The sequence below is a fragment of the Curtobacterium sp. AB451 genome (genome assembly GCF_050585845.1).
Taxonomy (GTDB): domain Bacteria; phylum Actinomycetota; class Actinomycetes; order Actinomycetales; family Microbacteriaceae; genus Curtobacterium.
Map to the genome: position 1 here is coordinate 114466 of NZ_JBOBQG010000001.1, position 54946 is coordinate 169411.

The window sequence follows — 54946 nt, forward strand, 5'->3', positions numbered from 1 at the left end:
ACCGTGACGCGATCACGCTCGACAGCCGCCTGTACGCACGGGTCGCAGCGGTCCGTGCCTCGCTCGCCGACCGGTCGGACCTCACCGACGAGGACCGTCGACTGGTGGAGCGGACGTACACCGAGATGACCCTGGCCGGCGCCGGGCTGGACGACGCGGGCAAGGAACGCCTCACCGCGATCAACCAGGAGCTCTCGACGCTCACCACGACCTTCGAGCGGAACCTGCTCGAGGACACCAACGACCTCGCCGTGCACGTGTCCGACGAGGCGGAACTGTCCGGCCTCGACGACGGCGCGAAGTCCGCCGCCGCCGCAGCCGCAGCGGACCGGGGGCTCGACGGCTGGCTCATCACGCTGCCGCTCTACACGGGGCACCCGTGGCTGGCGTCCCTGACCGACCGCGGCCTGCGCGCGCGGATCATGGAGGCGTCGCTCGTTCGTGGCCGTCGAGGCAACGAGCACGACAACCGCGACGTCCTCCTGCGCATCGTCCGGCTCCGGGCCGAGCGGGCCGAGCTCCTCGGCTTCCCGAACCACGCCGCCATGGTCACCGCCGACGAGACCGCGGGCACGCCCGAGGCCGTCGACGGACTGCTGTCGTCCCTCGTCGGCGCGGCCGCGCGCAACGCGGACGACGAACGAGCGGTCCGCGCCCGGGTGCTCGGGCACGAGGTCGAGTCGTGGGACTGGGCGTACGCGACCGAGCTCCTGCGCGGCGAGCAGTTCGCGGCGGACAGCTCGGCGCTCCGCCCGTACTTCGAGGCCGACCGGGTCCTGCACGACGGCGTCTTCCACGCGGCCGGCGAGCTGTACGGCCTCACCTTCACCGAACGTCCCGACCTGCACGGGTACAACGACGAGGTCCGGGTGTTCGAGGTGCGCGGGTCCGACGGCGAGGAGGTCGGGCTCTACCTGCTCGACCTGTACACGCGGGACGGCAAGCGCGGCGGAGCGTGGATGAACCCCGTCGTCGAGCAGTCCGCGCTGCTCGGCACGCTGCCCGTCGTCGTGAACAACCTCAACGTCGCGAAGCCCGCGGCCGGGTCGCCGACACTCCTGATCCAGGACGAGGTCGAGACGCTCTTCCACGAGTTCGGGCACGCGCTGCACGGCCTCATCGCCCGCACGACCTACCCGCGCTTCTCCGGCACCAACGTCGAGCGGGACTTCGTCGAGTTCCCGTCGCAGGTGAACGAGATGTGGATGTCGTGGCCGTCCGTCCTGGCGAACTACGCCAAGCACCACGAGACCGGGGCACCCCTGCCGCCGGAGCTCGTCCTCGGGCTGAGCGACTCCGCCGGGTTCAACGAGGGCTTCGCGACGACCGAGTACCTCGCGGCGGCGCTGCTCGACCAGGCGTGGCACCGGCTCTCGGCAGCCTCAGCCGCTGCGGTGACCTCGGTCGAGGACTTCGAGCGCCAGGCCCTCTCCGACGCGGGCATCGCCGTCGAGGCCGTGCCGCCGCGGTACTCGTCGACGTACTTCGCGCACACGTTCGCGGGCGGGTACGACGCCGGGTACTACGGGTACATCTGGTCCGAGGTGCTCGATGCCGACACGGTCGAGTGGTTCCGCGAGAACGGTGGGCTGGACCGTGCAGCCGGTCGACGCTTCGCGGAACGGCTGCTCGGCGTCGGCGGGGCGAAGGACCCGCTGGAGGCGTACCGGGACTTCCGCGGGCGTGACGCCGAGGTCGGGCCGCTGCTGCGGCGCCGCGGGCTCGAGTAGGCGACCGGGCGGTTCCGGGCGTACCGCGTCGAATCGGGCGTACCCGGTCGGAAGTTCCGTCCAGGTACGCCCGATCTCACCTTCCATCGCAGCCGTCATGGGAAGAACCAGACCTCGATCCGCGGGCCGCGGCGACCGCCCGCCCGCCGCCCGCCCACGACGAAGCCCCGCACCGATCCGGTGCGGGGCTTCGGAGCGAGCTGCGGGCTACGCGGACTTCTCGACGCGCTTCGCCCGGGGCCGCGGCACGATCGTCGGCGCGGCGTTCTCGAGCACCGACTCGCGGGTGATCACGACCCGTGCGACGTCGTCGTCGGACGGCACGTCGAACATCACCGGGCCGAGCACCTCTTCGAGGATCGCCCGGAGCCCACGAGCACCCGTCTGCCGCAGTACCGCGAGGTCGGCGATCGCCTCGAGCGCACCACGGTCGAACTCGAGCTCGACGCCGTCGATCTGGAACATCCGCTGGTACTGCTTCACGAGCGCGTTCTTCGGCTCGGTGAGGATCTGCATGAGCGCCGACTGGTCGAGCTGCGACACCGTGGTCACGACGGGGAGACGCCCGATGAACTCCGGGATGAGCCCGAACTTGTGCAGGTCTTCCGGCAGGACGTCGGCGTAGAGGTCCTGCTGGTCGAGCGGGCTGTGCAGGGGCGCACCGAAGCCGATCCCCCGCTTGCCCACGCGCGACGACACGATGTCCTCGAGCCCGGCGAACGCCCCCGCCACGATGAACAGCACGTTCGTCGTGTCGATCTGGATGAACTCCTGGTGCGGGTGCTTCCGACCGCCCTGCGGCGGGACCGAGGCGACCGTGCCCTCGAGGATCTTGAGCAGCGCCTGCTGCACGCCTTCACCGGAGACGTCGCGCGTTATCGAGGGGTTCTCGGCCTTCCGCGCGATCTTGTCGACCTCGTCGATGTAGATGATGCCGGTCTCGGCACGCTTCACGTCGTAGTCGGCTGCCTGGATGAGCTTCAGCAGGATGTTCTCGACGTCCTCGCCGACGTACCCGGCCTCGGTCAGGGCGGTGGCGTCCGCGACCGCGAAGGGGACGTTGAGCCGCTTCGCCAGGGTCTGCGCGAGGTAGGTCTTGCCGCAGCCGGTCGGCCCGATCAGCAGGATGTTCGACTTCGCGATCTCGATGTCGTCGCGGTCTTCCGCTGCGGTGATCTGCCCCTGCGCGCGGATGCGCTTGTAGTGGTTGTAGACGGCCACGGCCAGGGAGCGCTTCGCCAGGTCCTGCCCGATGACGTACTCCTGCAGGAAGTCGAAGATCTCGCGCGGCTTGGGGAGCTCGAAGTCACCGCTGGCGGTGTCCTCGCCGGCCTCGGCCAGTCGCTCCTCGATGATCTCGTTGCACAGCTCGACGCACTCGTCGCAGATGTACACGCCGGGACCGGCGATCAGCTGCTGGACCTGCTTCTGGCTCTTGCCGCAGAAGGAGCACTTGAGCAGGTCAGCGCTCTCTCCGATGCGTGCCATGTCGGTGCCCTCCCTGGTTGACCGATGCAGGTCGACGACCTGCCCGACTCGTACCGAGCCTAATCGCAACCGGTGACACCGACGGCGACGCCAGGCCGGTTTCCTCCGGCGCGTTCGCCCAGGGCGTTCGATCCTGCTAGCGTGTCCACGACTTCTCTACAAGTTGTAGAACCCGCAGTCCCGGAAGGAACCCCATGTCCAAGCGCCTCGCCGTCGTCGGCACCGCGACCCTCGGCGTCACCGCTGCGATCGTCCTCGGCACCGCGGGTGTCGCCAGCGCCCACGTCTCGGCGACGGCCACCTCGACCGCGGCGAACTCGTACACGACGACCACCTTCTCGCTCCCGCACGGCTGTGACGGCTCCCCCACGACGAAGATCACGTTCGATGTGCCGAAGTCCATCATCGAGGTCACGCCCACCGTGAACCCGAACTGGACCATCACGAAGACGACGGCGCCGTACACGAGCGCGTCGGCCGCCGCGGACGACGAGTCCGCCGAGGACGCCGGCGAACGCGTCACGAGCGTCACCTACACCGCGAAGACCCCGCTCCCCGCCGACGAGCGCGACACGTTCTCGCTGTCCTTCTCGCTGCCGGACGGCAAGGCCGGCGACCTCGTCGAGTTCCCGGCGGTGCAGACCTGCGAGAAGGGCTCGGTGAACTGGGACCAGGAGCAGAAGGCCGGCCAGGCCGAGCCGGAGCACCCGGCGCCCTCGATCACCCTGACCGCGGCCACCGCCACGGACGACGACGGCGACCCCGTCGCGGCCACCCCGACGGCGGCGGCAGCGGCCTCGACCACCCCCGCCGACCCCGACCTCGTCGGTCGGTTCCTCGGCCTCGGCGGCCTCGTCCTCGGTGCGGTCGCCCTGGTCGTCGCCGTCGCGAACACCCGCCGCCGGAGCGCCTCCAAGTGACGGACGGCGACACGTCGACGAAGCGGGGCACCTCGACGGAGTGGGACGGGTCGACGGCGCGGGACACGTCGACGAGACGGTCGCCGCGCCTCCGGCGGGTCTGGAGGCGCGGTGCCGGCATCGCCGCCACCCTCGCCGTCGTGGGCGGTGCGGTCCTCGGCCTCGCCGCCCCCGCCAGCGCGCACAACTACATGATCGCCTCGACCCCGAAGGTCGACGGCACCCTCACGGCGCTGCCGAAGGCCTTCGAGATCACGACGAACGACAAGCTGCTCGACATCGACGACACGAACTCCGGCTTCGCCTACCGGATCGTCGGTCCCGACGGGAAGTACTACGAGGACGGCTGCCTCGCCGTCGACGGCCCGTCGATGACCACGACGGCCGCGCTCGGCGCCTCGGGCGAGTACACCGTCGAGTGGCAGATCGTCTCCGCCGACGGCCACACCGTCTCCGACGAGTACCGGTTCCGGTGGGACGCCCCCGCCGGGTTCGAACCCGCGACGGGATCCGCGAAGCCGCCCGTCTGCGCCACCGCCGGCAGCACGGCGAGCACCCCCGCCGACACCACGGGCACGGCCTCCGGCAGCACCGACTCCGCTGCGTCCGACGCGCTCTGGATCGGCGCCGGCGGCATCGTCCTCGTCGGCCTCGTCGTCGCGCTCCTGCTGCTCGTGCGTCGCCGACCCGCCCCCGCGGCCGACGACGACCGCGCCGAGGACTGACGCCGACCCACCGGACCCGCACCGCGCCTCCAGGACCCGCGACCCGGACCGGTCCCGGCGACGCACGAAGGCCCCGCACCGGACGGTGCGGGGCCTTCGTGGTGCGGTGCTACTTGACGAGCGCCGGCAGGTTCTTGCGGCTCGTGAGGACCTGGTCGATCAGGCCGTACTCGAGCGCCTCCTCGGCGGACATGATCTTGTCGCGCTCGATGTCGTTGTTGACCTGCGCCGGGGTGCGGTTCGAGTGCTTCGACAGGGTCTCCTCGAGCCAGGTGCGCATGCGGAGGATCTCCGCCGCCTGGATCTCGATGTCGGAGGCCTGGCCGCCGCCCTGCTGGACCGCCGGCTGGTGGATGAGCACGCGGGCGTTCGGGAGCGCCAGACGCTTGCCGGGGGTGCCGGCAGCGAGGAGCACGGACGCCGCCGATGCAGCCTGGCCGAGGCAGACCGTCTGGATCTGCGGACGGATGTACTGCATCGTGTCGTAGATCGCCGTCATCGCGGTGAACGAGCCACCGGGCGAGTTGATGTACATCACGATGTCGCGGTCCGGGTCCATCGACTCGAGCACGAGCAGCTGGGCCATGACGTCGTCGGCCGACGCGTCGTCGACCTGGACGCCGAGGAACACGATGCGGTCCTCGAACAGCTTCGCATACGGGTCCTGCCGCTTGTAGCCGTAGGCCGTGCGCTCTTCGAAGCTCGGCAGGATGTACCGATCAGTGGGGGCCGGGACGTTCTGCGCGCCACCGAGCATGGGGAGATGCATTCTCGTTTCCTTTTCTTCGGTGGGTGGGATCAGGACTGGGCGTCGGGCTCGGCCGCGTCGGTCGGGGTCTCGCCGTCGCCGACGGTGCCACCGCCGCCGATGACCTCGGTCGACGATGCACGGAGGTGGTCGACGAAGCCGTACTCGAGGGCTTCCTGCGCCGTGAACCAGTTGTCGCGGTCGTTGTCCTTGAGGATCTGCTCGATCGACTTGCCGGTCTGCTCCGCCGTGAGCTCGGCCATCCGCTGCTTCATGTCGAGGATGACCTTCGCCTGCGTCTGGATGTCGGCGGCGGTGCCACCGAACCCACCCGACGGCTGGTGCAGGAGTACGCGCGCGTTCGGGGTGATGTAGCGCTTGCCCGGGGTGCCCGACGAGAGCAGGAACTGCCCCATCGAGGCGGCCAGGCCGATGCCCACCGTGACGATGTCGTTCGGCACGAACTGCATCGTGTCGTAGATCGCCATGCCGGCGGTGATCGAACCACCGGGCGAGTTGATGTAGAGGTAGATGTCCTTCTCAGGGTCCTCGGCGGCGAGCATCAGCAGCTTGGCTGCGATCTCGTTCGAGTTGTCGTCGCGGACCTCGGAGCCGAGCCACACGATCCGGTCTCTCAGAAGGCGGTCAAAAACACTGGGGTTCAGTGTCGCTTCGGCCATGGAAAAGCTCCCGTTCAGTTGTCGCTTGTTGTCGAACTTATCGGGTGCAACGCACCACTTCTCGTCTGTTCGCTGTCGGCAATGCGGTGGTGCCGAAATACGGGACGGGAGGCGCGGTGCCAGCTGGCACCGCGCCTCCCGTCCGTCGTTCCGGTGGCGTCGAGATCGTTACTCGGCGTCCTCCGCAGGCGTCTGCGCGACCCCCGCCGTGAAGGCGGAGAGGTCGACGTCGTCACCGTTGGTGTCCTTGACGGTCACCTTCGAGAGCACGGTCGCGACGGCCTTCGAGCGGGCGACCTCGCCGACCATGCCCGGGATCTGCCCGTTCTGGTCGATGACCTTGATGAACTCGCCCGGCTCCATGCCGTACTGCGCGGCGGCCTGGATGAGGTACTGCGTGAGTTCCTCCTGGGAGACCTGGATCTCCTCCTTCTCGGCGATCGAGTCGAGGAGGATCTGCGAGCGGAAGGCCTTCTCGCTGGACTCGGAGACCTCCTTGCGGTGCTCGTCGTCCTCGAGGCGGTTCTCCTGCTCGAGGTGACGGTGCACCTCGTCCTCGATGAGCTGCTCCGAGATCGGGATGTTGACGTCCTCGATGAGCTTCTCGACGAGCTTGTCGCGAGCCGCGGCGCCCTGACCGAAGGTCTTGGACTTCGCGATCTGCTCCTTGAGGTCCGCCTTGAGCTCGTCGATCGTGTCGAACTGGCTGGCGATCTGGGCGAACTCGTCGTCGGCCTCGGGGAGCTCGCGCTCCTTGACGGCGGTGACGGTCACGGCGATCTGGGCGGTCTCGCCCTCGCGGTCGCCACCGACGAGCTTGGACTCGAAGGTGGTGGACTCGCCGGCGGTCAGGGACTCGAGCGCCTCGTCGATGCCCTCGAGCAGGTCGCCCGAGCCGATCTCGTAGGAGACGCCGGTGGCCGAGTCGACCTCGTCGTCACCGATCGTGGCGGTGAGGTCGATCTGGGCGAAGTCGCCGGTCGTGGCCGGACGGTCGACGGTCACGAGGGTGCCGAAGCGGGTGCGCAGGTTCTGCAGCTCCTCTTCGATCTCGTCGTCGGAGACCTCGACCGCGTCGACGGTCAGCTCGTACTTGTCGTACTCCGGCAGGTCGAACTCGGGACGCACGTCCACCTCGAAGGTGAGGACGAGGTCGCCCGTGAAGTCCTTCACGTTCGGGAGCTCGGCGACGTCGGCCTCGGCGCGACCGAGGATGCGCAGCTCCTGCTCCTCCACCGCCTGGCGGTAGAAGTTGTCGATGGCGTCACCGACGGCGTGGTTCAGGACCTCGCCGCGGCCGACACGCTGGTCGACGATCGCCGGCGGGACCTTGCCCTTGCGGAAGCCGGGGATGTTGATCTGCTCGGCGATGTGCTTGTACGCGTGGTCGATGCTCGGCTTGAGATCTTCCGGCGTCACGTTCACGGTGAGCTTGACGCGGGTGTCGCTCACCTTGTCGACGGTGCTGGTGGCCAAGGGGAGTACTCCTGTTGGTTGACGTTCGTGTGGTCGGTGTTCTGGTGGACCTGGTCGGGGCGACAGGATTTGAACCTGCGACCTCCCGCTCCCAAAGCGGGCGCTCTACCAAGCTGAGCTACGCCCCGTTCGACTGGGCCAGGGGTGTCCGCTCACGCCGGCAGGCGCATGCGACGCCGATGAGTCTAGCGGTCCCCGGGTGCGCGGTTCCCGGAAGGCTCGGAGTCGTCTCCGGAGTCGTCGTGCGCGCGTCGGCGCAGGCCGGCCCGCCACCGGACGCCGACCACGACCTGGACGCCGAGCGCGGCGACCGCGAGCACGATGCCGGCGACGATGCGCCAGCCGTGCAGGAGCGCGTGCGCGGGCTGGGTCTGCGGGTCCTCGAACAGCTCCGGGCGCAGCGAGAACGCCGTCGCCGCGAGGACGACCAGCACGTACGAGAGGACCCGTGACCGCTTGATCCGCCGGGCATCCCGATCGCTCGGCGGGAGCACGACCCGGGACGGCACGGTGCGTGGTGGCATGTCGGTGCTCGTTCGTCCGCTACGATGGTCGGGCTGCGCCTGGTGCGCGGGCGCGGGGATGTAGCTCAATGGTAGAGCCCCAGTCTTCCAAACTGGCCACGCGGGTTCGATTCCCGTCATCCCCTCCACTCCTCCGGTTCTGCGGCCCGGCCCGGCCGTGTGCGCACCGTGCCGTCTCACTCGCACGGTGCCGTCTCGCTCACGCGGTGCCGGTCTGCACGCTCGGTGCGAGCTTGTAGCGCCGCACCCAGCGACCAACCCCGCACCGACTGGACAAGTTCGCACCGTGCCGGGTTCCGCGCCGGGCGCGCGCACGGGGCTGTCTTGCGCGCCCGGTGCTGGCCTTCACGCTCGGTGCGAGCTTGTGGCGCGGCACCCAGCGACCAACCCCGCACCGGTCGGACAAGTTCGCACCGTGCGGGTTCCGCGCCGGGCGCGCGCACGGTGCCGGCTCGTGCAAGCGGTGCCGGGCTGCTCGCTCGGTGCGAGCTTGTGGCGCCGCACTCAGCGGCCAACCCCGCACCGACTGGCGGAGTCCGCACGGTGCCGGGTTCCGCGCCGGGCGCGCGCACGGTGCTGTCCTGCGCACCCGGTGGCGGTCTGCACGCTCGGTGCGAGCTTGTAGCGCCGCACCGAGCGACCAACCCCGCACCGACTGGAGGAGTCCGCACGATGCACAACGAGCACGGAGCACCGGTCGACCGTAGGGACCGCAAAAAACAGTTTGCGAAGAAGTGTTTGCAAACGGGTCTTTGCGGTATACGGTCGTGCCATGACCGACGAGACCCGCATCCTCGACGTCGCCGCACTCAAGGCGTTGGCGCACCCGCTCCGGGCGCGGCTGCTCGACCTGCTCTCCCAGCAGGGCCCGTCGACCGCGACCTCGCTCGGCGCGAAGTTGGGCGAGTCGAGTGGATCGACGAGCTACCACCTCCGGCAGCTCGAGCGGCACGGGTTCGTGCACGAGCTCCCCGACCGGGGCAACGCCCGCGAACGCTGGTGGGAGCGCACCGCCGGACGCATCAGCATCGGCGACCCCGACGAGGGTCCGGCGCCCTCCCCCGCACACCAGACCGCGACGCAGCTCGCGAGCCTGGCGGTCATGGAGGCCGAGAACGACCTGGTCCGTGACTGGACCACCCGCGATCCCGAGTCCGTCCCCGCCGACTGGCGCGGCGTCTCGGGGTCGTCGACCTACGTGGCGCTCACCGCCGACGAGTACAGCGCGATGTGGCGCGAGTTCGAGGGCGTCATCGAGCGGTACCGAGCCATCCGCGGGCAGGTCGCCGATCTCCCCGAGGGCGTCCGCCGCGTGTTCGCCCAGGTCCGCAGCGTCCCGATCATCGACGAGGAGCCGACACCGTGACCACCTACCAGCCCCGCACCCTTCCGGTCCCGCCGATCTCGCCGGTCGAGGTCCTGACGAACCGGCTCGGCCTGGCGCTCGTCCGCTGGAGCCTCCGGCACGCCGAGCGCCGCGCACTCCGAGCGGTAACCGCCCGCGAACGCGCCCACCGCCGCGCGGTCGGCGGACACGCTCCGGCGATCACGAGCACGACGACCGACCTCGTCGCGGCGGAACTCCGACGGCGCTGGTGACCGGAGTGCGCGCGATGTCCGCGCACACGACGTCCGTCCGCGGGGCTCAGGGGCCGCCGAGCTCGAGGGTGAGCACGGGTTCGTCGCCCAGCTCGACTCCCGCACGCTTCCGTTCCGCCGCGCGCAACGGCACGAGGTACCCGCTGTCCTTCGGGAACAGCGAGGTCGTCCAGGTCACCGACCCGATCGTCACGCGCGCCGGGATCACACCCCAGCCGTAGGTGAGCATCGGCGCGAGCTCGTGGATGACCTCGGCGGCGTCCGGAGGCACGACCGCGTAGAAGTAGGGCGCCGGGCCGCGCCACTCGATCACCTCGCCGCTGAACTCGAGTTCCACGTCGCGATCGTACGGCGCGCCGCACGCGGACGGGTGGGGTCGGCCGCGTTCGTGACCGTTCCGGTTCATGATCCCCGGGTTCCGCGAACCAGAACGGTCAGCGCGCACGCACGAAACCTGCTCCGGCCAGCGGGCGCGCGGAACCCGCTCCGTCAACGAGGCGCGCGACGGGACGGGCGCGCCCCGCGCCTCCTGGCCGGAGCCGAGGAGACGCGGGGCGCGAGTCGCCGCACCGGACGCGACGTCAGTGGTACGTGGCGGCCTGCCCGTAGAGCACCTGCGTCATCGACGACACGTACGGCGAGACGTCACCGTCCGGCAGGTTGTACGTCATGAAGACGCCGTACCCGTCGGCCTTGGTGCGCTGCGCGAGCGAGACGGCCGTGGACTGCGGAGTGTTCTGGACGTCGACCGCGGCAGCGGACAGACGCGACTTGTCGAGCCCCGGGATCGACGGCGCCGAGTAGGTGCCGTAGTACGGGTTCCAGGCGTAGTCGAGCTTCGAGCCGATGGTGCTGCTCGACGAGGACAGCGCCGAGGACGCCGGGCCGATGTCGTAGAACGAGATGAGCTTGCCCGGCATGTCGGCACGGAGCGCGCTGATGAGCCAGCCGATCGACTGCTGGTTCGGCTGCGGGGTGCCGTTCGTGCCGTAGTCGGAGTACTCGTCGTCGAGGTCGACGCCGTCGAGCCCGTACTTCGACACGGTGGCGGAGACCTGGGCGGCGAAGTCCTCGGCGGCTGCCTGGGTCGGGAAGTTGGCGATCCCGGCTCCCTGGTGGTTGCCGAGGATCGACAGCGAGACCTTGATGCCCTTCGCCTGCAGCGGCCTGATCTGCATGGCCGCGTCGTCGAGCGTCGCCTGCACGTTCTCGTTGTTGTACAGGACGGCCTTCGAGCCGTTCCAGTTGATGTTCGCCGCGAAGATGATCGCGACGTCGAACGCGTTCGCGCCGTTCGCCAACTGGTAGCGACCGACGTTGGCGAGCTGGTCGTTGTTGACCTCGACGTAGGCGATGCTCGTCGGCCCGGACTTCGTCGGGGTGGCGTGCGGCTGCGCGCCGTGGCCGACCCCGTGGTGGGCCCCGACGCCGTGTGCGAGGCCGGTGGGCGACGGTGCGGCGGACGCTGCCGCCGGCACGAGCGGTGCGACCACCATCGCGGCGATCGCCGCCACGATCCCGAACTGCATGGACTTCTTCATGGCACTCCTCTTCGAGTGACGAACCGGCCGGCGGTCGCCGACCGGGGCCGGCGCCGGGACACCCGAAGTCCCGGCGCCGGGGTCTCAGCCGCGCACGCGCGGGAACCGGAAGGTGCGCACCTCGTAGGCGTCGACGGCGAACGAGGACGCGTCGACGGTGTGCGAGGACGCGTCGTCGGGGTCCGAGGACGCGCCGACGGGGTCCGAGAACGCGGCGACGGGGTCCGAGGCCGCGTCGCCTGCCGCCGACAGCGGCTCCTCGAGCAGCGTGACCTCGGCGCCGGGCCCGAAGGCGTTGCCGTCGCCCTCGGCCACCGCGATGCCGCCGCTCCCCCGGCGCCCCGACGGCTCGTACACCCGCACGACCAGGTCGCCGGAGCGGTCGTCGGCGAGCTTCACGCTCGACAGCACGACGCCCCCGGACACCCGCACGAGCGGCGCGAAGCCGTGTGCGCCCGCGACCGTCCGCACGGGGGCGTTCATGACCACACCCGCCGAGGTCGCGCCGAGCTGGTCGGTCCCGACGACGATGCCGTACCGGTGGGTCTGCACGCCCTGGTCCGTCTCGGGGTCGGGGAACCGCGGTGCCCGCAGCAGCGAGAGCCGCACGGTGGTGGTGACGTGCCCGTCGACCGCGTCGCGGGTGGTGTCGAACCCGTGGATCGAGTCGTTCACGAGCGCGACGCCGAAGCCGGGCTCGGCGACCAGGACGTAGCGGTGCATCGAGGTCTCGAACTTCGCGGCCTCCCACGAGGTGTTCGTGTGCGTCACCCGCTTCTGCGCCCCGAACTGCGTCTCGGCGACGGTGTGCTCGGCACGGACGTCGAGCGGGAACGCCACCTTGAGGAACTTCTCGGTCTCGTGCCAGTCGGTCGTCTGGTCGAACTCGAGGGTGCGGGAGCCGGGCGCGAGCAGGATCTCCTGGCGCACGGTCGAGTCGCCGAAGGCCCGCTCGACGACGACACGGGCGACCCCGTCCGTCCCGACCGAGGCGTCGAGCGACGACACCGTGACGAGGTCCTCGACCCGGTTGCGGTAGTAGCGGTCGACGTCCCACGCGTCCCACATGTTCGGGAAGTCCTGGTGGAGCTGCAGCAGGTTCGCGGCCTGCCCAGGGGCGATCGCCTCGCGCCCGCTCGCCAGGTCGACCGCGCTCGTCACGAGTCCGCGCCGGTCGACGACGATCCGGACGAGGTCGTTGGCGAGCACGTACCCGCCGTCCTGCTCGGTGAGTGCCACCGCGGTCGGCTCCGCCAGGTCGGTCGCCACGACCGCGCCCTGCGCGGGTGCACCGGCCTGGAGGAACGGGGCCGGGTTCACGACGACGGCCGCCGCTCCGACACCGGCGAGCGCCGCGAGCGCCCGGTCGATGATCGCGGTCAGCGCACGGGCCGTCTCGGCGTACTTCGCGACCGCCTCACGGTGCACCCAGGCGATCGAGGTGCCCGGCAGGATGTCGTGGAACTGCTGCAGGAGGACCTGCTGCCAGAGGGCGTCGAGCTCGTCGTACGGGTACGCGAAGTCGGTGCGGGCGGCGGCGGTCGACGCCCAGAGCTCGGCCTCGAGGAGGAGCTGCTCCGACCGGCGGTTGCCCTGCTTGGTCTGGTGCTGGCTGGTGAGCGTGGCACGGTGCAGCTCGAGGTACAGCTCCCCCACCCACACGGGCGGGTCGGGCAGCTCGGCCTTCGCGCGGTCGAAGAACGTGTCCGGGTGCTCCCAGCGGACCTTGGCGCTGCCCTCGAGGTCCGCGAGGCGCTTCGCCGTGCCGGTCATCTCGCGGGTGGTGCCGCCGCCGCCGTCTCCCCAACCGACCGGCGCGATCGACCCGGTCGCCAGACGGTTCTCGCGGAACTGCCGGGAGGCCTTGGCGACCTCGCTGCCGGACAGACGCGAGTTGTAGGTGTCCATCGACGGGAAGTGCGAGAAGACCCGCGAGCCGTCGATGCCCTCCCAGAGGAACGTGTGGTGCGGGAACTTGTTGACCTGGTTCCACGAGATCTTCTGCGTGAAGAACCACTCGAAGCCCGCGCGGCGCATGAGCTGCGGCAGGGCGGGCGAGTACCCGAAGCTGTCGGGCAGCCAGACGCCCTTCGGACGGATGCCGAACTCGCGCTCGAAGAAGCGCTGCCCCTGCGAGAACTGGCGGACGATGCTCTCGCCGGTCGGCATCACGGTGTCGGACTCCACCCACATGCCGCCGATCGGCAGGAAGCGCCCCGCCTCGACGGCGGCCGTGACCCGGGCGTAGACCTCGGGCCGGTGCTCCTTGATCCACGCGTACTGCTGCGCGCTCGACATGCCGTACAGGAAGTCGTCGGTCTGGTCGATGAGCTCGGTCATCGTCGAGGTGGTGCGGGCGACCTTGCGGATCGTCTCGCGGACCGGCCAGAGCCAGGCGGAGTCGATGTGCGCGTGCCCGACGGCGGAGATCGTGTGCGCCGACGCCTCGGCCGGTGCGGCGAGGACCTCGGCGAGCGCCGCGCGCGCGTCACCGGCGGTGGCGGCGATGTGCTGCAGGTCGAGTCGGTCGAGCGCGTCGTCGAGCGCCTGCAGGATCCGCATGCGCCGCGGCCCCTCGGGCAGCTCGGCCTGCAGTTCGAGCAGGACGTCGATGTCGAGCGCGAGTTCGTGCACCTCGGACTCGAAGACGGCGAGGTCCATCCGGCGCGACGTGTAGAGGCGCGCCGACGACGAGGTCTGGACGTCGCCCTCCTGCGTCGGGAGGAAGGGGTGGTAGTCGAGCAGGACGGGGTTGGAGGCCGCTTCGACGAAGAGCTCGACGGTCTCGCCACCGACGGCCTCCTCTGCGATGAGCACCCACTGGTTCCGGGGGTTGATCGACTTCACCGGCGTGCCGTCCGCTCGGTAGACGAGGCCCTCGCACTGGAACCCCGGCATGTTCTTGTCGAAGCCGAGGTCGACGACTGCCTCCACGCGCTTCCCGGCCCACTCGTCCGGCACGGTCCCGGTCAGCCGGAACCAGGTCGTCCCCCACGCGGCGCCCCAGGTCGTGCCCACCTCGTACGGCGAGTACTCGAGCGCCAGGCCCGACGCCGGCGGGATCGGCTCGCCCGGCAGCTCGTGCCACGCGGTGTCGAGCGGCGTCGCGGTGGCGTGCACCGCCGGCAGGATGCGCTCGTCGAGGACGCGTCGCGCTCGGCCGGTGGTGAGGGGGATGTCGTCGTGCATGGGGGCCTTCCTGGTGGGAGGGCCGGCGTCGGTGCCGGCGGGTCGGACGGTGGTGCGGGTCGTGCGAGGTCGTGCGGGTCGTGCGGGTCGTGCGGGGTGGTGGTCGGCTCAGGCCATCGTCGCGGGGTGGGCGACCGACAGGAGCGCGGTGGTGGCGCCCTCGGGCACGTCGACGCACCGGGTGATGCCCCGCGCGGCGAGCAGCGCGTCGTCGTGGAGTCGCGAGCGCAGGACCACCTGGGGCCCGCGTCCGTCGGCGGCGGCCGAGGCGAGGTCGAGCCAGGCCGCGGCGAACCGGCCGCCCGGCGCGCAGTCGGCCCGGAGCCCGCCGCGTACGGTGCCGTCGGCCAGCACGTCGTCGAGCACGAGCGCGGTGGCCGGCGGTGGTGCGGACACGGCACCGGTCGTGTCGGCCCGGCCGCGGGTGCCGTGCTCCTGGGCGAGGGCGGCGAACGCCTCGCCGGCGGGCTTCAGCCGACCGTCGTTCGTGAACAGGCCGAGGTCGTACTCGAGCTCCGGGAAGTCCGCGAGGGACCGGGAGACGTCGTGCGAACACCACCAGGTGACGCCGAGGACGTCCTGCGCGTCGAGCACGTGCCGGATCGTCTGCTCGGTGAACGACGCGGCGTCGGCGGGGTCGACGACGTTCGTCGGGGCGCCCACCTCCTGCAGCCAGTTCGGCCGCCCGGCGTCGTGGTTCCAGGCCGCGGCGAGCTGCAGCAGGTACTCCCCGTGCCGGACCGATCCGGCACCGAGCGCCCCGTGCAGCGCCGCCGAGCCGTTGAACACCCACGAGTGCGTGACGGTCGCGTCGCCGTGGTCGGCCGCGTGTTCGGGGCCGAACGGCTGGGCGTCGTCGTACCAGGCCGCGTCGTACTGCGCGACGGTGACCAGCGGCCGTGGACGCGACCCCGTGCCGGGGTGTGCCGACGGCGCCGAGCCGAGCCGCGCCTCCAGGTCGATGCCGGACGCCAGCCCGGCCCGCGCCGCCGCGACCATCGTCGCCGCCCAGGCGTGCCCCTGCTCCGCGGTGATGTCGTGCGGCGTCGGGTGCGGCGCGTGTGCGAACTGGTTCACCTCGTTGCCGATGGTGATGCCGAGCAGGTTCGGCTTGTCGGCGACGGCCGCGGCGAGCGCCTCGACGTAGGTGGCCGTCGACGTGACGACCGCGGGGTCGGTGAACATGTTGCGGCGGTGCCAGCTCTCGAGCCACGCGGGCACGAAGTCGAAGCTCGACAGGTGCCCCTGCAGCGCGTCGACGTTGACGTCGAGGCCGAACGACCCCGCGATGTCGACCACGGTCGCGACGTCCGCGAGTGCCTGGCGCCGGATGAGCGTCCGGTTCGGCTGGACGACGGGCCAGAGCGGGAAGATCCGCACGTGGTCCGCGCCGAGCGACGCGATCTGCTCCATGTCCCTGGCCGTGTCCGACGGCGAGAAGTCGAGCCACGAGTGGAACCAGCCGACCGAGGGGGTGTGGTTGACGCCGAAGCGCATCAGCCCTTCACCCCGCCCTCTTCGACGCCCTTGAAGAAGAAGCGCTGCAGGATCGAGAAGATCACCGCGATCGGGATGAACGCGATCATCGTGCCGGCGGCGATCATGCGCTGGTCGGTCGCGAAGGTGCCCTGCAGGTACTGCAGGCCGACTGTCAGGGTCAGCTTGTCCGGCGACTGCAGCACGATGAGCGGCCAGAGGAAGTCGTCCCACGCGCCGATGAACGAGAAGATCGCGATGACGGCGATGGTCCCCTGCACGGCGGGCAGCGAGATGTACCGGAGCCGCTGCAGGGCGTTCGCGCCGTCCATCACGGCGGCCTGGTCGATCTCCTCGGGGATCTGCCGGAACGCGTTGAACATGAGCAGGACGTTGAGCGCGGCGATCATGCCCGGGAGCGCGACGCCGACGAGGGAGTCGGCGAGCCCGAGGTCCTTCACGGTGACGAACTGGGAGATGATCGTCGCCTCGCCCGGCAGCACGAGGGTCGCGAGGAAGAGCCCGAGCACGGCCTTGCGGAAACGCCACTGCAGGCGCGCGAGCGCGAACCCCGCGAGGGTGGCGAACACGATGTTGCCGAGCACGTCGATCGCGGCGACGACGAGCGAGTTGCCGATGTACCCGAAGACCGGGATCGCCTCGCCCACCCGCAGGTAGTTGCCGAAGGTCGGCTGCGTGGGGATGAACGACGGGTTCGCCGTGTAGATGTCCTCCCCCGTGCCCTTGAGCGAGGTCGACAGCTGCCAGAGGAACGGCCCGATCGTGATGAAGAGCACCACGACGAGCAGGACGTAGCGGAGGACCTTCTCGCGGGTGGACATGACGCCCCACGCGGCGCGGCGCCGCTTGCGTCCGGTGCGTCCGTCGCGTTCGTTGCGTCCGTTCGGCCGGGAGGCGCGACTCCGGCCGGTCGCGCCGGTCACGTCCGGCGCGGGTGCGGCCGCGCCGGCGGCGCCCCCGAGGACGGGTTCGGTGGTCGAGGTCGTGTTGGTCACTTCTCCGCCTTGCTGTTCATCCGGGCGAGGGCGAGCATCGGGATGAGCGTCACGACGAAGAGCAGGAGGCTCAGGGCGGACGCGTAGCCGAGGTTGCCGGTGAAGCCGCGGGCGTACTGCTGGATGAGCATGACGAGCGAGTTGTCCTGCCCGCCGGGACCACCCGTGCCGTTGGTGAGGATGTAGAGCTCGCTGAACACCCGGAGCGCGCTCACGCACACGAGGATGCCGACGAGGGTCATGGTCCCCCGGACACCCGGCATGGTCACCGACCAGAACCGCCGGACGGACCCGGCGCCGTCGAGCGCGGCCGCTTCGTGCAGGTCCTTCCCGACGTTCCCGAGGGCCGCGAGGAAGATGATCATGTAGTAGCCGAGGCCCTTCCAGACCGTCAGGCTGATCGCGCTGAAGACGAGCAGCCACCGGTCGGTCAGGAACGGGATCGACTGCTGCACGATCCCGAGGTGCTGCGCCATCTCGTTGATGACCCCGCGGTCGTCGAGGATCCAGTTCCAGATGAGCCCGACGACGACCGCGCTGGCGATCACCGGCGTGTAGTACGCGGTCCGGAAGAACGCGATGCCGGGGAGCTTCCGTTCGACGAGCACCGCCATGAGGAGCGGCAGGACCGTCAGGAGCGGCAGGCACACCGCCATGTAGATGACGCTGTTGAGGAGCGCCTCCCAGACCTGCGGGTCGGCGAGGAGCGTCTCGAAGTTCTTGAGGCCCACCCACTGGCTCACGCCCCCGAGCGGGCTGGCGTTCGTGAACGACAGCCGGACGGTGTTGATCGACGGCCAGAGACTGAACGCGAGCAACCAGACGAGCGCCGGCAGGACGAGCAGCCAGGGCGTGAACCAGCGGTTGGCGCGCATCAGCTGTTCGCCAGCAGGCTGTTCATCTTGGTCTGCGCGGTCTGCAGCGCCTGCTCGGGCGTCGTGCCGCCCTTCATCGCCAGCGCGATCTGCTGGTCGAGGAAGTCGGTCATCGCGGAGTTCGCCTCGACCGGGTTGAGGTTCTTCGCCGTCTTCAGGGCGTCGTTGGCGAGCACACGGGCCTTGGCCTCGACGGTGCCGTCGTCCTTCGAGAAGTACGGGTCGGACTGCGACGAGGTCGTCGACGGGAAGATGTTCACCAGGTGGGCGAAGGCCTCCTGGTTCTTCGCGTTCGTCATGAACGCGGCGAGCGCCTCGGCCGTGGCGACGTGCTTGCTCTTGGCGCTGACGCTGAGGCCCTGCACGTACAGCGGCGGGTTGTCGAGGGCCGGGGAGACCACGATGTTGCCCTTGAGCGACGGGTTGTTCTTCTCGAAGTCGCTGATCGCCGTGGCGCCACCGGTGGTCCAGGCGACCTTGCCCTGCGTGAACAGCGTGGAGTTGCCGAGGTAGTCGGTGTTGAGCACCGACGAGGGCATGAGGCCCTCCTTGTAGGCCTTGGCGTACTTCGCGATGAGGTCGGCCGCCTTCGACGAGTTCGCGAAGGTGAACTTCGTGCCCTGGTCGTTGATGATCTTGACGCCGGCGAGGGAGAAGTCGGACAGGCCGGGCTTGCGGCTCATCAGGTAGTCGTCCGGGCACTTCTGGTGCATGGTCTCGGCCTGCGCGAACAGCTCGTCGGTCGTCTTCGGCGGGTTCGCCGGGTCGAGGCCGCACTGCTCGAACATCGACTTGTTCCAGTAGTCGACGTCCGTGTTGAGGTACCAGGGGTAGCCGAAGGTGCCGTCGACGCCCTTGTAGTTGTACGCCGCGAGCGCGCCCTTCACGTAGGTGCTCGAGAGCTTCGAGTCGTCCTTCGCCACGTCCTGCAGGAACCCGCGCTTGGCGAGGGGCAGGGCGATGTCCGGCGGCAGGTTGATGACGTCCGGCAGGGAGTTCGACGAGGCCTGGCTGAGGACCTTGTCGGCGTAGCCGTCGCCGGGCTGGTCGACGAGCTTGACCTTGGCGTCCGGGTACTGCTTCTCGAAGTCCTTGATCACGCCGTTGAGGTAGTCGGTGTACGTCGGCGTCAGCGCCCAGGTCTGCAGGGTGATCGACCCGTCGATCTTCCCGCTGCCGCTGCCGCTGTCGGCGCCGCTGCCACTCGAGCAGGCGGTCAGCGCGAGCGCCGTGACGGCCGCTCCGGCGAGCAGCGCCACGGCGCGTCCCGTGGTCCTGCGTGTGGTCTTCTTCATCGCTCGTGACTCCTTCGTCGTGCTGCGGATGCTGCTGAACCGGTTCAGTTGGGTGTGGCGAACCGTTCGGTGGCAGTGATGTTTGCGAACTAAAGCGTTATAGTCAAGCCCGTGGCCACGAACCGTCGCACGACGATCGCCGACATCGCCGCCCGGGCCGGCGTGTCCATCAGCGCGGTCTCGTTCGCGCTCAACGACCGACCCGGGGTGTCCGACGAGACCCGCAGACGGGTGCGTGCCGTCGCGCGCGAACTCGACTGGCAGCCGCACACCGCGGCGCGGGCACTCGGCGGGGCGAAGGCCGGCTCGATCGGCTTCGTGCTGAACCGGCCGGCCCGCACGCTCGGCACCGAGTCGTTCTTCGGCGACCTCATCTCCGGGATCCAGCTCGGGCTCGCCGGCAGCCACGTCGGGATGAACCTGCTCGTCGCCCGGGACGCGGCCGAGGAGCTGCAGACCTACCGCGACTGGTGGCGCGGGCACCGGGTCGACGGCGTCATCGTGATCGACCCGCGGCGGGACGACGACCGGCTCTCGCTGCTCGCCGAGCTCGGGATGCCCACCGTGGTCGTCGGGTCGCACCCCTCGTCGGAGCCCGCGGCGCCGACCGTCTGGATCGACGACTCGGACGCGACCGACACCGTGCTGCGGTACCTGCACGCGCTCGGGCACCGGCGGATCGCGCACGTCGCCGGGCGACCCGAGTTCGAGCACACGGCGATGCGGATCGACCGCGTCCGGGCGTTCACCGCGGCCGAGGGGCTGGACGGCGCCGAGTCGATCCCCACCGACTACTCCGCCGACGCGGGAGCGCGCGCGACCCGGACCCTGCTCTCGCGGACCGTCCGACCCACCGCGATCGTGTACGACAACGACGTGCTCGCGGTCGCCGGACTGGGCGTGGCGAGCGAGATGGGCGTCCGCGTGCCGGCCGACGTGTCGATCGTGTCGTTCGACGACTCGGCGATGGTGCGGCTCGTGCGGCCGTCGATCACCTCGCTCACGCGCGACACGGTCGAGCTCGGGCAGCGGGCGGCGACGCTCCTCCGCGAGCAGATCGACGCGGGGACCCCGCTGCCGTCGCGACCGGGGCCCTCCCTGACGCTCAGCGTGCGCGAGTCCACCGGTCGCGCGCACGCCTGACACGTGCCGCGGGTCCGTCGACACGCCGATCCCGGGTCGTCGGCGCGCACGGAGCACGCGGTCGACTTGACGTCCGTTCGAACACACGTTCGAATACTGTCGTGGGACGGCGTCGCGAGAACCGGTGGCAGCCCCCGGAACACCCGGAGGTCGAGCGTCCGCGCGCCTACTCCCTGTCCGACGACGCCCGCGGCCCGGACGTCTGCCACGCCGTCACCCCGGTGCCGGTGTGGGCGTGGATCCAGTTCCCGACGTTCCACGTCCGGGTGAAGGCCTTCGCGAAGAGCTGGACCCGTGACGCCGTGCTCGTCGAGTGGGCGCAGTTCGGGCAGCAGGCGGAAGCGTGGGTGTGGCGGTCCGCCGTGAAGCACCGCACCCTGCGGGCGGACACGCGCCGCAGCAGTCCGGAGAACACACCGCATTGACTTCCCCCGACATGGCGAGGATCGTTTACGCAGTACCGGTTCAGCAAGTAACTCACTGATCGAGACATTCGATCCGAGTGCTGCATCTGGGAGGAGGCACCATGAAGAAGAGCGAGGTGCCGTCCTGGGTCGCCCACGTGCTCACCCCGCCCGAGGTCATCGCGGCCTACGTCGAACGGCGGGTCAACGACCCGTCGCTCCTGACGGGTGAGCACACGGAACCCACGTACGCGGACTTCCTCCGCGACGAGTAGGCGGGTCTTCCAGGAGGCGCGGATCGCGTTCCGTGGTCACGGAACGTGCGCCGCGCCTCCAGTCCGCCCACCGGGCCCGCCTCCGCGCGCGCGTCGCGCGGTCAGCGTGACCCCCACGCTCGCCGCGGTGACGCAGGCGAGGGCGACGACCTCGAGCGCCGCGAGCGCCTCGTGCAGGATCAGCAGGCCCGCGAGGGCCGCGATCGCCGGACCGAGGCTCTGCAGCACGCCGAAGACGCGCGTCGGCATCCGCCGGAGCGCCAGCATCTCGAGCGCGTACGGCAGCACGCTCGAGAGCACGGCGACACCGCCGAAGACGACGAGGAGCGCCGGCTCGCGGACGACCCCGTCGACGGCCGACCGCAGACCGAACGGCAGCGACACGAGCATCGCGACGACCATCGAGACCGCGAGGCCGTCCACGCCGGGGATCGCGGCGCCGACGTGCCGGTTCATGACGATGTAGCCCGCCCAGCACGCCGCGGCGAGGACGGCGAACACGACGCCGCCGACCGCGGTCACGGCCGCCGGACCGACCCCGAGCAGCACGACGCCGACGAGTGCCAGCACCGCCCAGAGGACGTCCCGCCACCGCCTGGTGTGGGCGAGCGAGAGCGCCAGCGGGCCGAGGAACTCGATCGTCACCGCGACGCCGATCGGGATGCTCGCGAACGCGACGTAGATGAAGACGTTCATGCCGCCGAGCGCCAGCCCGAGGCCGAGGGCGCCGAGCCACTGCTGCCGGGTCCAGTGCCGGACGCGCGGGCGCACCACGAGGGCGAGCACGACGGCGCCGATCACGAGCCGCAGCGTCGCCGCACCGACCGAGCCGACCTCGTCGAAGCGGGTCTTCGCGATCGCGGCGCCGAGCTGCACCGACACCATGGCGGCGAGGGCCAGGAGCGGCGCGGGCACCGTCCGGCGCGCGGGCCCGATGCGGCGCGCTGGCTCGGTGCGGCGCGCTGGCTCGGTGCGGCGCGCTGGCTCGGTGCGGCGCGCTGGCTCGGTGCCGCCTGCGGGCTCGGTCACCCGAGGTACGCCAGCACGGCGAGGACCCGGCGGTGGTCCTCGCCCGTGTCCTCGAGCGCGAGCTTGCCGAAGATGCTCGAGACGTGCTTCTCGACCGCGCCGGTGCCGATCACGAGCGCGCGGGCGATCGCGGCGTTCGTGCGACCCTCGGCCATCAGCCCGAGGACCTCACGCTCGCGCGGGGTCAGCGCGGCGAGCGGGTCGCGGCGACGGCTCATGAGCTGTGTGACGACCTCGGGGTCGAGCACGGTGCCGCCGGCGGCGATGCGGCGGACGGCGTCGTCGATCTCCTCGAGCCGGGTGACCCGGTCCTTGAGCAGGTAGCCGATGCCGGTCGCGCCCGCGGCGAGGACGTCCTCGGCGTAGGTGGCCTCGACGTACTGGGACAGCAGGAGCACACCCGTGCGCGGTGCCCGGCGTCGGGTCTCGACGGCCGCGCGGACCCCCTCGTCCGTGAACGTCGGCGGCATCCGCACGTCCATCACGACGACGTCGGGGGCGTCGTCGGTGAGCGTCGCGAGGAACGAGTCGGCGTCGGCGTACTGGCCGACGACGTCGATGCCGGCCTCCTCGAGCACACGGGCGAGCCCCTCGCGCAGGAGGACGGCGTCGTCGACGACGACGGCCCGGATGCGTGCTGCATCCGGGCCGTCGCTCATGCCGACCAGCCTACCGGGAGCGCGGACGCTCCCCGTGGTGTCAGGCGCGCGCCGTCGGCACGCCGTTCAACGATCCGAGCGGGATCCGTGCCGTCGCCTCGGTCGGGCCGCCCTCGGGGCTCGACACCGTCAGTTCGCCGTCGAGCGCACGCATCCGGCCCATCAGCCCCTCGATGCCGTGCCCCTCCTGCGGGCGGGCGCCACCGCGGCCGTCGTCGGTGACGCTGACCGTGAGGTACCAGAGGCCGGAGGCGTCGACCACGAGTCCGAGGTACACGCCCGCGGCGGCGGCCCCGGCGTGCTTGGTGGTGTTCGTCAGCAGCTCGCTCACCGTGAAGTAGACGTTGCGCTGGATCTCGGTCGCGAGTTCGAGCCCGTCGGGCAGGCGGACGTCGAGTCCGACCGGGATCGGGGTGCGGGCGACGAGGGCCTCGAGCGCGGCGACGAGGCCGCGGTCGAGCAGGATGGGCGGCGCGAACCCACGCGACAGGGCGCGGAGTTCGTCGAGGGCGTCCTGGGCGTGCTCCGACGCCTCCCCGATGAGCTGCTTCGCCTTCACCGGGTCCTTGTCGAAGGCGCGCTCGGCGGCGGACAGGTCCATGCGCAGCCGGACGAGGCGCTGCTGCGGGCCGTCGTGCAGGTCGCGCTCGATCTGCCGGAGCGCCTGGCCCTCGGCCGTGACGGCGCCGGCACGCGACGCCTGGAGCCCGGCCACGCGACGCTCCAGCTGCTCGGCACGGAACCCGCCGAGCAGCCCGAAGTCGATCCAGAAGTGGGCGATGACCGAACCGCGGGCCCACAGCGGGAACAGCACGACCGAGGCGGCCATCGACAGGAGCCCGAGGAACCCGAAGCCGACGACGGAGGCCGTTTCCCACCCGAAGTACTGCGCGCTCACGCCGTTCACGAACGCGAATCCGGCGAGGCCGATCGGCCACACGAAGCCGGCGAGCAGCAGCGCCCCCGCGCCCACGGTGCAGAGCGCCGCGATCGGGTACACGACCGCCGCGTGCAGCAGGTACAGCCAGTAGTGCGGGTTGGCGACGGCCGAACCGGTGCGGGTCCACCAGTTCTGCTGCCACCTCGGCGTCCAGTCGACCGGCCGGATCGGACGGCTGTCGGCCCATCCGATGCGGAGCTTCTCGAACTGGCCGAGCCACCGCGCCACGAACAGCGCGATGAAGAACATCAGCAGGACGAACGGGTTGAAGAGGTCGCGGAAGCCCCCGCCGAAGATCGCCGCCGGGAACGCGGCGTAGAGCGTGCAGAGCAGCACCGCCGTGAGCGCCATGTACCCGAAGTCCCGCGGCAGCCGTTTCCACGCCTCGCGGTAGAACGCGCCGGCCGTCATGCCCGTGCCCGATCCCGATCCGCCGGACGTCGTCACGGGCGGCGGCGGGACCGCGGCGCCCTGCCCGCTCGGCGGCGGCGTCGACGACCAGCTCGGCGGCGTGGGGTTCGGCTGGGCGGGCATCGGTTCGGTGGCTCCCGGCGGGACGGAGTCGTGCAGTGGGACGGTCTCGGCCTGGTCGAGGCGGGCGGTGTCGGTCATGACACCCAGCCTCGCGATCACCGGGCCGATCCCCCATCCTGCCCCCTCCCGGACCCGGGGTGGGGTTATCCCCCGCCCGGGAGTACCGTGACGGCCATGGGGAACGACAACGGGGTACGGATCGTCTCGGCGACCGCGGTGGTCGGGGCACTCGTGTACGGGGTGATCGGGCTCGGTGACACGGCGGTGCTGCAGGTGCCGTGGTGGCCGGTGGTGCGGCTCGGCGCGTCGGTGGTCGCCGGCGTGTGCGGGGTCGTCGTGCTCGTGGCCGCGCTCCGCGCACGGGACCGGCGAGCCGGGGCCTTCGGCGTCGCCGTGCTCGCGTTCGCCCTGGCCTGGTTCCTCCCCGGCGCGCTGGCCACCGCCCTGTACTGGGTCCCGCCAGCGGCGCTCGTCGCGTTCGGCGTGCTGACCGTCCGCGGCCTGCGCGGGCCGCAGCGCACGGTCGGCTGGATCGTGACGATCGCGGCGGCGCTGTGGTTCGTCGCGTCCCTCCTGACGCAGACGGTGCCACCGCCGTCGACCGCGCAGGAGGTGCTCGTCGTGGTGTACGCGATCCCGGGCCTGCTGCAGGCGGTCGCGTTCCTCGCCGCGGCCGTCCTCGTCGCGGTGCCCCTCCTCCGCGTCGTCGGGCGAGGTGCCGGTGCGCTCTGGTCCTCCGCCGAGGTCCGCTGACCCGCACGCTCCACAGATCCTCCGCGGGCCCGGTGCCGCCTGGGCGCCCCGTGGCACGGTCGCTGCGTGACCGATGCACTCCGAGCACTCGTCGACGCCGTCGGCCTCGACGTCCGGTACGGCGACGAGGTCCTCGCCGACGACGACCGGTGGACGCTGGACCTGGGGGCGACCGACAGCCACGTCTGGGTCGCCTCGTCCGCCCGCACCGAGGTGTGGATCCGCCGTGACGACGACGTCGCCGTGGTGGCTCCGGGGACCGCGGCGCTCGTCGCACCCGGGGCGACGGTGACGATCGGCGCCGGTCCCGACCGCTCCGCACCGCCCTCGGCCTGCGACGACTGGCCCGCTCCGACCGGTGTGCACTGGGGCACCGCGACGTTCGGTCCGTTCGTGGACGAGGCGCTCGGGCTGGCGCCGTCCCTCCGCACCGAGCCGCTCGATGCTCCGTGCACGGACGTCGTCCTCGCACTGGCGCACCTCCGGTCGCTGGTGGCCGGCAGGTGGCACGCGGCGCACCGTGATGCGCTCGCCCGGGTCGTCGTGCTGAGCGTGGTCGAGGACAACCCGCCCGCGTTCCTCCGCGACGCCAGCCTCACCCGCTGCATCGACCGACTCCTCGACAGCGCCGGCCCCGTGCCGATCGACGACCTGCGACGCGGCGCCGGTCTGTCCGCGAGCACCGTGCGGCGCCGGTTCCGCGCGACCACCGGCTGCTCGCCCGACGAGCTGTGGCGGTGGTTCCGGTCGCTGCCGGTCCGCGCGGCACTCGCCGCCGCCGACGCGGACCCGGCCGTCGTCGCGGCGGACGCCGGGTTCAGCACCACGAGTTCGATACGGCGCCCGCTCCGGCGCGTCCGGGCGCCCGACTTCCGTGTTCCGCCCGCGCTGTGACCGTCCTGGTTCGCGATCCCCGAGATCCACGAACCGGAACGGTCACGCGCCGGACAGGAAACCTCGTCGCCCCCGCTCAGCCTCGGAGCGACGCCGCACGCCGGGTTCAGCCCCACGGGCTCGATGCGGCGCTCGCTCCGGCGCGTCCGGGCGCCCGACGTCCGTGTTCCGCCCGCGCTGTGACCGTCCTGGTTCGCGATCCCCGCGATCCGCGAACCGGAACGGTCACCCGCCGGACAGGAAACCTCGTCGCGCCCGCTCAGGCCCGGAGGGACCCCGCACGCTCGGAGCGACGCGCAGCCTGCTCGACCGGATCGGGCACCGGCGCCGCCTGGATGAGCCGCCGCGTGTACGGGTCCTCCGGAGCGCGGAGGATCGCGTCGCGGCTCCCCTGTTCGGCGACCCGTCCGCCGTGGAGCACCACGACCCGGTCGCAGAGCGTGTCCACCACCGCGAGGTCGTGCGTCACGAACAGACACGCGAAGCCGAGGCGTTCCTGGAGCTCGCGGAAGACGTCGAGCACCCTCGCCTGCACGGAGACGTCGAGCGCGCTGGTCGGTTCGTCGGCGATGAGCAGGGCGGGGTCGAGTGCGACCGCGCGGGCGATCGCCACGCGTTGCCGTTGGCCCCCGGACAGCTCGTGCGGGAAGCGCTCGCGGAAACCGCCGTCGAGACCGACATCGGCGAGCAGGCCCTCCACCCGCTGCTCGACCTCGGCCGCGGACAGACGCAGGATCTGCCGGAGCGGCTCGGCAACGGTCTGGCCGACCGTGTACCGCGGGTTGAGGGATCGCAGTGGGTTCTGGAAGACCACGCCGACACGACGACGCATCGCACGCCGGGAGGCGCGGCGTGCGCCCGCCACGTCCGTCCCCTCGACGAGGACGGCACCTCCCGTGATCGGCGCGAGGCCGATCGCGGCGCGTCCGATCGTGGTCTTGCCGCTGCCGGACTCGCCGACCAGCCCGACGATCTCCCCGCGCCCGACCGCGAACGACACGTCGTCGACCGCGCGGAACCGACCGCGGAGCGCACCGCCGTACTCGACCACGAGGTGCCGGACGTCGAGGACCGGTGCGGCGACGTCCGGGGCGGGGTCGACCCGCGCCTCCTGGACCGCGCCGGTGCCCATGCGCGGGACGGCCGCGAGGAGTTCGCGCGTGTAGTCGGCGACCGGTGCGCCGAAGACGGCGCTCGCCGGACCGGTCTCGACGACGCTCCCGCGGCGCATCACGACGACGCGGTCGGCGATGTCCGCGACCACGCCCATGTCGTGCGTGATGAGCAGGATCGCGGTGCCGGTGCGCTCGCGCAGGCGGCGGAGGACGTCGAGGACCTCGGCCTGGACGGTCACGTCCAGCGCGGTCGTCGGCTCGTCGGCGATGAGGAGGTCGGGGTCCGCGGCGAGGGCCATCGCGATCATGACGCGCTGGCACTGGCCGCCGGAGAGCTCGTGCGGGTACTGGCCGAGTCGCAGCTCGGGGTCCGGGACCTCGACGGCGCGCAGCAGGTCGATCGAGCGCGCACGGACGTCGGCGCGGTCGAGGCCGTGCTCGGCACGACGGACCGCCTCGGCGAGCTGGAACCCGACGGTGAAGACGGGGTTCAGGGCCGCGGACGGGTCCTGGAAGATCATCGAGACGCGGCGGCCACGGACCTCGCGGAGCGTGCGTTCGTCGGCGTCGAGCACCTCGAGGTCCCCGAGCCGGATGCTGCCTGCGGCACGGGCACCGTCCGGGGCGATGCCCATCGCGGTCATCGCGGTCATGCTCTTGCCGGAGCCCGACTCGCCGACGACGGCGACGACCTCGCCCCGGCCGACCGTGAACGAGGCGTCGTCGACCGCTCGGACGACGACGCCGTCGACGTCGAAGGTCACGCTGAGGTGGTCGACGGTGAGGACGTCGTTCACGGGGTCTCCGATCGGTCCGGGTGGTCGCGGGCGGCCTTGAACGCCTCCCACTCCTCGAGCATCTTGCGGTGGTACCCCTGCAGCCACTGCATGTAGTCGCGCCCGTTCAGCAGGCGCTCGCGGACCTCGGCGTCGACGTCGCCGGGGCCCGTCCGGCCGGCCGCCTCGACGACGGCGAGTCCGCGCCCGATGACGTCGCGCTCGCGGTCGAGGTACTTGCGCTCACTCGCGAGCCACGAGCCCCACACGTCGGCCTCGGCACGGAAGTAGTGGCTGCGTTCGCCGGGCACCGTGTGCCGCTTGACGAACCCGGAGTCGACCAGCCGCCGGGTGGCCATCGAGACGGAACCCGAGCTGGCGCCGAGCGCAGCCTGCAGGTCGGCGGACGACGAGTGCGGCGCGCGCGTCACCATGAGGTAGCCGAGGACCCGCGCATCGGTCAGGGGCATGCCCGCGGCGTCGTTGAGCATGAGGGCGAACTCCTCGACGAAGGCCTGGCGCTCGGGTTCGAGCACGACGTCGTCGACGGTGTCGGACGGGGCTCCTGCGCCGGAGCCGCCCCGGGCCTCGTCGCTCACGGCGCCAGTCCCGCCGCGACCTCGGGCCGTTCGGACGGGATCGCCCACGGCTCCTGGCTCATGCCGCCGCCCCCACGGATCGAGCGCACGGTGCCGTCGGCGTCGCGCTCGAAGGTGATGTCCTCGTCGATCGACCCGAAGCGGTTGCCATGGGTCATCCGGAGCGTGTCCGCGTCGACGACCTCGAGGCGCGTCGGCGTGTCGAGGGGTTCGGGGCTCGAGGGGTCGACCTCGACGAGCCGGTCGCCGATCCGCGCGACGTCCGTGACACCCCACGGGTTCGCGAAGCGTCCGGTGTACGCGGTCGTGTCGACGTCGTCCGGCACCGGCGTGCCGGGGGCGTCGGCGTCGGCTGCCGCGTCGAGCATCGCGATGATCGCCGTGGCGATGAGGGTCGCGGGACCGGCGGCGGCGCTCGTCAGCACCGAGACGACGAGACCCGACGCGGGGTCGAACATCGACTGCGTGATCTGCCCGGGGAAGCCACCCGAGTGGCCGCGGATCTCGCGTCCGCCGATCCGGTCGACGATGAACCCGGCGCCGTAGCCGCGCGCGGCGGGGTCGTCGGTCGCGCTCCAGGCCTTCCGCTGCGCGAGGCGCTTCGAGTGGTCGTCGAGCAGCGTGCCCTGGCCGATGACGTGCTGCGAGAAGTACCGCACGAGGTCGGAGGCGGTGCCGTGGAAGCCGGTCGCCGCGGCCATCGCGCGCGTGTCGACGTGGTCGATCCGACGCCGCTGGCGGGCGACGTGGAAGCCGGTGTAGCCGACCACGAAGTCGTCGGCGCGCGTCGGGTCCCAGTCGGGTCCGGTGTTCCGCAGGCCGAGGGGTTCGGTGATCGACTCGCGGACGAAGTCGTTGTACGGCCGTCCGGACACCCGGGCGATGACGAGGCCGAGCAGCGAGTAGCCGAGGTTCGAGTAGTTGAACGACGACCCGGTCGGGACCTTCTGCCCGCGGTCGAGGACGAGGTCGAGGAGTTCCTGCTCGTCGGGGAACGGACGCGCGAGCGACCAGTAGTCGCCGTCGTGCCCGTCGCGGATGACGCCGGCGCCCATCTCCATGAGTTCCCGGATCGTGGCGTCGGCGAGGGGCGACCCGCCCGCGACGAGCGCCGGGACGTGGGTCCCGACGGTGTCGTCGAGCCGGAGTGCGCCGCGCTCGGCGAGCTGCAGGAGCGCGGTCGCGGTGAAGGTCTTCGAGTGCGACGCGATGCGGAAGAGGTCGGTGGTGGTGAGCCGGCGGCCGGCCTCGACGTCCGCGTAGCCCCAGGCCTCGTCGAACAGGACCTCCCCGGCGTACCCGATCGCGACCTGCACCCCGGGGACCCGGAGCTGCCACACCTTGTACGACACCCACTCGTGGATGTACGGCAGCGTCTTCCGGTAGGCGGCGAGGGTGTCGGTCACGGTGGTCCTTTCGAGAACGGGTGTGGGTCGAGTCTGACGGATCAGCGCCGTCGTGGGTCGAGTGCGGCGCGCAGCGTGTCCCCGAGCGCGATGACGGAGAGCACCGTCACGGCGAGGAACACGGCGGGCGCGATGAGCATGTGCGGTGCCCGGAGGAACTGGCTCGTCGCGGCGGACAGCTGCAGGCCCCAGGAGATCGCCGGGCTCTCCAACCCGATGCCGAGGTAGGTCAGCGACGACTCCGACACGATCACCCCGCCCACCGTGATGGTCGCGAGCACGAGCAGCGGGGAGATCGACGACGGCAGGACGTACCGGGTCGTGATCCGCCACGTCGAGAGCCCCATCGTGCGGGCGGCGAGGACGAACTCGGCGTTCCGGACGCTCCGGACGCTCGACCGCACGAGCCGTGCCATGGTCGGCCAGCCGAACAGGGCCAGGACGAGCGACACCGTGAGCACCGACCGCTCCCCCACGCTGTTCAGGACCACGACGGCTCCGAGCAGGAACGGGAAGCCGAGGAACACGTCGGTGAGCCGCGCCAGCACGGCGTCCACCCAGCCGCCGACCATGCCCGCGACGGTCCCGACGACCACCGCGACGACGCCGGCGAGCACCGTCGTGAGGACGGCCACCGCGATCGAGGACCGCGTGCCGTAGACGACGTTGGCGTAGACGTCGCACCCTTGCAGGTCGAACCCGAACGGGTGGCCGCCGGTCGGCGACGCGCCGCTGCGACCGAGGTCGCACGCGCGCGGGTCGCCGTGGCCGAAGAGGCCGGCGAAGGCCCCGGGGAAGACGGCGACGAGCACGACGACGGCGAGCACCCCGGCGGGGAGCCAGAACCCGGGACGGCGGACCGCGGCGCGCAGCGGTCGACGCTTGGTGACGACGGACGGCGGGACGGTGGCGCCGATGGCGGAGGTGGTCATGCGGAGGCTCCTGCCCGGACGCGCGGATCGAGTGCGGCGTGCAGGAGGTCGACGAGCACGCTGGTGACGAGGAACACGAGGATGAGGGCCGTGGAGATGCCGACGACGACCGCTCCCTCGTGCGACCGGATCCCCTGGAACAGCAGGTTGCCGACGCCCGGCAGGTTGAAGATGCCCTCGACGATGACCGTCCCGCCCATCAGGTAGCCGAGGTCGGTGGCGAGGTACGTGGCCGTCGGGATGAGCGAGTTGCGCATGACGTGCACGCCGACGATCCGCCCCGGGGTGAGCCCCTTGGCGCGGGCGGTCCGCACGAAGTCGGCGTCCAGCGTCTCGATCATCGACGTCCGGGTCAGGCGGGACACCGCGGCGAGCCCGAACAGCGCGATCACGAACGCCGGCAGGACGTAGGCGGTCGGCCAGCCGGCCGTCGCGCCGGCCACCGGGAACCAGTGCAACCGCACCGAGAACACCAGCTGCAGGGCGACGCCGAGCACGAAGACCGGGACGGCGCCGACGACGATCGTGCCGACCAGGACGGTCTTGTCGAGCACGGTGCCGCGGCGGAGGGCCGAGACGACCCCGAGCCCGATGCCGAGGACGATCTCGATCGCCCACGCGGTGAGGGCGAGCGTGATCGTGACCGGCCAGCGCGAGGCCATCTGCGCGCCGACCGACTGGCCGCTGAAGTCCGTGCCGAAGTCGCCGCGGAAGAGGCCGGCGAGGTACTGCAGGTACTGCAGCCAGAGCGGCTGGTCGAGGTGGTACTCCGCGCGGAGCGCCCGCACCACGGCGTCGCTGAGCGGCCGGTCGCCGCCGAGCGCCTTGATCGGGTCGCCGGGCAGCGCGAAGGTCATCGCGTAGATGAGGAACGTCACTCCGAGGAACACGACGACCAGGCCGCCGAGTCGGCGACCGACGGTGATCGCCGGGCGCATCACGCGCCTCCCGTCGTGGTGGTGGCGAGGGACGGACGGGAGGCGCGGGTCGGGTCCGCCACGTGGCTCGCGCAGGCGAGGATCGCCCCGAACTGCACGCCCACCAGCCTGCTGATCGCGATCGGTTCCGAGCCGGTCGCCTCGTCGGCCTGCCAGCTCGCGTAGCGCTCGGCGAGGCGGTCGCGGAGCCGCCGCACCGCCGCGGGTGCGGTCCCGGCGGTCGTCTCGGACTCGAGCGCGCGGAGCAGCATCCCGCCGTAGCGCAGCCGGAAGCAGCGGACGAGGTCCTCGCAGCCGAACCGTTCGGCGACGGTGGCGATGCGGGCGGCGGGCTCGCGGTCGGCCCGGGCACGGTCGGTGTCGACCATCCCGGCGATCATCGGGACGAAAGCGCGGGACCCCTCGAGGAAGGGCGTCTCGATGGTGAGCATCGGCGACGCCGCGTCGAGGATCTCCTGGAGCTCCCGCCCCGACGCGCCGAGCTCGTCCGCACAGCGACGGAGGAGCTCGGCGTACGGCTCCGTCGTCGGCGTCTGGTCGTCGGCGTCCGGATGGCTCCAGTAGGGCAGTTCGGCGACGACGCAGAGCGCGCCGTGCCGCATCGCCCACGCGGCGCTCGACGCACCGTGGATGTGCTCGCCCGGGTCGACGCCGAGGCCCTCGAGGTAGTCGTACGCGGCCTCGACGCCGTCCATCGCGAACACCGCCGGCGCGAGTTCGCGGAGGTACGGCGACTCCGGTTCGCCGGTGTCGAGTGGGAGTCCGAGTGCCCGGGGCACGGCGTGCAGGGTGTCGATCACGTCCGGGAGGTCCTCGGACAGGTAGTAGTAGACCCCGCCCATCTCGCCGTTGTGCAGGGAGACGAGGAGCTCCGGCCGGACGTCGTCGATGAGTCGCATGAACGCGAGCGTCTCCGGCAGCACCTGGTCGAAGTACACCGACCCGTGGCTGTTCGGGAACGTCCACTCCACCTGGCTGTCCGGCGCGGGGCGGTAGAAGTGCCGTGCGTACCGGACCCGGTCGAACGGGTCGTCGAACCACGCCTCGTTCAGCCGCATGCCGTCCGGGTCGATCGTCGGCACGATGTGCCAGGTCGTGTCCAGCGCCTCGGCCGTCACCTGGTCGGTGACCATCGTCTCGGCGAGGTGCAGCGCCGTCCACGACCCGATCGGTTCGTTCGGGTGCACGCCGCCGACGACGACGGCGGCGTGCGACCCGGATCCGATGCGGTAGCTGTGGAGCGGCTCACCGAGCCGACTCGTCCCGATCCGGGTGACCGTGACCTGGTCCGGGTGCGCCGCGGCGAGCGCGTCGAACCGGGCGTGCAGGTCGTCGACGAGCGGGAAGCCGTCGTGGTCGGGGACCGAGGTGGCGAGGCGGAGGATGGTGCGCTGGTCCATGCGGTGGTGCCGGTCCCTACTTGACGGTGATCGCGGGGACGACCGGGCTGCCGTCGACGGCGGGCAACGAGGCGATCTTGTCGCTCACGACGTACGAGTACTTGTCGAAGAAGGTGGGGACGACCGGGAAGTCCTCCAGCACCGCCTTCTGCGTCTGGGCGTAGTACTCGTTCGCCTCGGCCTGCGATCCGGCGGAGTCCGCCTTCGCGAGGAGCTGGTCGACCTCGTCCGACTGGTAGTACCCGGTGCACGGGGCGCAGCCGCCGGCCTTCGTGAAGAGGGCGCGGAGCGTGTTCTGCTGGCTGGCGTAGAGCGCGCCCCAGTGCCCGAAGTGCGGTCCCGCGACCTTCTTGTCGGTCAGCTCCGAGTAGTACGACGCCCAGTCGGTGGTGGCCTTCGCGACGGTGTCGACGCCGAGGTTCTGCCGGATCTGGTTCGCGTACGCCTGGTAGAGGGAGTCGAGGCCGTTGCCGCCCGGGTAGACGAGCGTGATGGTGCCGTCGAACCCGCCGGCCTTCGCCAGGAGCGCCTTGGCCTTCGAGGGGGAGAACTCGCACGCTTCGCCGCAGATGCCCTCCTGCGTGCCGGACATGTTCGGCGGGGTGAGCGCGGTGGCCGGTTCGTACAGGCCGCCGTAGATCGCCTTGTTGACCTGCTCGCGGTTGATCGACATCGAGATCGCACGGCGGACGTCCGGGTCCGAGTACCGCTCGTCCCAGAGCGGGAAGCCGAGGTAGTCGATGCCCGGTGCGTCGAAGGAGTGCAGCCGGTCGCCGAAGTCCGCGCCGGCGCTCGTCATCTTGTCGGCGGGCAGGAACAGCACGTCGGCGTTCCCGGCGAGCACGTCGGTGTACGCGGTGTTCATGTCCGAGTAGCTCTTGAAGGTGACGTCCTTCGTCTTCGCCGTCGTGCCCTCGAAGCCCTTCCACGCGGTGACGGTGAACGGCTGGTTCGCCTTCCACGCCTCGGTCATCTCGTACGGGCCGTTGCCGATCGGCTTCGCGTCGTAGGCCTTGAGGTCCTCGTAGGCGGCCTCGGGCATCGGGTAGAAGGCGGTCTGCGCCTGGCTGAGCTGGAGCGGGAACTGGCTGTCCGCGTGGTCGAGCGTGACGGTGAAGGTGTCCTTCCCGGTCACCTTGAGTCCCGACATCTCCTTCGTCTTCGGGGTGCCGGACGCCGGGTTCAGGTCGTCGTACCCGACGATCGCGGCGAGCTCGCCGCTGTTCTCCCACGCGTTCGGGCCGTACGCGGTGTGGTTCCACGCCTTGACGTAGCTCTCGGGCGTGACCTCCTCGCCGTTCTGGAACGTCCAGCCGTCGCGGAGCGTGATCGTCCACGTGGTGTTGTCGCTCGAGGTGACGCTCTTCGCGGCCACGTCGTGCAGCTTCCCCTTCGAGTCGGTCTCGGTGAGCGGGGCGAACAGGCTGAGCACCTGCGTGAACGCCACCGTCTGGCGACCGGGGGTGAGGTGGTCGGGCTCGCCGGTGGCGTAGACGAGGCTGCCCCCGGCTCCGGCCTGGTCGTCGGCGTTCCCGGTGGCCGAACAGCCCGTGGCCACCAGCGCCACCGTGGCCGCGGCGGCCAGCGCGGCGATCGTCCTGCGTCGCATGTCTGCTCCTCGAGTCCCAGCGCTCCCGGGTCCGGCCCGGTCGTCGTTGACCGAGAAGCTAGGCCCGGCAGAAACCCGAACACAAGACTTCTTTCAGTGATCTCTGAAAGCTTTACCGTTCTGAAACACACCGGAAACGGCGGCGCTCGCGTCGCCCCCGTCCGGTGTGGAACGCTGGCGTGCATGCGACACACCCCGCACTTCCTGATGACCGACGTCGACGAGGTGCGGCGCCTCATCGGGGAGCACCCGTGGGCGACGATCGTCTCCCACACCGACGCCGGTCTGGTCGCGTCGCACTACCCGTTCCTCCTCGAGACGCCGGCACCGGGCAACGACCCCGACGGCCTCGTGCTCGTGTCGCACGTCGGACGCCCGGACGAGGTCGCCCACGAACTCGGACGACACGAGGTGCTCGTGGTGTTCCAGGGCCCGCACGGCTACGTCTCCCCCGCCTGGTACCCGCCGGAGCAGTTCGTGCCGACCTGGAACCACGTCACCGCGCACTGCTGGGGCACGCCGGAGATCCTGTCCGACGACGAGAACTTCCGCGTCCTCGGCGAGCTCGTCGACCACTTCGAGCGGGTGATGCCGGAGCCCGTGTCGCTCGAGGTCGACGAGGAGACGGCACGGCGGATGGCGAAGGGCACCGTCGGGATCCGCATCCGGGTCACCCGGTTCGACGCCCGCGCGAAGCTGTCGCAGAACAAGGCGCCCGAGGTCGTGGACCGGATCGTCGAGGGCCTCCGCTCGGACGGTCCCTACGCCTCGGCGGCGCTCGCCGACGAGATGGCCCGGGCACACGCGGCACGCGCGGCGACCCAGGAGGCGCGGTGAGCGAGGTCCTGCTCCGCACCGTCCGACGGGTGGGCACGTCCGGCGCCCCGTCCGACGTCCGCGTCGTCGACGGTCGGGTCACCGCCGTCGCACCGGCCGGCACGCTCGAGGCCACCGACGCCGACACCGACGTCGTCGAGGCCGCCGGCGCGTGGCTCGGCCCTGGGCTCGTCGACCACCACGTGCACTTCGACCAGTGGGCCCTCGTCCGCCGCCGCGTCGACGTGTCCACCGCGGACTCCGCCGAGGCGACGGCGGACCTCCTCCACGCGGTGGCCCGCACCGGTGTGGCGGACCGTGTCCTGATCGGCCACGGCTACCGCGACGGGATGTGGCCCCGTCCCGCGCGACGCGAGCTGCTCGACCGGGTCGACCCGCGCCTCCCGGTCGTCGTCATCAGCGGCGACCTGCACGCGGTCTGGTGCAACGCCGCGGCGCTGGAGCACTTCTCCGGCGTCCTCGGACGCCCGCTCTCCACCGGCGACGACGGGGTGCTGCGCGAGCAGGACGCGTTCGACGTGACCGGCGCGCTCTCGCGGGTGCCGGACGAGGTGCTCGACGGCTTCGTCGTCGATGCCGTCGACGCGGCCGCCGCCCGCGGGGTGACGCGGGTGCGGGACCTCGAGATGGTCTTCGGACTGGACCGCTGGACCCGGCGCGTGCAGGCCGGCACCGACGGCCTCCGCGTCGACTCGGGGGTCTACCCGAACGACCTCGACGCCGCCGTCGCGCGCGGACTCCGGACCGGTGACGTCGTACCGGGGACCCGAGGACTGGTGCGGATGGGGCCGTTCAAGGTCATCACCGACGGGTCGCTCGGCACGCGGACCGCGGCGATGACGTCGGGCGGAGGCGTGCTGGCGTACGCGTTCGAGGACCTCGTCGAGATGGTCCGCCGGGCCGTCGACGCCGGACTCGTGCCCGCCGTCCACGCGATCGGCGACCGGGCGAACACGCTGGCCCTCGACGTCTTCGAGACCGTCGGCGCCCGCGGCACCATCGAGCACGCCCAGCTGCTCGCCGACACCGACGTCGAACGGTTCGCCCGACTCGGGGTGGCCGCGTCCGTGCAGCCGGAGCATGCGATGGACGACCGCGACCTCGCCGACCGGTACTGGGCCGGGATGACCGACCGGGCGTTCCCGTTCGCCTCCCTCGACCGTGCCGGAGCGACGCTGTTGCTCGGGTCCGATGCGCCGGTGGCGCCGCTCGACCCGTGGGTGTCGATGGCGGCGGCCGTCGGACGCGACCGGGACGGCCGCGAACCGTGGCACGCGGCTGAGCGGCTCACCCTGCTGACCGCCTGGCGCGGGTCGACCGAGGGCGGTCGGGTCGGCGTGGCCGTCGGCGACGTCGCGGACCTCGTCCTGCTCGAGGCGGACCCGCTCGATGCGACCGGGTCGGGACCGCTCCGACGGGCGCGGGTCCTCGGGACCGCGATCGCCGGGCGGTTCACCCACCGGGACGTGTGACCGGCGCTACTTCTGGTCCTTCGGGCACCAGTAGAGCTTCCGGCCGGCCATGTCGGCCATCCGGATCTCGGTGCCGCAGACCCGGCACGGCTGCCCCTCGCGGTGGTAGACCCAGTGCCGGTCCTTCCGCGATCGGACGGCCTTCGCGTGGTCGCTCTTCGACAGGCGGTCCATCGTGAGCATGAGGCCGTCGCGGACGCCGTCGTGCAGGAGCTTCGACCAGTCGTGCCAGAGCGCCTTGGCCTGTTTCACCGTGATCTTCTTGCCGGGCTTGTACGGGTCGATGCGCTGCCGGAACAGCAGCTCGGCGCGGTAGATGTTGCCGATGCCGCTCACGACGGCCTGGTCCATGAGCAGCTGCCCGATCGCGACGTTCCGCTTCCGGACGTTCTCGACGAAGGTCTTCTCGGCCTCGGGCCCGTCGTCGTTGATCGGGTCGGGACCGAGCTTGTCGAGGGCCTTCTGCACGCCGGCGGGGTCCTCGACGACACACGCCGTCGGGCCGCGCAGGTCGGCGACGGTGTCCTCGGTGAGGATCCGGACGCGCACCTGTCCGACCGGGTGCGGCGGGAAGGCCTCGATCGGGTCCTCCGCCTTCTCCTGCTCGGCCATCCGGTAGCGGGCGAGCCGGGGCGCGCCGATCGAGGACAACGACTCCTCGCCGTCGCCGTCCTCGGACAGCGCCTCGGCCGACGAGATCACGCCCGCGAAGTCCCACGCGCCGTAGAGGCCGAGGTGCACGCGCAGGAACCGGTCGCCCTCGAACTCGAGGAACATCTGCTTGCCGACCGCCCGGGCGGCGACCATGCGCGTGCCGTCGAGCTTGGCGGCGCCGGCGGCGAACCGACCCTGCGGGCTGGACACCTCGCAGCGTTTGCCGACGAAGTGCCGGGAGAACTGGTTGGCGATGCGGTGGACGGAGTGACCCTCGGGCATGGGACCTGTCTACTCGGCCGAGCCGTCGATCTGCTTGCCGGCGATGTGCCCCGTCGTCTCGTACTCCGCGAGCTGCGCGATGCGACGGGCGTGGCGCTCCTCGCCGGAGAACGGCTCGGCGATGAACAGGTCGACGAAGCGGATCGCCTCGTCCTCGGTGTGCTGGCGAGCGCCGATCGAGATGACGTTCGCGTCGTTGTGCTGGCGCGCGAGGAGGGCGGTCGACTCGTTCCACACGAGCGCGGCACGGACGCCCTCGACCTTGTTCGCGGCGATCTGCTCGCCGTTGCCGGAGCCGCCGAACACCACGCCGAGCGCCTGGACGCCGGCGCGCTGGTCCTCGACCACGGCGTGCGCGGCGTTGATGCAGAACGAGGGGTAGTCGTCGAGCGCGTCGTACTCGGTCGGACCGTGGTCCACCACGTCGTGCCCGGCCTCGGTCAGGTGGGTGGCGAGGGTCTTGTTGAACTCGAGGCCGGCGTGGTCCGTTCCGAGGTGGATGCGCATGGCATCGATCCTATTCCTGCGCCTACTGCCCCCGGACCACGACGACGACGTACCGGGTGGGCTCCTCGCTCGGGTTCCGGTACACGACGTCGGCGGGCTCGCCGAGCTCGATGCGGTCCCCCGCCGCGAGCCGCGTCGGCTCACCGCCGACGACGAGTTCCAGCACGCCGTCGACCACCCAGATGCAGTGGCGCAGGAACGCGTAGGCGGACGCCGGGTAGGCCACTTCGCGGCCGGCCGGGAGGCGCACCTCGGTCACGTCCGCGGGGAAGGCCGCACTCGAGACGGGACGACGCCGGTACCCGGTGTCGGGATCGGTCCAGGACTCGGCGGTCGCGCCGCGTTGGATGCCGCGTGCGTCGTCGGGGTCCGTCGCCCTGGGCACCTCGTGCTCGAGGGACTCGTCGAGGAGCTGCGAGACCGTGAGGCCGAACGCCCCGGAGAGCCGGCCGAGGATCGTCGCGGTGGGGCTGGACACCCCGCGCTCGACGCGGTTGATCATCGCGCGGGAGACACCGGACTCCTCGGCGAGCTCGGTGAGGCTCCACTTCCGTTCGGTGCGGAGCCGCTGCAGGCGCTCGCCGAGGGCACGCTGTTCGTCTGCGCCCGCGTCGTCGGCGGCGGTTGCGTCATCGACGATCGGTTCGTCTACGATGTGAGACATGACGACAGCATATGCGACGAACGGGGTCGTGGTCCGCGACTGTACCCCGGCCGACCTCGACGTCGTGCACGCCCTGCACGTCGACGCCGTGCTGCACTCCACCGCCATCTGGCAGGAGGAACCGCACCCGCGCGCGTACTTCGACGCATGGCTGACCGAGCGGCAGGGCGACGGGTACCCCGTGCTCGTCGCCGAGGTCGACGGCACCGTGGCCGGGTACGCCACGTACTCGCAATGGCGGCCGCACCACGGGTACCGCCTGACCGTCGAGCACAGCGTCTACGTGGTCGAGTCGTTCCGCGGCCGGGGCATCGCCTCGACCCTGATGCGGTCCCTCGTCGAGCGGGCGACCGCCGAGGGCCGGCACGTCATGATGGCGGGGATCTGCAGCACGAACACCGGGTCGATCGCCCTGCACAACAAGCTCGGGTTCAGCACGGTTGCGGTCGTGCCCGAGGTCGGACGCAAGTTCGACCGCTGGCTGGACCTGACGCTCATGCGCCTGCCCCTCGCCTGACGCGACGGACGAGACGGTGGGGAGCCGCGCCTCCCGTCAGTCGGTGGTGTCGAAGATCGGGCCGACCGTGCGCGAGCGCTTGAGCTCGAAGAAGCCGGGGTACTTCGCCACGGCGACGACGCCGTCCCACAGGTCGAGCGCCTCCTGGCCCGTGGGTGCCGGGGAGATGACCGGTCCGAAGAACGCGGTGCCGGCGACCGCGATGACGGGCGTGCCGACGTCCTGTCCGACCCGGTCGATGCCGTCCTGGTGGCTGGCCCGCACGGCGGCGTCGACCTCGTCGGTCCACGCGTACTCGAGCAGGTCGGCGTCGAGACCGAGCTCGGCGAGCACGGCGGGGACGACCTGCTCCGGGTCGGACTCCTGCCGGTGGTGGATGTGCTCGCCGAGGGCGTCGTAGAGCGGCTTGACGATGTCCTGGCCGAGCCGGAGCTTCGCCGCCGTGACGATGCGCGGGTACACCTGGCCCGCGTGCAGGCGCTCCTTGTAGCTCTCCGGCACGTCCTGGTCCTCGTTGAGGACGAACAGGCTCATCACCTTCCACGTCACGTCGAGGTCGCGGTGCCGGGCGACCTCGCCGACCCAGCGGCTCGTCATCCAGGCCCAGGGGCAGTTCGGGTCGAACCAGAACTCCACGGTGGTTCGTTCGGCGGTCGTCTTGTCCACAGTCGTGTCGGTCACGGATGCGAGCGTACGCGCGCTCGCTAGGCTGGAGGCGACCGTCCCGCCGGTGCACGACGCCGTGCCGGGACTCCCCTCCACACGGACAAGGACCGTCCGTGTGCAACCGCGAAGATGGAGCGTCCGTGCCCGGAGAGAACCTCACCCGAATCGAAGCCCAGGAACGTGCCGCGATCGTCGACGTGCAGACGTACGACGTCGAGCTCGACCTGACCCGCGGCGCCGAGACCTTCGGCAGCACCACCCGCGTCCGCTTCACCGCGACCGCCGGTGCGTCCACGTTCATCGACGCGATCACGAAGACCGTGCACTCCGTCACCCTGAACGGCACCGCGCTCGACGTCGCCGCGGTGAACGACGGCGTCCGCATCCAGCTCGACGACCTGCAGGAGCAGAACGAGCTCGTGGTCGTCAGCGACGCGCTGTACACGAACACGGGCGAGGGCCTGCACCGCTTCGTCGACCCCGTCGACGACGAGGTCTACCTGTACTCCCAGTTCGAGGTGCCGGACTCGCGGCGCATGTTCGCCGTGTTCGAGCAGCCCGACCTCAAGGCCGAGTTCACCTTCACCGTGACGGCGCCGTCCCGGTGGCAGGTCGTGTCGAACTCCCCCACGCCCGAGCCGCACGTCGACGGTGACATCGCCACGTGGGCCTTCCCGCCCACCGCGACCATCTCGAGCTACATCACGGCGCTCATCGCCGGCCCGTACGAGGTCGTCCGCGACGAGCTGACGAGCAGCGACGGCCGCACCATCCCGCTCGGCGTCTTCGCGCGGAAGTCGCTCGCCGAGTACCTCGACCCCGAGTACGTCTTCGAGACCACGAAGAAGGGCTTCGCCTACTACGAGGAGAAGTTCGACGTCCCGTACCCGTTCGAGAAGTACGACCAGCTGTTCGTCCCGGAGTTCAACGCCGGCGCGATGGAGAACGCGGGCGCGGTCACGTTCACCGAGACCTACGTCTTCCGCTCGAAGGTGACCGACGCCATCAAGGAGCGCCGGGTCGTCACGATCCTGCACGAGCTCGCGCACATGTGGTTCGGCGACCTGGTCACCATGAAGTGGTGGAACGACCTCTGGCTGAACGAGTCGTTCGCCGAGTGGGCCTCCACGATCGCCACGGCCGAGGCCACCGAGTGGACCGAGGCGTGGACGACGTTCCAGGCGATGGAGAAGTCCTGGGCCTACCGCCAGGACCAGCTCCCCTCGACGCACCCGATCGTCGCGACGATCAACGACCTCGAGGACGTCCAGGTCAACTTCGACGGCATCACGTACGCCAAGGGCGGCTCCGTCCTGAAGCAGCTCGTGGCGTGGGTCGGCATCGACGCGTTCTTCGCGGGCGTCTCGGCGTACTTCAAGAAGCACCACCACGGCAACACCGAGCTGCGCGACCTGCTCGTCGAGCTCGAGGCCACCAGCGGCCGCGAGCTGTCCGAGTGGTCGAAGCTGTGGCTCGAGACCGCCGGCGTGAACACGCTCCGCCCCGAGATCGAGGTCGACGAGTCCGGCGCGATCACGTCGTTCGCCGTCCTGCAGGAAGCGCCGGCCGACCACCCGACGCTCCGCCCGCACCGCCTCGCCATCGGCGTGTACGCCTTCACCGAGCACACCGACGCCCCGTTCGGCGCCGACACGGCGTCCTCCGGCGGCAAGCTCGAGCGCACGCACCGCGTCGAGATCGACGTCGACGGCGCCCGCACCGAGGTGCCCGAGCTCGTCGGCGTGCAGCGCGGCGACCTCGTCCTGCTCAACGACGACGACCTCGCCTACGCGAAGATCCGCCTCGACGAGCACTCGCGCCGGACCGCCATCGAGCACCTCGCCTCGATCGCGAACCCGCTCGCCCGCTCCATCGTCTGGGGTGCGATGTGGGACGCCACGCGCGACGCCGAGTCCCCCGCGAGCGACTACGTCCGCCTGGTCCTCGGCAACATCGCCACCGAGACCGAGTCGACGACCATCCGCACGACGCTGTCGCAGCTCCTCCTGACGACGCGCAACTACGTCGCGCCGGCGAAGGTGGACGCCACGGTCCGCACCGTGGGCGACACGCTCTGGAACCTCGCGTCGAGCGCCGAGGCCGGTTCGGACGCGCAGTTCCAGTTCGTGAAGTTCTTCGCGCAGATCGCGTCGACGCCCGAGCACGTGGCGACGCTCGCCGGGCTGCGCGACGGCTCGGTCACGCTGAGCGGTCTCGAGATCGACACCGACCTGCGCTGGGAGCTGCTCGAGGGTCTCGTGCTCGCCGGTGCCGCCTCCGGTGCCGAGATCGACGCCGAGCTCGCGGCCGACAAGACCGCGTCGGGCGAACAGGCCGCCGCGCGTGCCCGTGCGACCATCCCGACGGCCGAGGGCAAGCTCGCGGCGTTCTCGTCGCTCGTGGACTCGGCCGAGCTGCCGAACGCGATCGTGCGCCAGACCACGGTCGGGTTCCAGCACGTGAACAGCCCGGTCGTGCTCGAGGGGCTCGTCCCGAAGTACTTCGACGTGCTCACGCGCATCTGGGCCGAGCGCAGCTACCACATGGCCGACACCATCGTCTCGGGGCTCTACCCGGCGCCGCTCGCGTCGGCCGAGCTCCGGGACGCGGCGGTCGCGTGGCTCGAGGCCCACCCCGAGACGCCGGCGCTCCGTCGCATCGTGTCCGAGAGCGTCGCCGGGACCGAGCGCGCTCTGCGGGTCCAGGCAGCGGACGCCTGAGCAGCGGATGAGGATCGGCGGGGTCCTGGCGTTCCCCAGGGGATGCCAGGGCCCCGCCCTCTAGCATCGACCGGATCATGACCTTGGTTGCAGTTCCCTCCCCGACCCCGTCCGGCGCGGCAGAGGCCGTCTCGCAGTCGTTCGGCGAGTTCGTCGACACGTGGCACATCCCGATCACGATCGTCATCACGATCCTCGCCGCTCTCGTCCTGCGGCTGATCCTCCGGCACTCCATCAAGGGGATCGTCGACCGTGTCGTGACCGGTGTGAAGAAGCGCCAGGGCGCGACGGACACCCAGGCACTCATCGCCTCACCGATCCAGACCGCCCGGGTCGTCCAGCGCACGCGCACGCTCGGCAGCGTGCTCGAGAACCTCGCGACGGTGATCGTCGTCGTGCTCGCGCTCGTGGTGATCATCCCGCTGGTCATCCCGAACGCCGCGGTCGGCATCGTCGGTGGCGCCTCGCTCGTCGCGGCCGGGCTCGCGGTCGGCGCGCAGAGCATCGTGCGCGACCTGCTCTCCGGCATCTTCATGATCCTCGAGGACCAGGCGGGCGTCGGCGACGTCGTCGACACGGGCCAGGCGACCGGCGTCGTCGAGAACGTCGGGCTGCGGGTCATGCAGATCCGTGACGTGAACGGGATCCTCTGGTTCGTGCCGAACGGGCAGATCCTGCGCGTCGGGAACCTCTCGCAGGGCTGGTCGCGGGTGCTCGTCGACATCACCGTCCCGTACGACACCGACATCGACGCCGTGCAGGACGCCCTCCTCAAGGCGGCGGTCACGATGTCGCAGGAGCCCCGGTGGCGCCAGCGCATCGTCGAGAAGCCGGAGATCTGGGGCATGCAGTCGATCACCGACGCCGGCATGGTGTTCCGCCTCGTCGTGAAGACCCGGGCGTCCGAGCTCGACGTCGTCGGCCGCGAGCTCCGGGTCCGACTGAAGCACGCCGTCGACGAGCTCGGCGTGACCCTGCCCGCCATGGCGATGATCATGCCCGCCGGGTGGGAGAACGCCACCTCGATCAACGGCCTCCGCACCGTCCGCACCCAGCCCACACCGGCACCGACGAAGCCGCGGCGCAGCCGGAACCTCCTCGGTCAGCCGATCCGGACCGACGACCCCGACTCCGGGAAGGACCCCCGATGACCGACCCCACCCCGCCCGCCCAGCCGATCACGCTGCGGGTCGGCCAGCACGGCGCCTCGGCCACGGGTTCGCTCTACGAGCGCATCGGCGGCGCACCCGCCTTCGACCGCCTCGTCCGCCGCTTCTACGAGGGCGTGCAACAGGACGACGTCATCTGGCCGATGTACCCGGCCGACGACCTCGAGGGCGCGATCTGGCGCCTCTCGACGTTCCTGCAGCAGTACTGGGGCGGCCCCGGCACCTACAGCGCCGAACGCGGTCACCCCCGGCTGCGGATGCGCCACCAGCCGTTCCGGATCACGCCCGAAGCACGTGAGCGATGGCTCCACCACATGCGCGACGCGGTCGAGTCGCTCGGCCTCGCACCCCTCGACGAGGCCGAGCTGTGGGCGTACCTCGACCGCGCGGCGCACGCGATGACGAACACCTTCGACTGACGTCAGCGGACGCCCGAGCCGTCGGCGAGGTCCTGCACGAGGGTGGGCCGGGTCGGGTTCCACCCGAACACGTTGCGCGCGTGTGCGCCGGAGGCCTCCTGGTGGAGCAGCAGCGCATCGGCGAAGTCGGCGCCGAGGCGCTCGCGGCTGGCGTCGACGCTCTCGGCGACGACCGGCGAGCCGTGTGCGCCCGCCTCTGCGATCTCGCGGACCGTCGGGTTGTCGCCGGTGGCCGCGACGACGTAGCCGTCCTGCTCGCCGCGGTGGAGCGCGAGGACGTAGAGCTCGCCGAGGTCGTCGACGTGCACCGTCGTCCACCGCTGGGAACCGTCGCCGACGAGCCGGACCTCGTGATCGCCGTCGCCGACGAACATCGCGGGGATGCCGGCTCCGCGGCCGTACACGATGCCAGGGGCGATGATCGTCGTGCGGACCGCACTGGCCCGCACCGTGGCCTCGTTCGGCACCCGCCACGCGGTGAGCGCGGGCGGCGACACCGGTGACTGCTCGGAGATGTCGGTGGAGTTCCCGAACGTGAAGATCCCGCCGGTGTGCACGAACGGCTTCGGAGTGCCGTCGAGCGCTGCGAGCACCGTCCGGATGAAGTCCGGGTCGATGCGCTCGGCCGAGGCGGTGTGCACCACGGCGTCCGCCTCGTGGGCGAGGCTCCGGACGACGTCGGTGTCGGTGACGTCACCGACGAGGGCATTGCCGCCGGCGTCGCGGACGGCCTGCGCCTTCTCGTCGGTGCGGACGAGGGCGGTGACCTCGTGCCCGTGGGCGACGAGTGCGCGGAGGACCGAGGAACCGATGTAGCCGGACGCGCCGGTGAGGAAGACGTGCATGGCGCCAGCCAACCACCCGCCGTCGGGAGCGGGCTGCCTACGAGGTGAGGGTCCAGGCGCGACGCTTGACGAGCACGTGCCCGCGCGACGTGGTCAGGCGGCTCCAGGGTCCGGTCTCGAACAGCCGGACGGGGTCGTGCCCGAGGAACCCGAGGCTCTCCCCCGCGAAGCCGGCACCGGCCGGGACGTGCTCGATGCCCGCGACCGGACGCCCCCACACCTCGGAGCGGACCTTGCGGACGATCGCGTCGCCCGCGTTCGTCGGGACGGCGTCGGCGACCTCGGCGATGCCGTCCCGGGCGGCACGGCGCAGGAGCTCCGGCGAGACGTCGGGCAGCGGGACCCACCCGCCCCGGGGCGGGGAGATCGCCGCCCAGGTGACCGTGTGGACCTCGAGCGGCAGCTCCACCTCGATCGGGGTCGCCCGCGTGGGGTCGGCGCCGTCGGCGTGTTCGGCGTCCTGCGCGTCGGCGAGCAGCCGCAGACGTTCCTGCAGCGAGGCGAGCGGGACGACCGCGTCGATCGTCGCCGGCTGCGCGAGCGAGAACGTCCGGAGCCCGAGCACGGTCGGCAGCTCGTCGAGCAGGCCGAGCGGGTAGAGGATCGCGGTGTAGACCGCGAGGACGCCGGAGTCCGCGATGAGGCGGACCGAGCCGTCCTCGATGCGGGCGGCCCGTCCGAGGTAGGTGCGCAGGTCCCCGAGGGAGGCTGCGTCGGGAAGCGTGAACGAGGTGCCCATGTCACCCCGAAGCCTACCGGCAGGACCCGGCGGCGGGGCGTTCGTAGACTGCACGGTGTGAACGGCGAACCGGACTTCCTGCGGACCCTCCGACTCGAGGACACGGGCGCGAGCACGGGCGAGACGATCCTCACCGGTGCGAGCCACTGGTCCCCCGGGGGTCGGGTCTTCGGCGGGCAGGTGCTCGCGCAGTGCATCGTCGCCGCGCAGGCCACCATCGAGGACCGCGACATCCACTCGATGCACGGCTACTTCCTGCGCCCCGGTGACATCGACGTGCCGATCACCTTCGGCGTCGAGCGCATCCACGACGGCCGGTCGTTCGCTGCGCGCCGGGTGCAGGCGTACCAGCGCGGCGTGCCGATCTTCTCGATGATCGCGTCGTTCCAACGCCCGGACGCCGGCGTGGAGCACCAGGACCCGTTCCCCGTCGACGTGCCGGAGCCCGAGTCGCTGCCCTCGGCCGCCTCGATCCTGTCCGCCATCGACCACCCGGTCGCACGGGCCTGGGCGGAACGCTCGATCGACCTGCGGCACGTCCAGGGTCCGGTGTTCGTCGACGTGCAGGGCGAGCACGTCGCGCACCAGGCGGTGTGGTTCCGGGTGGAGGGCGACCTCCCCGCCGACCCCGCGCTCCACCGTGCCGTCCTCGCCTACGCGAGCGACCTGTCCATCCTCGAGCCGATCATGCGCCGCCACGGGGTCGCCTGGGGAACGCCGGGCGTGAAGAGCGCGAGCCTCGACCACGCGATGTGGTGGCACCGCGACGCCCGTGCCGACGAGTGGGTGCTCTACACGCAGGAGTCCCCGAGCGCACAGGGCGGTCGGGGACTCGCGTTCGGCCGGATGTTCTCGCCGGACGGACGGCTCCTCGCATCGGTCGCGCAGGAGGGGATGATGCGCGTCCCCCGCTGATGCGCACATCGGTGCGTGATCCGTCCCACAGCGGCGCTCGAGCCGTCCTCAGCGGCGCTCGATCCGTCATCGGGGCCGGATCCGGTCCGTGCTACGGGCGGGAGAACGCCACCGGGGCCTCGACGTAGTCGGCGCACGCCGCTCGCTCGGCCTCGGTCAACCGGCGCGGACGGTTGCTGACCGCGTCGACCATCACGAGCGCCGTGGTCGCCCGGGTGTACAGCACCGCGGGCTCCTGTCCGACCGGTGACCAGACCTCGTACGACACGTCGATGCTCGCCCCGCCGAGCCGCCCGATCCACATCTGGATGTCGAGCGGCTGCCGCAGGTACGGGATCGACGCGAGGTACTCGAGGCGCTGTGCCGCGATGACGGTCATCGTGCCGGACCCGGGACGGCCGTCGATGATCGGCTCGGGGACGGACCCGTCCGGCGCACGTTCCTCGGGGTCGGGACCCCAGAACCCCACGATGCGCGCCTCCTCCAGGAGACGCAGCATCGCGGAGTTGTTGACGTGCCCGTACGCGTCGATGTCGCTCCACCGCATGCGGACCGGAGCGTGCAACCGCGCCACGGTCAGTCGCGGGTGAGCTTGCGGTACGTCGCCCGGCCGGGCTTCGCCGCATCGGCGCCGAGACGCTCGATCTTGTTCTCCTCGTACGCCTCGAAGTTGCCCTCGAACCAGTACCAGTTGGGGGTGCCGTCCTCGTTCAGGCCCTCCCACGCGAGGATGTGCGTCGCGATCCGGTCGAGGAACCACCGGTCGTGGGTGATGACCACGGCACAACCGGGGTACTCGAGCAGGGCGTTCTCGAGGCTGCCGAGGGTCTCGACGTCCAGGTCGTTCGTCGGCTCGTCGAGGAGCAGCAGGTTGCCGCCCTGCTTGAGCGTCAGCGCCAGGTTCAGACGGTTGCGCTCACCGCCGGAAAGGATGCCGGCACGCTTCTGCTGGTCCGGTCCCTTGAAGCCGAACTGCGAGACGTAGGCCCGCGACGGGATCTCGGTCTTGCCCACCTGGATGTAGTCGAGTCCGTCGGACACGACCTCCCACAGGTTCTTGTTCGGGTCGATGCCGCCACGGCTCTGGTCGACGTACGAGATGTCGACCGTCTCACCGATCTTCAGCGTGCCGCCGTCGAGCGGCTCGAGGCCGACGATCGTCTTGAAGAGCGTGGTCTTGCCGACGCCGTTCGGGCCGATCACGCCGACGATGCCGTTGCGGGGCAGCGTGAATGACAGGTCGTCGATGATGACGCGCTCGCCGAACTGCTTGTGGAGCTTCTCGGCGTCGATGACCTGCGAACCCAGGCGGGGCCCGACCGGGATGACGATCTCCTCGAAGTCGAGCTTGCGCGTGCGCTCGGCCTCGGTGACCATCTCCTCGTAGCGGGCGAGACGCGCCTTCGACTTCGCCTGGCGTCCCTTCGTGTTGCTGCGGACCCAGTCGAGCTCCGAGGACAGCCGCTTCGCGAGCTTCGCGTCCTTCTTGCCCTGGACCTCGAGGCGAGCACGCTTCTTCTCGAGGTAGGTCGAGTAGTTGCCCTCGTACGGGTACAGACGACCGCGGTCGACCTCGGCGATCCACTGCGCGACGTGGTCGAGGAAGTACCGGTCGTGGGTCACGGCCAGGACGGCACCGTGGTACTGCTGCAGGTGCTGCTCGAGCCAGAGCACGGACTCGGCGTCGAGGTGGTTGGTGGGCTCGTCGAGGAGGAGCAGGTCGGGCTTCTGGAGCAGGAGCTTGCAGAGCGCCACACGACGCTTCTCACCACCGGAGAGGTGCGTGACCAGTTCGTCCCCCGGGGGGCACTGGAGCGCGGCCATCGCCTGCTCGAGCTGCGAGTCGAGGTCCCACGCGTCCGCCGCGTCGATCTCCTCCTGCAGCGTGCCCATCTCGGCGAGCAGTGCGTCGAAGTCGGCGTCCGGCTCGGCCATCAGCGCGGAGATCTCGTTGAAGCGCGTGATCTTGGCGTGGATCTCGCCGACGCCCTCCTGCACGTTCTCGAGCACCGTCTTGGACTCGTCGAGCTCCGGCTCCTGCATGAGGATGCCGACGGTGAAGCCCGGTGTGAGCTTCGCCTCGCCGTTGGACGGCTGGTCGAGACCCGCCATGATCTTCAGGATCGTCGACTTGCCCGCACCGTTCGGCCCGACGACGCCGATCTTGGCGCCGGGGAGGAACGACATCGTGACGTCGTCGAGGATCAGCTTGTCGCCGACCGCCTTGCGGGCGCGGACCATCTGGTAGATGTACTCAGCCATATCGCGCCAAGTGTACTGACAGTGCGGGTCCCGCGTCTGCCGTGCCGTCGGTTCGCCGTATCCCGCACGGGGGCTGTTGCGCTCGCCGACTTCGACGTACGGTTTCCCCGCTCCGCACCGGGAGCAGGGTCGTCCGACCACCGGAGAGGATCAGGTCATGTTCACCAAGCGTCTGCGCCGCCTCGCGCTCCCCATCGCGGGTGCCACCGCGCTCACCGTCGCACTCCTGGCGCCGGCGAGCGCTGCCTCGGCGGCGTCGCCCGTCCCGCACGGCAGCCCCTACGTGCAGTACACGGCGCACCTCGTGGAGAACGGGTCCGGCACCGGGTACTCGTCCTACATCAACGTCCACGACGCCCACAACAACGCCTTCGCCGTGGGGATCCAGTCGGACACCGCGTCGACCGTGAGCAAGGGGCAGCCGCGGTTCATCTGGGAGCGCGTGCAGAACGGCAAGTTCACGTACGGCTACATGGGCGGCGCGTCGCACAGCAAGACCTCGGTCGGGCTGCGCTGGTACAAGAACGACGTCGCGTCGGTCATCCTCAACAACCGCACGGTCGGCACGATCGCCCTGAACCTCGACGGACGGCTGTTCTTCAACGCCGAGGCGAACGCCCGCGTCAACGGGGACGTGGTGCACTCGCAGGTCAACGACATCTCGATCAAGGTCGGCGACTCGTCGGGCCGCACCGGGCTCGCCGGCAAGTGGGACACGAGCTTCACGTTCCACGGCCTCAAGGCGAAGCAGACGAACAGCCCGAAGGTCCAGGGCGCGAGCTTCTCGATCGACGGCCGTGTCTCGGGCCTCCCGCGGGGTGGCAACTGGGACACGACCGAGGTCGCGGGCATCGCGATGATCGCGCAGAACTGGCGGTAGCCCCGCCCGGACGGCGGCGGGTGCCGGTTCAGGCCGCGGCACGCTCGTCGCCGTCCTCCGTCGGGTCGTCGCCGACCGCGTCGAACGGGTGGTCGAGGATCGCCGCCGTGTGGCGGGCCGCCTCGGCGCCGTCCGGGAGCTCCTCGACGGCGTCCGGTTCGCCCTGGTGGTCCGGTCCGACCCGGTGGTCCCGCCCGGGGCCGTCGTCGGTGGGGACGGCGCCGACCTCACCCGTGACCGGGTCCACGACGGAGACGATCGCGGGGGTGCTGCCCGGAGCCGCGGAGGACTCCCCCGCGTGGCGCGGGACGCGGACCCAGTTGCTGATGCCCCACGCGAGGTCGTGCCCGAGCGCCTCGGCGTCGATCTCGACGGACGTCCCGCCCCGGCCGTCGCGCTCCCACGTGCGGATGCGGATGCGGCCGGTGACGACGATGCGGTCCCCCTTCTTCAGGGAGCGGTGCACGTTGGCCGCGAGCGAACGGAAGGCGGTGACGGTGTACCAGTTCGTGGCGCCGTTGCTCCAGGTGGAGGTCGTCCGGTCCCAGCGTCGGGAGGGCGAGGCGAGGCGCATGCTCGTGATGGCGATGCCGGTGTCGGTCACGAGGTGACGCGGCTCGGTGGCGATGATCCCGCAGACGGTGATGGTGTCGTTCATGGGTCGATCGTCATCGAGCCCCGGGCCGCGCAAGCGGCCCGGGGCTCGATCTGTGACTGGTCGACTCGGAGAGGTGCGCTGTGGAGGACGAGTCCCCCGCGCCTCCTGGCCGGAACGCGGTCAGTGCGCGCGGAACTCCGGACGGTCCGCCAGCGGGCCGAGGGCCGCGTGCACCGCGCCCTTCGCCGACTCGAGGGACGGGTACGTCCCGCCACCCGCGCTCCGCCCGTAGAGCTCGACGCGGAATCCCCCGTCGGCTCGGTGGATGCTGCCGACCGCTCCCGCTGGTCCGACCGCGACCCAGGTCCCGGTGTTGTTCGTCATCGTTCGACCACCTCCTCGTGGCCCCGACGTCCGGAGTCTCAGGACGCCAGGATGTACTGACTGTAGGCCTTGCGGACCTTGTTCACCTTCGGCAGCGCCACCGCGAGGCAGTAGCCCTGACCGGGGTTCTTCGCGAAGAAGTCCTGGTGGTACTCCTCCGCACGGTAGAAGGTACCGAGCGGCTCGATGGTCGTCACGATGCCGCCGTCCCAGATGTCCGAGGCGCGCGCGATCGCCCGCTCGAACAGCGCCTTCTGCTCGCCGTCCGCCGGGAACATCGCCGAGCGGTACTGCGTGCCGACATCGGCGCCCTGCCGGTTCAGCTGACGCGGGTCGTGGAGCGTGAAGAACACGTCGAGGATGACGTCGGCCGGGATGACCGCCTCGTCGAACGTGACCGCGACGGCCTCGGCGTGACCGGTCGTGCCGGTGCAGACCAGCTCGTAGGACGGGTCGGCCACACCCCCGCCGACGTAGCCCGACACCACGTCCTGCACGCCCTGGAGCGTGCGGTACACGGCGTCGAGACACCAGAAACATCCACCTGCGAGCACGAACGTGATCATGGCGTCACGGTACCGCGCGCGCCTCTGAGCGACCCGCGACCGGGGCACAGGTCCTCCACGATGCGCACGCTCGCGATGCCAGTGCACAGAACACCCGACGATGCCCGGCGTGTCGGTGGTCGGCCGTACCGTCGGACACACACCGACGAGCAGGAGGCACGACGATGCAGGCGACGAACGAACCCGTCCTCAGGATCCGCACCGCACCCGTCGCCCGCTCGCGCGGCGACCTCCGGATCCTCGACGTCCGCGACGACCTCAGCCGCGTGACCCGGGCGAACGGCGAGATCGTCGGGTACGTGGACCGCGTGGACGTCGCCGGGGGCACGGCCTACCGCGCGCGGCGGTACGTGTCGACCGAACGGCGCTTCGTCGAGCTCCCGAACGTGTGGTCGGCCGACGACGCGGTCGACTGCCTGCGCTGGGGATGAGTCCGAGCCGGCGGATCGGCCAGCGCGCGGGGAACACCCGGTCCGCGGAACGCCGCCCGACCTCCCCGACACCTGACCGTTCCGTGAGTAGGGTGCGCGCATGAACTGGTGGAACGACCTGAGCGACTGGATCTCGTCCGACGACGGCTGGCGCGTGATCTCCGGCGCGCTCGTCCCGTTCGTCGCGATCGTCGTGGCGGGCATCGTCGCGGCGCTCATCGGACGCGGGGCGACCAAGCGGGTCGTGACGATGCAGGAACGCGAAGCCCGGAACGCGGCCGTCGCGGGCATCGTCTCGGCTGCACGCAAGGCGGCGACCTGGGGTTCCCTCGGGCACGACGAGCGCGCCTACGCGGACCACCTCGCCGAGGACGCCGACATCCGACTGCGGCTGCTGCCCGTCGCCGGTGCGCCCCTCGCGGCGAACTGGACCCAGCACGAGATCGCCGACATCAAGAAGAACTCCTCGACGTTCAGCTTCCAGGCGGAACAGTCCCTCGCCGAGTTCCGTGACCGCATCCTCGAGTGGCAGGCGCGTCCGAACCGTGCGCGCAAGCTGTTCAAGAGCGACCTCGAGCGCTGGAAGTTCGACTCGCCCGATCCCGACGCCGAACTCATCACCAGGCAGCAGGACTGGAACGCCGACCAGGCGAGCGCCTCGCGCACCGCCGACGCCGGCTCGACCGCGGTGGCTCCGGCCGAGCGTCCGACACCGACGACGACCTCGCTCCGTCCCGCGCCGGGTGCCGCTGCCGGTGCCGGCGCCGGTGCCGGGAGCACGTCCGCGCCGTCGCCGGGTGCCGGGTTCTCGGTGACCCGCGGCGGTTCCGCGCCGGTCGACCCGAACGCGACCACCCCCATCTCGGACACCTCGAGCAACCGGACGACCCCGATCTCGGACGCGACCACCACGCGGGCGTACGGCGACGGCGCGACCCGCGCGTACGGCGACGGCTCGACCCGCGCGTACGGGGACGGGGCGACCCGGGCGTACGGGGACGGGGCGACCCGCGCGTACGGGGACGACGCGACGCGTCCTGCCGGGGCCGGGCCCGCTGCCGGCGCCCCGACGCGCGCGCCGCTCGGGTCGCCCGCCTCCCCCGTCTCCGGACGGAACCCGAGCTCCGTCGGCGCTCCGGACGCCGACAACGCGGACGCGGTGGACGACGTCCGCCCCTCCGGTGCACGCGGGACCACGACGGACGGGTCCGCAGCGGGCAGCGCCGCTCCCGTCGCGGGTCCGACGGCCCGTGGGAACGACACGCGGTCGGACGACACACGATCGAACGACGCGCGGTCGAACGGTGCGCGGTCGAACGACGTCGGCGAGTCCGGCGACCAGGAGCCTGCCGCCCGCGGCGCCGGCGCTCCCGTCCCGCCGCCGGTCGCGCAGCCGACCTCGGCGGACGCGCACGTCAACCGCACCGCGGGCGGCGACGCCCGCGCGGCCGACGGCCCGACCGCAGCGCAGACCCGGTCGATCCCGACCCGCATCGCCGGTGGCCCCGCCGAACCCGCGGACGCCGACGAGACCTCCGAGGCGCCCTACACCCAGCCGATCAGCGCGAGCGAGCTCCGTCGCCGCGCTGCCGACGACGACGAGTAGGCGGTCACCGAACCGCACGAAGGCCGCCGTCCCGATGGACGGCGGCCTTCGTCGTGGGTGCCCCCGGCAGGAATCGAACCCGCGGCACGGTGGGTAGAAACCACCTGCTCTATCCACTGAGCTACGGAGGCGGACGGCCCCGATTCTATCCGCGACCCTCGCCGAGGTGCTGCACGAACCGGTCGACCTCCCGCTGCGACCGCAGGTGGACGATGCGCAGGTGCGGCGCGGTCTCGACGAGCGCCGGCACTCGGCGGCGCGAGTCGTTGCGGGTACTGATGCCCCACCGCACGATGTGCCCGCGGTCGGTGAAGAACGTCCACAGCGACGGTTCGGTGTTGCCGTTCCACATCTCGATGCGTCGGAACCGACGGTGGAGCGTCCGACGCAGGAGCCGCCAGAGTGCCTGGGCCGTCGGCAGGTCGATCCACACGAGCGTGTCCGCACGCTCGGCCAGCATCGCCCGGACGGACGTGTACTGCCACTCCGTCACCCATGCGGGTTCGCTCGTGTACCGCTCGACGTCGGCGACGAAGGTGTCCCGCGGGACCCAGCCGGGCCCGTGGTAGAGCGAGTCGATCTCGGTGTGCGGGAGGCCGAGGACCCGGCCGATCCGCCCCGCCGTGGTGGTCTTCCCGACACCCGTGGTGCCGGCGACGAGGACACGACGGGGCGCGGGGTCGAGGTGGTCGTCCGCTCCGAGCACCCCTCGACCCTAGCCCGCCGTGAGGTCGTAGACCGTGACCCCGCCGATGGTCGACGCGGTGAAGTTCGACTCCACCCACGCCGAGATCTTCGACGCCGCGTCGCTGCCGCCGTTCGACTGCCCGACGCTGCCAGCGATGAAGTAGTGGATCTTCCCCGCAGCCACGTCCGCCTCGAACTCGGCGAGGGTCGGTGACGGGTCCGAGCCGTTGAAGCCGCCGATCGGCATCACCGAGGCGCCGGTCGCGAGCTGGTAGGTCGCGGCGCTGTTCGACCCGATGGTCGCGGCCACCCAGGTGTAGTCGTCGGCGTCCTCCAGGAGCGCCTTCCGCAGCGTCGAGGAGATCTCGGTCAATCCGCCGAGCAGCCCACCGGCACCGCCGAACCCGCCACCACCCGCACGACCCGCACCCGTGCCCG

General features: G+C 71.2%; 55 protein-coding genes and 3 tRNA genes (2 of these 58 running past the window's edge). 21 read left to right on the forward strand and 37 right to left on the reverse strand.

The window, feature by feature from the left end:
* Positions 1–1730: the 3' portion of a M3 family metallopeptidase gene (locus ACQXVK_RS00520; RefSeq protein ID WP_430852335.1), read on the forward strand. It extends 298 nt beyond the left edge of the window; only the last 1730 of its 2028 coding nucleotides appear in the window; the start codon falls outside the window, past its left edge; the stop codon is at positions 1728–1730.
* Between the two features lie 207 nt (positions 1731–1937).
* Here ACQXVK_RS00520 and clpX read toward each other — a convergent pair whose 3' ends face one another.
* Positions 1938–3218: an ATP-dependent Clp protease ATP-binding subunit ClpX gene (clpX, locus tag ACQXVK_RS00525; RefSeq protein ID WP_430852336.1), complete on the reverse strand. Its 1281-nt coding sequence runs from the start codon at positions 3216–3218 to the stop codon at positions 1938–1940.
* Between the two features lie 194 nt (positions 3219–3412).
* Here clpX and ACQXVK_RS00530 point away from each other — a divergent pair, with 194 nt between their 5' ends.
* Positions 3413–4138, forward strand: a complete 726-nt coding sequence (locus ACQXVK_RS00530) for a YcnI family protein (protein ID WP_430852337.1) — start codon at positions 3413–3415, stop codon at positions 4136–4138.
* Positions 4135–4863: a copper resistance CopC family protein gene (locus tag ACQXVK_RS00535; RefSeq protein WP_430852338.1), complete on the forward strand. Its 729-nt coding sequence runs from the start codon at positions 4135–4137 to the stop codon at positions 4861–4863. The genes ACQXVK_RS00530 and ACQXVK_RS00535 overlap by 4 nt, the downstream gene beginning before the upstream one ends.
* Positions 4864–4972: 109 nt before the next feature.
* Here the strand turns inward: ACQXVK_RS00535 and ACQXVK_RS00540 are convergent, their stop codons facing one another.
* From ACQXVK_RS00540 to ACQXVK_RS00560, 5 genes are all read right to left on the reverse strand, one after another.
* The gene (locus tag ACQXVK_RS00540; protein ID WP_092093929.1) at positions 4973–5632 is read right to left on the reverse strand and encodes an ATP-dependent Clp protease proteolytic subunit; all 660 of its coding nucleotides are present in this window, start codon (positions 5630–5632) and stop codon (positions 4973–4975) included.
* 29 nt (positions 5633–5661) lie between these two features.
* A complete protein-coding gene (locus ACQXVK_RS00545) occupies positions 5662–6291 on the reverse strand; it encodes an ATP-dependent Clp protease proteolytic subunit (RefSeq protein WP_070416573.1) in 630 nt (209 codons plus the stop codon).
* A gap of 168 nt (positions 6292–6459) precedes the next feature.
* Positions 6460–7767: a trigger factor gene (gene tig / locus ACQXVK_RS00550; RefSeq protein WP_416394940.1), complete on the reverse strand. Its 1308-nt coding sequence runs from the start codon at positions 7765–7767 to the stop codon at positions 6460–6462.
* A 51-nt stretch (positions 7768–7818) separates the two neighbouring features.
* Positions 7819–7895 (reverse strand) — tRNA-Pro (locus ACQXVK_RS00555).
* A 57-nt stretch (positions 7896–7952) separates the two neighbouring features.
* The gene (locus ACQXVK_RS00560) at positions 7953–8291 is read right to left on the reverse strand and encodes a hypothetical protein (RefSeq protein ID WP_430852339.1); all 339 of its coding nucleotides are present in this window, start codon (positions 8289–8291) and stop codon (positions 7953–7955) included.
* A 54-nt stretch (positions 8292–8345) separates the two neighbouring features.
* Here ACQXVK_RS00560 and ACQXVK_RS00565 point away from each other — a divergent pair.
* From ACQXVK_RS00565 to ACQXVK_RS00575, 3 genes are all read left to right on the forward strand, one after another.
* Positions 8346–8419 (forward strand) — tRNA-Gly (locus ACQXVK_RS00565).
* Between the two features lie 644 nt (positions 8420–9063).
* A complete protein-coding gene (locus ACQXVK_RS00570) occupies positions 9064–9657 on the forward strand; it encodes an ArsR/SmtB family transcription factor (protein ID WP_022907486.1) in 594 nt (197 codons plus the stop codon).
* Positions 9654–9890 carry a hypothetical protein gene (locus ACQXVK_RS00575; RefSeq protein ID WP_022907485.1) on the forward strand — a complete coding sequence of 79 codons (237 nt, stop codon included), beginning with the start codon at positions 9654–9656 and terminating at the stop codon, positions 9888–9890. Before ACQXVK_RS00570 ends, ACQXVK_RS00575 begins: the two co-directional genes overlap by 4 nt.
* Before the next feature lie 46 nt (positions 9891–9936).
* On the opposite strand, the gene ACQXVK_RS00580 is transcribed toward ACQXVK_RS00575, so the two are convergent.
* From ACQXVK_RS00580 to ACQXVK_RS00610, 7 genes are all read right to left on the reverse strand, one after another.
* Positions 9937–10227, reverse strand: coding sequence for a DUF1905 domain-containing protein (locus tag ACQXVK_RS00580; protein WP_031262738.1), 291 nt, complete (start codon positions 10225–10227; stop codon positions 9937–9939).
* Between the two features lie 244 nt (positions 10228–10471).
* Positions 10472–11431: an endo-beta-N-acetylglucosaminidase H gene (locus ACQXVK_RS00585; RefSeq protein WP_430852340.1), complete on the reverse strand. Its 960-nt coding sequence runs from the start codon at positions 11429–11431 to the stop codon at positions 10472–10474.
* A gap of 84 nt (positions 11432–11515) precedes the next feature.
* Positions 11516–14620: an alpha-mannosidase gene (locus ACQXVK_RS00590; protein WP_430852341.1), complete on the reverse strand. Its 3105-nt coding sequence runs from the start codon at positions 14618–14620 to the stop codon at positions 11516–11518.
* A gap of 108 nt (positions 14621–14728) precedes the next feature.
* Positions 14729–16117, reverse strand: a complete 1389-nt coding sequence (locus ACQXVK_RS00595) for a glycoside hydrolase 5 family protein (protein ID WP_430852342.1) — start codon at positions 16115–16117, stop codon at positions 14729–14731.
* Entirely contained in the window at positions 16117–17112 is a 996-nt protein-coding gene (locus tag ACQXVK_RS00600) for a carbohydrate ABC transporter permease (RefSeq protein ID WP_430852343.1), read from the reverse strand. The genes ACQXVK_RS00595 and ACQXVK_RS00600 overlap by 1 nt, the downstream gene beginning before the upstream one ends.
* On the reverse strand, positions 17109–17987 hold the full coding sequence (locus tag ACQXVK_RS00605; protein WP_022907480.1) for a carbohydrate ABC transporter permease: 879 nt from the start codon (positions 17985–17987) through the stop codon (positions 17109–17111). Before ACQXVK_RS00605 ends, ACQXVK_RS00600 begins: the two co-directional genes overlap by 4 nt.
* The gene (locus ACQXVK_RS00610; RefSeq protein ID WP_042723887.1) at positions 17987–19282 is read right to left on the reverse strand and encodes an ABC transporter substrate-binding protein; all 1296 of its coding nucleotides are present in this window, start codon (positions 19280–19282) and stop codon (positions 17987–17989) included. Before ACQXVK_RS00610 ends, ACQXVK_RS00605 begins: the two co-directional genes overlap by 1 nt.
* Before the next feature lie 111 nt (positions 19283–19393).
* Here ACQXVK_RS00610 and ACQXVK_RS00615 point away from each other — a divergent pair, with 111 nt between their 5' ends.
* From ACQXVK_RS00615 to ACQXVK_RS00625, 3 genes are all read left to right on the forward strand, one after another.
* Positions 19394–20425: a LacI family DNA-binding transcriptional regulator gene (locus ACQXVK_RS00615; RefSeq protein ID WP_430852344.1), complete on the forward strand. Its 1032-nt coding sequence runs from the start codon at positions 19394–19396 to the stop codon at positions 20423–20425.
* A 101-nt stretch (positions 20426–20526) separates the two neighbouring features.
* Positions 20527–20850, forward strand: coding sequence for a hypothetical protein (locus ACQXVK_RS00620; RefSeq protein WP_430852345.1), 324 nt, complete (start codon positions 20527–20529; stop codon positions 20848–20850).
* A 101-nt stretch (positions 20851–20951) separates the two neighbouring features.
* A complete protein-coding gene (locus ACQXVK_RS00625) occupies positions 20952–21104 on the forward strand; it encodes a hypothetical protein (RefSeq protein WP_402264153.1) in 153 nt (50 codons plus the stop codon).
* 36 nt (positions 21105–21140) lie between these two features.
* Here the strand turns inward: ACQXVK_RS00625 and ACQXVK_RS00630 are convergent, their stop codons facing one another.
* From ACQXVK_RS00630 to ACQXVK_RS00640, 3 genes are read right to left on the reverse strand one after another with little or no spacing between them, the layout of a single operon-like run.
* The gene (locus ACQXVK_RS00630) at positions 21141–22133 is read right to left on the reverse strand and encodes an EamA family transporter (RefSeq protein WP_430852346.1); all 993 of its coding nucleotides are present in this window, start codon (positions 22131–22133) and stop codon (positions 21141–21143) included.
* The gene (locus ACQXVK_RS00635) at positions 22130–22792 is read right to left on the reverse strand and encodes a response regulator transcription factor (protein ID WP_416394923.1); all 663 of its coding nucleotides are present in this window, start codon (positions 22790–22792) and stop codon (positions 22130–22132) included. The genes ACQXVK_RS00630 and ACQXVK_RS00635 overlap by 4 nt, the downstream gene beginning before the upstream one ends.
* 40 nt (positions 22793–22832) lie before the next feature.
* On the reverse strand, positions 22833–24344 hold the full coding sequence (locus ACQXVK_RS00640) for a sensor histidine kinase (protein ID WP_402264158.1): 1512 nt from the start codon (positions 24342–24344) through the stop codon (positions 22833–22835).
* A gap of 96 nt (positions 24345–24440) precedes the next feature.
* On the opposite strand from ACQXVK_RS00640, the gene ACQXVK_RS00645 reads away from it, so the two are divergent.
* Entirely contained in the window at positions 24441–25019 is a 579-nt protein-coding gene (locus ACQXVK_RS00645; protein WP_430852347.1) for a hypothetical protein, read from the forward strand.
* A 66-nt stretch (positions 25020–25085) separates the two neighbouring features.
* On the forward strand, positions 25086–25913 hold the full coding sequence (locus tag ACQXVK_RS00650) for a helix-turn-helix domain-containing protein (protein ID WP_430852348.1): 828 nt from the start codon (positions 25086–25088) through the stop codon (positions 25911–25913).
* Between the two features lie 259 nt (positions 25914–26172).
* On the opposite strand, the gene ACQXVK_RS00655 is transcribed toward ACQXVK_RS00650, so the two are convergent.
* From ACQXVK_RS00655 to ACQXVK_RS00685, 7 genes are read right to left on the reverse strand one after another with little or no spacing between them, the layout of a single operon-like run.
* Positions 26173–27825 (reverse strand): dipeptide ABC transporter ATP-binding protein, encoded by a 1653-nt coding sequence (locus ACQXVK_RS00655; protein ID WP_430852349.1) that lies wholly within the window; start codon positions 27823–27825, stop codon positions 26173–26175.
* Entirely contained in the window at positions 27822–28403 is a 582-nt protein-coding gene (locus ACQXVK_RS00660) for a GbsR/MarR family transcriptional regulator (RefSeq protein WP_430852350.1), read from the reverse strand. Before ACQXVK_RS00660 ends, ACQXVK_RS00655 begins: the two co-directional genes overlap by 4 nt.
* Positions 28400–29809: a serine hydrolase gene (locus tag ACQXVK_RS00665; protein WP_430852351.1), complete on the reverse strand. Its 1410-nt coding sequence runs from the start codon at positions 29807–29809 to the stop codon at positions 28400–28402. The genes ACQXVK_RS00660 and ACQXVK_RS00665 overlap by 4 nt, the downstream gene beginning before the upstream one ends.
* Before the next feature lie 41 nt (positions 29810–29850).
* The gene (locus tag ACQXVK_RS00670) at positions 29851–30741 is read right to left on the reverse strand and encodes an ABC transporter permease (protein ID WP_022907467.1); all 891 of its coding nucleotides are present in this window, start codon (positions 30739–30741) and stop codon (positions 29851–29853) included.
* Positions 30738–31679, reverse strand: a complete 942-nt coding sequence (locus ACQXVK_RS00675) for an ABC transporter permease (protein WP_402265669.1) — start codon at positions 31677–31679, stop codon at positions 30738–30740. The genes ACQXVK_RS00670 and ACQXVK_RS00675 overlap by 4 nt, the downstream gene beginning before the upstream one ends.
* On the reverse strand, positions 31679–33079 hold the full coding sequence (locus ACQXVK_RS00680; protein ID WP_430852352.1) for a M14 family zinc carboxypeptidase: 1401 nt from the start codon (positions 33077–33079) through the stop codon (positions 31679–31681). Before ACQXVK_RS00680 ends, ACQXVK_RS00675 begins: the two co-directional genes overlap by 1 nt.
* Positions 33080–33095: 16 nt before the next feature.
* Positions 33096–34688, reverse strand: a complete 1593-nt coding sequence (locus ACQXVK_RS00685) for a peptide ABC transporter substrate-binding protein (protein ID WP_430852353.1) — start codon at positions 34686–34688, stop codon at positions 33096–33098.
* A gap of 183 nt (positions 34689–34871) precedes the next feature.
* Here ACQXVK_RS00685 and ACQXVK_RS00690 point away from each other — a divergent pair, with 183 nt between their 5' ends.
* On the forward strand, positions 34872–35525 hold the full coding sequence (locus ACQXVK_RS00690; RefSeq protein ID WP_430852354.1) for an FMN-binding negative transcriptional regulator: 654 nt from the start codon (positions 34872–34874) through the stop codon (positions 35523–35525).
* Positions 35522–36997 (forward strand): amidohydrolase, encoded by a 1476-nt coding sequence (locus ACQXVK_RS00695; RefSeq protein WP_430852355.1) that lies wholly within the window; start codon positions 35522–35524, stop codon positions 36995–36997. Before ACQXVK_RS00690 ends, ACQXVK_RS00695 begins: the two co-directional genes overlap by 4 nt.
* Before the next feature lie 6 nt (positions 36998–37003).
* Here the strand turns inward: ACQXVK_RS00695 and ACQXVK_RS00700 are convergent, their stop codons facing one another.
* From ACQXVK_RS00700 to ACQXVK_RS00710, 3 genes are read right to left on the reverse strand one after another with little or no spacing between them, the layout of a single operon-like run.
* A complete protein-coding gene (locus ACQXVK_RS00700; protein WP_430852356.1) occupies positions 37004–37933 on the reverse strand; it encodes an Fpg/Nei family DNA glycosylase in 930 nt (309 codons plus the stop codon).
* A 9-nt stretch (positions 37934–37942) separates the two neighbouring features.
* Positions 37943–38440 (reverse strand): ribose-5-phosphate isomerase, encoded by a 498-nt coding sequence (locus tag ACQXVK_RS00705; RefSeq protein ID WP_022907460.1) that lies wholly within the window; start codon positions 38438–38440, stop codon positions 37943–37945.
* Between the two features lie 22 nt (positions 38441–38462).
* Positions 38463–39104: a helix-turn-helix domain-containing protein gene (locus ACQXVK_RS00710; RefSeq protein ID WP_430852357.1), complete on the reverse strand. Its 642-nt coding sequence runs from the start codon at positions 39102–39104 to the stop codon at positions 38463–38465.
* Here ACQXVK_RS00710 and ACQXVK_RS00715 point away from each other — a divergent pair.
* Positions 39103–39621: a GNAT family N-acetyltransferase gene (locus ACQXVK_RS00715; protein WP_430852358.1), complete on the forward strand. Its 519-nt coding sequence runs from the start codon at positions 39103–39105 to the stop codon at positions 39619–39621. The genes ACQXVK_RS00710 and ACQXVK_RS00715 overlap by 2 nt on opposite strands.
* Positions 39622–39657: 36 nt before the next feature.
* Here ACQXVK_RS00715 and ACQXVK_RS00720 read toward each other — a convergent pair whose 3' ends face one another.
* Positions 39658–40218, reverse strand: a complete 561-nt coding sequence (locus tag ACQXVK_RS00720; protein ID WP_430852744.1) for a disulfide bond formation protein DsbA — start codon at positions 40216–40218, stop codon at positions 39658–39660.
* 209 nt (positions 40219–40427) lie between these two features.
* On the opposite strand from ACQXVK_RS00720, the gene pepN reads away from it, so the two are divergent.
* The 3 genes from pepN (at position 40428) to ACQXVK_RS00735 (ending at position 44595) form a co-directional block, all read left to right on the forward strand.
* Positions 40428–43007, forward strand: a complete 2580-nt coding sequence (gene pepN / locus ACQXVK_RS00725) for an aminopeptidase N (protein ID WP_416394905.1) — start codon at positions 40428–40430, stop codon at positions 43005–43007.
* Between the two features lie 77 nt (positions 43008–43084).
* A complete protein-coding gene (locus ACQXVK_RS00730) occupies positions 43085–44158 on the forward strand; it encodes a mechanosensitive ion channel family protein (RefSeq protein ID WP_022907454.1) in 1074 nt (357 codons plus the stop codon).
* The gene (locus ACQXVK_RS00735) at positions 44155–44595 is read left to right on the forward strand and encodes a globin (protein WP_022907453.1); all 441 of its coding nucleotides are present in this window, start codon (positions 44155–44157) and stop codon (positions 44593–44595) included. The genes ACQXVK_RS00730 and ACQXVK_RS00735 overlap by 4 nt, the downstream gene beginning before the upstream one ends.
* A 2-nt stretch (positions 44596–44597) precedes the next feature.
* Here the strand turns inward: ACQXVK_RS00735 and ACQXVK_RS00740 are convergent, their stop codons facing one another.
* Both ACQXVK_RS00740 and ACQXVK_RS00745 read right to left on the reverse strand, forming a co-directional pair.
* The gene (locus tag ACQXVK_RS00740; protein WP_430852359.1) at positions 44598–45440 is read right to left on the reverse strand and encodes an NAD(P)H-binding protein; all 843 of its coding nucleotides are present in this window, start codon (positions 45438–45440) and stop codon (positions 44598–44600) included.
* 37 nt (positions 45441–45477) lie between these two features.
* A complete protein-coding gene (locus tag ACQXVK_RS00745) occupies positions 45478–46179 on the reverse strand; it encodes a hypothetical protein (RefSeq protein WP_402264203.1) in 702 nt (233 codons plus the stop codon).
* Positions 46180–46236: 57 nt separating this feature from the next.
* Between ACQXVK_RS00745 and ACQXVK_RS00750 the strand changes: the two genes are divergently transcribed.
* Positions 46237–47094: an acyl-CoA thioesterase gene (locus ACQXVK_RS00750; RefSeq protein ID WP_430852360.1), complete on the forward strand. Its 858-nt coding sequence runs from the start codon at positions 46237–46239 to the stop codon at positions 47092–47094.
* 91 nt (positions 47095–47185) lie between these two features.
* Here the strand turns inward: ACQXVK_RS00750 and ACQXVK_RS00755 are convergent, their stop codons facing one another.
* Positions 47186–47641, reverse strand: a complete 456-nt coding sequence (locus ACQXVK_RS00755) for an acyl-CoA thioesterase (RefSeq protein ID WP_031262723.1) — start codon at positions 47639–47641, stop codon at positions 47186–47188.
* Between the two features lie 29 nt (positions 47642–47670).
* Positions 47671–49356 (reverse strand): energy-dependent translational throttle protein EttA, encoded by a 1686-nt coding sequence (ettA, locus tag ACQXVK_RS00760; protein ID WP_416394899.1) that lies wholly within the window; start codon positions 49354–49356, stop codon positions 47671–47673.
* Positions 49357–49513: 157 nt separating this feature from the next.
* On the opposite strand from ettA, the gene ACQXVK_RS00765 reads away from it, so the two are divergent.
* Positions 49514–50236, forward strand: coding sequence for a hypothetical protein (locus ACQXVK_RS00765; protein WP_022907447.1), 723 nt, complete (start codon positions 49514–49516; stop codon positions 50234–50236).
* A 28-nt stretch (positions 50237–50264) separates the two neighbouring features.
* Here ACQXVK_RS00765 and ACQXVK_RS00770 read toward each other — a convergent pair whose 3' ends face one another.
* The 3 genes from ACQXVK_RS00770 to msrA all read right to left on the reverse strand — a co-directional run bounded on the left by ACQXVK_RS00770 (position 50265) and on the right by msrA (position 51784).
* Positions 50265–50894, reverse strand: a complete 630-nt coding sequence (locus ACQXVK_RS00770; RefSeq protein WP_430852361.1) for a single-stranded DNA-binding protein — start codon at positions 50892–50894, stop codon at positions 50265–50267.
* A 120-nt stretch (positions 50895–51014) separates the two neighbouring features.
* Positions 51015–51218, reverse strand: coding sequence for a hypothetical protein (locus tag ACQXVK_RS00775; RefSeq protein ID WP_070416606.1), 204 nt, complete (start codon positions 51216–51218; stop codon positions 51015–51017).
* 38 nt (positions 51219–51256) lie between these two features.
* Positions 51257–51784 (reverse strand): peptide-methionine (S)-S-oxide reductase MsrA, encoded by a 528-nt coding sequence (gene msrA / locus ACQXVK_RS00780; protein ID WP_430852362.1) that lies wholly within the window; start codon positions 51782–51784, stop codon positions 51257–51259.
* A gap of 164 nt (positions 51785–51948) precedes the next feature.
* Between msrA and ACQXVK_RS00785 the strand changes: the two genes are divergently transcribed.
* Both ACQXVK_RS00785 and ACQXVK_RS00790 read left to right on the forward strand, forming a co-directional pair.
* Positions 51949–52215 (forward strand): hypothetical protein, encoded by a 267-nt coding sequence (locus ACQXVK_RS00785; RefSeq protein WP_022907443.1) that lies wholly within the window; start codon positions 51949–51951, stop codon positions 52213–52215.
* 100 nt (positions 52216–52315) lie between these two features.
* The gene (locus ACQXVK_RS00790; RefSeq protein WP_430852363.1) at positions 52316–53821 is read left to right on the forward strand and encodes a hypothetical protein; all 1506 of its coding nucleotides are present in this window, start codon (positions 52316–52318) and stop codon (positions 53819–53821) included.
* Between the two features lie 58 nt (positions 53822–53879).
* Here the strand turns inward: ACQXVK_RS00790 and ACQXVK_RS00795 are convergent.
* From ACQXVK_RS00795 to ACQXVK_RS00805, 3 genes are all read right to left on the reverse strand, one after another.
* Positions 53880–53952: transfer RNA gene (locus ACQXVK_RS00795), tRNA-Arg, on the reverse strand.
* Positions 53953–53966: 14 nt separating this feature from the next.
* Positions 53967–54527 carry an AAA family ATPase gene (locus tag ACQXVK_RS00800; protein ID WP_402264221.1) on the reverse strand — a complete coding sequence of 187 codons (561 nt, stop codon included), beginning with the start codon at positions 54525–54527 and terminating at the stop codon, positions 53967–53969.
* A gap of 9 nt (positions 54528–54536) precedes the next feature.
* Positions 54537–54946, reverse strand: the 3' end of a protein-coding gene (locus ACQXVK_RS00805) for an ArnT family glycosyltransferase (protein ID WP_430852364.1). 2023 nt of this gene lie beyond the right edge of the window; 410 of the gene's 2433 nt are visible here — the last part of the coding sequence; its start codon lies beyond the right edge, outside the window; its stop codon occupies positions 54537–54539.

Bases quoted from the DNA above. Each gene is read 5' to 3' on its own strand.
- clpX (WP_430852336.1), bottom strand. From the start codon at position 3,218: ATGGCACGCATCGGAGAGAGCGCTGACCTGCTCAAGTGCTCCTTCTGC.
- ACQXVK_RS00530 (WP_430852337.1), top strand. From the start codon at position 3,413: ATGTCCAAGCGCCTCGCCGTCGTCGGCACCGCGACCCTCGGCGTCACC.
- ACQXVK_RS00540 (WP_092093929.1), bottom strand. From the start codon at position 5,632: ATGCATCTCCCCATGCTCGGTGGCGCGCAGAACGTCCCGGCCCCCACT.
- ACQXVK_RS00545 (WP_070416573.1), bottom strand. From the start codon at position 6,291: ATGGCCGAAGCGACACTGAACCCCAGTGTTTTTGACCGCCTTCTGAGA.
- ACQXVK_RS00560 (WP_430852339.1), bottom strand. From the start codon at position 8,291: ATGCCACCACGCACCGTGCCGTCCCGGGTCGTGCTCCCGCCGAGCGAT.
- ACQXVK_RS00570 (WP_022907486.1), top strand. From the start codon at position 9,064: ATGACCGACGAGACCCGCATCCTCGACGTCGCCGCACTCAAGGCGTTG.
- ACQXVK_RS00585 (WP_430852340.1), bottom strand. From the start codon at position 11,431: ATGAAGAAGTCCATGCAGTTCGGGATCGTGGCGGCGATCGCCGCGATG.
- ACQXVK_RS00590 (WP_430852341.1), bottom strand. From the start codon at position 14,620: ATGCACGACGACATCCCCCTCACCACCGGCCGAGCGCGACGCGTCCTC.
- ACQXVK_RS00595 (WP_430852342.1), bottom strand. From the start codon at position 16,117: ATGCGCTTCGGCGTCAACCACACCCCCTCGGTCGGCTGGTTCCACTCG.
- ACQXVK_RS00605 (WP_022907480.1), bottom strand. From the start codon at position 17,987: ATGCGCGCCAACCGCTGGTTCACGCCCTGGCTGCTCGTCCTGCCGGCG.
- ACQXVK_RS00610 (WP_042723887.1), bottom strand. From the start codon at position 19,282: ATGAAGAAGACCACACGCAGGACCACGGGACGCGCCGTGGCGCTGCTC.
- ACQXVK_RS00625 (WP_402264153.1), top strand. From the start codon at position 20,952: ATGAAGAAGAGCGAGGTGCCGTCCTGGGTCGCCCACGTGCTCACCCCG.
- ACQXVK_RS00635 (WP_416394923.1), bottom strand. From the start codon at position 22,792: ATGAGCGACGGCCCGGATGCAGCACGCATCCGGGCCGTCGTCGTCGAC.
- ACQXVK_RS00640 (WP_402264158.1), bottom strand. From the start codon at position 24,344: ATGACCGACACCGCCCGCCTCGACCAGGCCGAGACCGTCCCACTGCAC.
- ACQXVK_RS00645 (WP_430852347.1), top strand. From the start codon at position 24,441: ATGGGGAACGACAACGGGGTACGGATCGTCTCGGCGACCGCGGTGGTC.
- ACQXVK_RS00670 (WP_022907467.1), bottom strand. From the start codon at position 30,741: ATGACCACCTCCGCCATCGGCGCCACCGTCCCGCCGTCCGTCGTCACC.
- ACQXVK_RS00675 (WP_402265669.1), bottom strand. From the start codon at position 31,679: ATGCGCCCGGCGATCACCGTCGGTCGCCGACTCGGCGGCCTGGTCGTC.
- ACQXVK_RS00680 (WP_430852352.1), bottom strand. From the start codon at position 33,079: ATGGACCAGCGCACCATCCTCCGCCTCGCCACCTCGGTCCCCGACCAC.
- ACQXVK_RS00685 (WP_430852353.1), bottom strand. From the start codon at position 34,688: ATGCGACGCAGGACGATCGCCGCGCTGGCCGCCGCGGCCACGGTGGCG.
- ACQXVK_RS00690 (WP_430852354.1), top strand. From the start codon at position 34,872: ATGCGACACACCCCGCACTTCCTGATGACCGACGTCGACGAGGTGCGG.
- ACQXVK_RS00700 (WP_430852356.1), bottom strand. From the start codon at position 37,933: ATGCCCGAGGGTCACTCCGTCCACCGCATCGCCAACCAGTTCTCCCGG.
- ACQXVK_RS00705 (WP_022907460.1), bottom strand. From the start codon at position 38,440: ATGCGCATCCACCTCGGAACGGACCACGCCGGCCTCGAGTTCAACAAG.
- ACQXVK_RS00715 (WP_430852358.1), top strand. From the start codon at position 39,103: ATGACGACAGCATATGCGACGAACGGGGTCGTGGTCCGCGACTGTACC.
- ACQXVK_RS00710 (WP_430852357.1), bottom strand. From the start codon at position 39,104: ATGTCTCACATCGTAGACGAACCGATCGTCGATGACGCAACCGCCGCC.
- ACQXVK_RS00720 (WP_430852744.1), bottom strand. From the start codon at position 40,218: ATGACGAGCCGCTGGGTCGGCGAGGTCGCCCGGCACCGCGACCTCGAC.
- ACQXVK_RS00730 (WP_022907454.1), top strand. From the start codon at position 43,085: ATGACCTTGGTTGCAGTTCCCTCCCCGACCCCGTCCGGCGCGGCAGAG.
- ACQXVK_RS00735 (WP_022907453.1), top strand. From the start codon at position 44,155: ATGACCGACCCCACCCCGCCCGCCCAGCCGATCACGCTGCGGGTCGGC.
- ACQXVK_RS00740 (WP_430852359.1), bottom strand. From the start codon at position 45,440: ATGCACGTCTTCCTCACCGGCGCGTCCGGCTACATCGGTTCCTCGGTC.
- ACQXVK_RS00745 (WP_402264203.1), bottom strand. From the start codon at position 46,179: ATGGGCACCTCGTTCACGCTTCCCGACGCAGCCTCCCTCGGGGACCTG.
- ACQXVK_RS00755 (WP_031262723.1), bottom strand. From the start codon at position 47,641: ATGCGGTGGAGCGACATCGACGCGTACGGGCACGTCAACAACTCCGCG.
- ettA (WP_416394899.1), bottom strand. From the start codon at position 49,356: ATGGCTGAGTACATCTACCAGATGGTCCGCGCCCGCAAGGCGGTCGGC.
- ACQXVK_RS00765 (WP_022907447.1), top strand. From the start codon at position 49,514: ATGTTCACCAAGCGTCTGCGCCGCCTCGCGCTCCCCATCGCGGGTGCC.
- ACQXVK_RS00770 (WP_430852361.1), bottom strand. From the start codon at position 50,894: ATGAACGACACCATCACCGTCTGCGGGATCATCGCCACCGAGCCGCGT.
- ACQXVK_RS00775 (WP_070416606.1), bottom strand. From the start codon at position 51,218: ATGACGAACAACACCGGGACCTGGGTCGCGGTCGGACCAGCGGGAGCG.
- msrA (WP_430852362.1), bottom strand. From the start codon at position 51,784: ATGATCACGTTCGTGCTCGCAGGTGGATGTTTCTGGTGTCTCGACGCC.
- ACQXVK_RS00785 (WP_022907443.1), top strand. From the start codon at position 51,949: ATGCAGGCGACGAACGAACCCGTCCTCAGGATCCGCACCGCACCCGTC.
- ACQXVK_RS00790 (WP_430852363.1), top strand. From the start codon at position 52,316: ATGAACTGGTGGAACGACCTGAGCGACTGGATCTCGTCCGACGACGGC.